The sequence below is a fragment of the Curtobacterium citreum genome, from assembly GCF_006715175.1.
GTDB classification, from domain to species: domain Bacteria; phylum Actinomycetota; class Actinomycetes; order Actinomycetales; family Microbacteriaceae; genus Curtobacterium; species Curtobacterium citreum.
Genome location: NZ_VFMQ01000001.1, coordinates 854,831 through 909,563, shown reverse-complemented (window position 1 = coordinate 909,563; position 54,733 = coordinate 854,831). Strand labels below are relative to the sequence as shown.

61 protein-coding genes, 1 tRNA gene and 1 pseudogene (1 of these 63 only partly in view) are annotated in these 54,733 nt (G+C 69.6%); 29 read left to right on the top strand and 34 right to left on the bottom strand.

The features are described from left to right. Positions 1–136, top strand: the final stretch of a protein-coding gene (locus FB462_RS04480) for an acyl-CoA-like ligand-binding transcription factor (protein ID WP_141860412.1). It extends 428 nt beyond the left edge of the window; only the last 136 of its 564 coding nucleotides appear in the window; its start codon lies beyond the left edge, outside the window; the stop codon is at positions 134–136. Between the two features lie 49 nt (positions 137–185). After that, positions 186–623 (top strand): VOC family protein, encoded by a 438-nt coding sequence (locus FB462_RS04475; RefSeq protein WP_114848848.1) that lies wholly within the window; start codon positions 186–188, stop codon positions 621–623. On the opposite strand, the gene FB462_RS04470 is transcribed toward FB462_RS04475, so the two are convergent. After that, on the bottom strand, positions 620–889 hold the full coding sequence (locus tag FB462_RS04470; RefSeq protein WP_114848847.1) for a hypothetical protein: 270 nt from the start codon (positions 887–889) through the stop codon (positions 620–622). The two genes, FB462_RS04475 and FB462_RS04470, sit on opposite strands and share 4 nt — an antisense overlap. 65 nt (positions 890–954) lie before the next feature. On the opposite strand from FB462_RS04470, the gene FB462_RS04465 reads away from it, so the two are divergent. Beyond that, entirely contained in the window at positions 955–1,260 is a 306-nt protein-coding gene (locus tag FB462_RS04465; RefSeq protein WP_114848846.1) for a hypothetical protein, read from the top strand. 41 nt (positions 1,261–1,301) lie between these two features. Beyond that, complete coding sequence (locus FB462_RS04460) at positions 1,302–2,180, top strand: DUF808 domain-containing protein (protein WP_141860410.1); 879 nt, start codon at positions 1,302–1,304, stop codon at positions 2,178–2,180. A gap of 132 nt (positions 2,181–2,312) precedes the next feature. Here the strand turns inward: FB462_RS04460 and FB462_RS04455 are convergent, their stop codons facing one another. The 3 genes from FB462_RS04455 to mtnN all read right to left on the bottom strand — a co-directional run bounded on the left by FB462_RS04455 (position 2,313) and on the right by mtnN (position 5,695). Next, complete coding sequence (locus FB462_RS04455; RefSeq protein ID WP_141860408.1) at positions 2,313–2,537, bottom strand: hypothetical protein; 225 nt, start codon at positions 2,535–2,537, stop codon at positions 2,313–2,315. A 133-nt stretch (positions 2,538–2,670) separates the two neighbouring features. Further along, positions 2,671–4,620 carry a potassium transporter Kup gene (locus FB462_RS04450; RefSeq protein WP_114848843.1) on the bottom strand — a complete coding sequence of 650 codons (1,950 nt, stop codon included), beginning with the start codon at positions 4,618–4,620 and terminating at the stop codon, positions 2,671–2,673. A gap of 364 nt (positions 4,621–4,984) precedes the next feature. Further along, positions 4,985–5,695 carry a 5'-methylthioadenosine/S-adenosylhomocysteine nucleosidase gene (gene mtnN, locus FB462_RS04445; protein WP_114848842.1) on the bottom strand — a complete coding sequence of 237 codons (711 nt, stop codon included), beginning with the start codon at positions 5,693–5,695 and terminating at the stop codon, positions 4,985–4,987. 41 nt (positions 5,696–5,736) lie between these two features. On the opposite strand from mtnN, the gene FB462_RS04440 reads away from it, so the two are divergent. Together FB462_RS04440 and FB462_RS04435 are read left to right on the top strand one after the other, a co-directional pair. Continuing rightward, positions 5,737–7,323: a sensor histidine kinase gene (locus FB462_RS04440; protein WP_141860406.1), complete on the top strand. Its 1,587-nt coding sequence runs from the start codon at positions 5,737–5,739 to the stop codon at positions 7,321–7,323. Next, entirely contained in the window at positions 7,320–8,006 is a 687-nt protein-coding gene (locus FB462_RS04435) for a hypothetical protein (protein ID WP_141860404.1), read from the top strand. The genes FB462_RS04440 and FB462_RS04435 overlap by 4 nt, the downstream gene beginning before the upstream one ends. 33 nt (positions 8,007–8,039) lie before the next feature. On the opposite strand, the gene FB462_RS04430 is transcribed toward FB462_RS04435, so the two are convergent. After that, entirely contained in the window at positions 8,040–8,720 is a 681-nt protein-coding gene (locus tag FB462_RS04430; RefSeq protein ID WP_141860402.1) for a hypothetical protein, read from the bottom strand. Positions 8,721–8,845: 125 nt separating this feature from the next. Here FB462_RS04430 and FB462_RS04425 point away from each other — a divergent pair, with 125 nt between their 5' ends. Next, positions 8,846–10,327, top strand: a complete 1,482-nt coding sequence (locus FB462_RS04425) for a glycosyltransferase family 2 protein (protein WP_308423650.1) — start codon at positions 8,846–8,848, stop codon at positions 10,325–10,327. A gap of 18 nt (positions 10,328–10,345) precedes the next feature. Here the strand turns inward: FB462_RS04425 and FB462_RS04420 are convergent, their stop codons facing one another. Next, positions 10,346–11,335: a response regulator transcription factor gene (locus FB462_RS04420; RefSeq protein ID WP_229666785.1), complete on the bottom strand. Its 990-nt coding sequence runs from the start codon at positions 11,333–11,335 to the stop codon at positions 10,346–10,348. Between the two features lie 2 nt (positions 11,336–11,337). Here FB462_RS04420 and FB462_RS04415 point away from each other — a divergent pair, with 2 nt between their 5' ends. Then, positions 11,338–11,685, top strand: a complete 348-nt coding sequence (locus tag FB462_RS04415; protein ID WP_058741171.1) for a hypothetical protein — start codon at positions 11,338–11,340, stop codon at positions 11,683–11,685. Between the two features lie 88 nt (positions 11,686–11,773). Here FB462_RS04415 and FB462_RS04410 read toward each other — a convergent pair whose 3' ends face one another. Continuing rightward, entirely contained in the window at positions 11,774–12,667 is an 894-nt protein-coding gene (locus FB462_RS04410) for a serine hydrolase domain-containing protein (RefSeq protein WP_229666787.1), read from the bottom strand. A 37-nt stretch (positions 12,668–12,704) separates the two neighbouring features. Then, the gene (locus FB462_RS17805) at positions 12,705–12,833 is read right to left on the bottom strand and encodes a hypothetical protein (RefSeq protein WP_257222040.1); all 129 of its coding nucleotides are present in this window, start codon (positions 12,831–12,833) and stop codon (positions 12,705–12,707) included. 211 nt (positions 12,834–13,044) lie between these two features. On the opposite strand from FB462_RS17805, the gene FB462_RS04405 reads away from it, so the two are divergent. From FB462_RS04405 to FB462_RS04395, 3 genes are read left to right on the top strand one after another with little or no spacing between them, the layout of a single operon-like run. Then, on the top strand, positions 13,045–13,605 hold the full coding sequence (locus tag FB462_RS04405; protein WP_229666788.1) for an RNA polymerase sigma factor: 561 nt from the start codon (positions 13,045–13,047) through the stop codon (positions 13,603–13,605). Next, on the top strand, positions 13,596–14,201 hold the full coding sequence (locus FB462_RS04400) for an Asp23/Gls24 family envelope stress response protein (RefSeq protein WP_114848837.1): 606 nt from the start codon (positions 13,596–13,598) through the stop codon (positions 14,199–14,201). The genes FB462_RS04405 and FB462_RS04400 overlap by 10 nt, the downstream gene beginning before the upstream one ends. Before the next feature lie 11 nt (positions 14,202–14,212). Next, a complete protein-coding gene (locus FB462_RS04395; RefSeq protein WP_114848836.1) occupies positions 14,213–14,557 on the top strand; it encodes a hypothetical protein in 345 nt (114 codons plus the stop codon). A gap of 80 nt (positions 14,558–14,637) precedes the next feature. Here the strand turns inward: FB462_RS04395 and FB462_RS04390 are convergent, their stop codons facing one another. From FB462_RS04390 to FB462_RS04365, 6 genes are all read right to left on the bottom strand, one after another. Continuing rightward, positions 14,638–15,090: an RbsD/FucU family protein gene (locus tag FB462_RS04390; protein ID WP_114848835.1), complete on the bottom strand. Its 453-nt coding sequence runs from the start codon at positions 15,088–15,090 to the stop codon at positions 14,638–14,640. A gap of 3 nt (positions 15,091–15,093) precedes the next feature. After that, positions 15,094–16,143 (bottom strand): ABC transporter permease, encoded by a 1,050-nt coding sequence (locus FB462_RS04385; protein ID WP_114848834.1) that lies wholly within the window; start codon positions 16,141–16,143, stop codon positions 15,094–15,096. 10 nt (positions 16,144–16,153) lie between these two features. After that, positions 16,154–17,710, bottom strand: a complete 1,557-nt coding sequence (locus FB462_RS04380; protein ID WP_202596804.1) for a sugar ABC transporter ATP-binding protein — start codon at positions 17,708–17,710, stop codon at positions 16,154–16,156. Next, on the bottom strand, positions 17,707–18,747 hold the full coding sequence (locus FB462_RS04375) for an ABC transporter substrate-binding protein (protein ID WP_114848833.1): 1,041 nt from the start codon (positions 18,745–18,747) through the stop codon (positions 17,707–17,709). The genes FB462_RS04380 and FB462_RS04375 overlap by 4 nt, the downstream gene beginning before the upstream one ends. Positions 18,748–18,810: 63 nt before the next feature. Then, positions 18,811–20,076, bottom strand: coding sequence for an MFS transporter (locus tag FB462_RS04370; RefSeq protein ID WP_208738890.1), 1,266 nt, complete (start codon positions 20,074–20,076; stop codon positions 18,811–18,813). An 80-nt stretch (positions 20,077–20,156) separates the two neighbouring features. Further along, positions 20,157–21,116, bottom strand: coding sequence for a sugar phosphate isomerase/epimerase family protein (locus FB462_RS04365; protein WP_114848832.1), 960 nt, complete (start codon positions 21,114–21,116; stop codon positions 20,157–20,159). A gap of 183 nt (positions 21,117–21,299) precedes the next feature. Between FB462_RS04365 and FB462_RS04360 the strand changes: the two genes are divergently transcribed. Next, positions 21,300–22,217 carry a ribokinase gene (locus FB462_RS04360; protein ID WP_167510008.1) on the top strand — a complete coding sequence of 306 codons (918 nt, stop codon included), beginning with the start codon at positions 21,300–21,302 and terminating at the stop codon, positions 22,215–22,217. Beyond that, entirely contained in the window at positions 22,204–22,959 is a 756-nt protein-coding gene (locus FB462_RS04355) for a DeoR/GlpR family DNA-binding transcription regulator (protein ID WP_167510007.1), read from the top strand. Before FB462_RS04360 ends, FB462_RS04355 begins: the two co-directional genes overlap by 14 nt. Before the next feature lie 143 nt (positions 22,960–23,102). Here the strand turns inward: FB462_RS04355 and FB462_RS04350 are convergent, their stop codons facing one another. After that, positions 23,103–24,209 carry a phosphate ABC transporter substrate-binding protein PstS gene (locus FB462_RS04350; RefSeq protein WP_141860391.1) on the bottom strand — a complete coding sequence of 369 codons (1,107 nt, stop codon included), beginning with the start codon at positions 24,207–24,209 and terminating at the stop codon, positions 23,103–23,105. Positions 24,210–24,662: 453 nt separating this feature from the next. Between FB462_RS04350 and FB462_RS04345 the strand changes: the two genes are divergently transcribed. Then, complete coding sequence (locus tag FB462_RS04345; protein ID WP_167510006.1) at positions 24,663–25,322, top strand: ATP-binding cassette domain-containing protein; 660 nt, start codon at positions 24,663–24,665, stop codon at positions 25,320–25,322. A 1,063-nt stretch (positions 25,323–26,385) separates the two neighbouring features. Here FB462_RS04345 and FB462_RS17800 read toward each other — a convergent pair. The 3 genes from FB462_RS17800 to FB462_RS04335 form a co-directional block, all read right to left on the bottom strand. After that, positions 26,386–26,508 carry a hypothetical protein gene (locus tag FB462_RS17800; protein WP_257222044.1) on the bottom strand — a complete coding sequence of 41 codons (123 nt, stop codon included), beginning with the start codon at positions 26,506–26,508 and terminating at the stop codon, positions 26,386–26,388. A gap of 76 nt (positions 26,509–26,584) precedes the next feature. Then, complete coding sequence (locus FB462_RS04340) at positions 26,585–27,334, bottom strand: SDR family NAD(P)-dependent oxidoreductase (protein WP_114848827.1); 750 nt, start codon at positions 27,332–27,334, stop codon at positions 26,585–26,587. After that, the gene (locus FB462_RS04335) at positions 27,334–28,248 is read right to left on the bottom strand and encodes an SDR family NAD(P)-dependent oxidoreductase (RefSeq protein WP_114848826.1); all 915 of its coding nucleotides are present in this window, start codon (positions 28,246–28,248) and stop codon (positions 27,334–27,336) included. The genes FB462_RS04340 and FB462_RS04335 overlap by 1 nt, the downstream gene beginning before the upstream one ends. Before the next feature lie 93 nt (positions 28,249–28,341). Between FB462_RS04335 and FB462_RS04330 the strand changes: the two genes are divergently transcribed. The 3 genes from FB462_RS04330 to FB462_RS04320 all read left to right on the top strand — a co-directional run bounded on the left by FB462_RS04330 (position 28,342) and on the right by FB462_RS04320 (position 31,592). Beyond that, positions 28,342–28,929, top strand: coding sequence for a TetR/AcrR family transcriptional regulator (locus FB462_RS04330; protein WP_114848825.1), 588 nt, complete (start codon positions 28,342–28,344; stop codon positions 28,927–28,929). Between the two features lie 579 nt (positions 28,930–29,508). Next, positions 29,509–31,014, top strand: a complete 1,506-nt coding sequence (locus FB462_RS04325) for an MFS transporter (RefSeq protein ID WP_229666790.1) — start codon at positions 29,509–29,511, stop codon at positions 31,012–31,014. Then, positions 31,011–31,592, top strand: a complete 582-nt coding sequence (locus tag FB462_RS04320) for a TetR/AcrR family transcriptional regulator (RefSeq protein ID WP_114848824.1) — start codon at positions 31,011–31,013, stop codon at positions 31,590–31,592. The genes FB462_RS04325 and FB462_RS04320 overlap by 4 nt, the downstream gene beginning before the upstream one ends. Before the next feature lie 313 nt (positions 31,593–31,905). On the opposite strand, the gene FB462_RS04315 is transcribed toward FB462_RS04320, so the two are convergent. Both FB462_RS04315 and FB462_RS04310 read right to left on the bottom strand, forming a co-directional pair. Then, positions 31,906–32,583: an ABC transporter substrate-binding protein gene (locus FB462_RS04315; protein WP_058741600.1), complete on the bottom strand. Its 678-nt coding sequence runs from the start codon at positions 32,581–32,583 to the stop codon at positions 31,906–31,908. A gap of 326 nt (positions 32,584–32,909) precedes the next feature. Next, a complete protein-coding gene (locus FB462_RS04310) occupies positions 32,910–33,464 on the bottom strand; it encodes a TetR/AcrR family transcriptional regulator (protein WP_114851543.1) in 555 nt (184 codons plus the stop codon). A gap of 78 nt (positions 33,465–33,542) precedes the next feature. On the opposite strand from FB462_RS04310, the gene FB462_RS04305 reads away from it, so the two are divergent. Next, positions 33,543–35,162 (top strand): amidohydrolase, encoded by a 1,620-nt coding sequence (locus FB462_RS04305; RefSeq protein ID WP_208738889.1) that lies wholly within the window; start codon positions 33,543–33,545, stop codon positions 35,160–35,162. Here the strand turns inward: FB462_RS04305 and FB462_RS04300 are convergent. Next, positions 35,159–36,148, bottom strand: a complete 990-nt coding sequence (locus FB462_RS04300) for an IS481 family transposase (RefSeq protein ID WP_141860387.1) — start codon at positions 36,146–36,148, stop codon at positions 35,159–35,161. The genes FB462_RS04305 and FB462_RS04300 overlap by 4 nt on opposite strands. 255 nt (positions 36,149–36,403) lie before the next feature. On the opposite strand from FB462_RS04300, the gene FB462_RS04295 reads away from it, so the two are divergent. Further along, the gene (locus FB462_RS04295; RefSeq protein ID WP_114851544.1) at positions 36,404–37,042 is read left to right on the top strand and encodes a DUF3885 domain-containing protein; all 639 of its coding nucleotides are present in this window, start codon (positions 36,404–36,406) and stop codon (positions 37,040–37,042) included. Positions 37,043–37,407: 365 nt separating this feature from the next. Here the strand turns inward: FB462_RS04295 and FB462_RS04290 are convergent, their stop codons facing one another. Continuing rightward, the gene (locus tag FB462_RS04290; protein WP_114851545.1) at positions 37,408–37,926 is read right to left on the bottom strand and encodes a hypothetical protein; all 519 of its coding nucleotides are present in this window, start codon (positions 37,924–37,926) and stop codon (positions 37,408–37,410) included. A 120-nt stretch (positions 37,927–38,046) separates the two neighbouring features. Next, positions 38,047–38,463, bottom strand: a complete 417-nt coding sequence (locus tag FB462_RS04285) for a nuclear transport factor 2 family protein (RefSeq protein WP_022904490.1) — start codon at positions 38,461–38,463, stop codon at positions 38,047–38,049. Between FB462_RS04285 and FB462_RS04280 the strand changes: the two genes are divergently transcribed. Further along, the gene (locus FB462_RS04280; protein WP_141859569.1) at positions 38,456–38,821 is read left to right on the top strand and encodes a hypothetical protein; all 366 of its coding nucleotides are present in this window, start codon (positions 38,456–38,458) and stop codon (positions 38,819–38,821) included. The two genes, FB462_RS04285 and FB462_RS04280, sit on opposite strands and share 8 nt — an antisense overlap. 209 nt (positions 38,822–39,030) lie before the next feature. On the opposite strand, the gene FB462_RS04275 is transcribed toward FB462_RS04280, so the two are convergent. Continuing rightward, positions 39,031–39,870, bottom strand: a complete 840-nt coding sequence (locus FB462_RS04275; RefSeq protein WP_167510005.1) for a DJ-1/PfpI family protein — start codon at positions 39,868–39,870, stop codon at positions 39,031–39,033. Between the two features lie 16 nt (positions 39,871–39,886). Here FB462_RS04275 and FB462_RS04270 point away from each other — a divergent pair, with 16 nt between their 5' ends. Beyond that, entirely contained in the window at positions 39,887–40,591 is a 705-nt protein-coding gene (locus tag FB462_RS04270; protein ID WP_141860383.1) for a hypothetical protein, read from the top strand. 240 nt (positions 40,592–40,831) lie between these two features. Here FB462_RS04270 and FB462_RS04265 read toward each other — a convergent pair. Then, a tRNA-Gln gene (locus tag FB462_RS04265) sits at positions 40,832–40,903 on the bottom strand. Positions 40,904–40,984: 81 nt separating this feature from the next. On the opposite strand from FB462_RS04265, the gene FB462_RS04260 reads away from it, so the two are divergent. Further along, complete coding sequence (locus FB462_RS04260) at positions 40,985–41,479, top strand: MarR family winged helix-turn-helix transcriptional regulator (RefSeq protein WP_058740569.1); 495 nt, start codon at positions 40,985–40,987, stop codon at positions 41,477–41,479. 48 nt (positions 41,480–41,527) lie between these two features. Continuing rightward, positions 41,528–41,944 (top strand): annotated as a pseudogene (locus tag FB462_RS17900) (VOC family protein); the annotation flags it as partial. A gap of 77 nt (positions 41,945–42,021) precedes the next feature. Here the strand turns inward: FB462_RS17900 and FB462_RS04250 are convergent. From FB462_RS04250 to FB462_RS04220, 7 genes are all read right to left on the bottom strand, one after another. Beyond that, positions 42,022–43,203: an IS30 family transposase gene (locus tag FB462_RS04250; RefSeq protein ID WP_229666962.1), complete on the bottom strand. Its 1,182-nt coding sequence runs from the start codon at positions 43,201–43,203 to the stop codon at positions 42,022–42,024. Between the two features lie 213 nt (positions 43,204–43,416). Continuing rightward, positions 43,417–45,264, bottom strand: coding sequence for an ABC-F family ATP-binding cassette domain-containing protein (locus FB462_RS04245; protein WP_114850156.1), 1,848 nt, complete (start codon positions 45,262–45,264; stop codon positions 43,417–43,419). A 132-nt stretch (positions 45,265–45,396) separates the two neighbouring features. Next, positions 45,397–45,795, bottom strand: a complete 399-nt coding sequence (locus FB462_RS04240) for a PLD nuclease N-terminal domain-containing protein (RefSeq protein ID WP_141860379.1) — start codon at positions 45,793–45,795, stop codon at positions 45,397–45,399. A gap of 96 nt (positions 45,796–45,891) precedes the next feature. Further along, entirely contained in the window at positions 45,892–46,332 is a 441-nt protein-coding gene (locus tag FB462_RS04235; RefSeq protein ID WP_141860377.1) for a molybdenum cofactor biosynthesis protein MoaE, read from the bottom strand. Then, positions 46,329–46,841, bottom strand: coding sequence for a MogA/MoaB family molybdenum cofactor biosynthesis protein (locus FB462_RS04230; RefSeq protein ID WP_141860374.1), 513 nt, complete (start codon positions 46,839–46,841; stop codon positions 46,329–46,331). The genes FB462_RS04235 and FB462_RS04230 overlap by 4 nt, the downstream gene beginning before the upstream one ends. Beyond that, positions 46,838–47,326, bottom strand: coding sequence for a cyclic pyranopterin monophosphate synthase MoaC (gene moaC / locus FB462_RS04225; RefSeq protein ID WP_141860372.1), 489 nt, complete (start codon positions 47,324–47,326; stop codon positions 46,838–46,840). Before moaC ends, FB462_RS04230 begins: the two co-directional genes overlap by 4 nt. After that, entirely contained in the window at positions 47,323–48,585 is a 1,263-nt protein-coding gene (locus FB462_RS04220; RefSeq protein WP_229666963.1) for a molybdopterin molybdotransferase MoeA, read from the bottom strand. The genes moaC and FB462_RS04220 overlap by 4 nt, the downstream gene beginning before the upstream one ends. 115 nt (positions 48,586–48,700) lie before the next feature. On the opposite strand from FB462_RS04220, the gene FB462_RS04215 reads away from it, so the two are divergent. From FB462_RS04215 to FB462_RS04190, 6 genes are all read left to right on the top strand, one after another. Then, positions 48,701–49,579, top strand: a complete 879-nt coding sequence (locus FB462_RS04215; RefSeq protein WP_229666964.1) for an MTAP family purine nucleoside phosphorylase — start codon at positions 48,701–48,703, stop codon at positions 49,577–49,579. Further along, positions 49,576–50,646, top strand: a complete 1,071-nt coding sequence (locus tag FB462_RS04210; RefSeq protein ID WP_058740577.1) for an NAD-dependent epimerase/dehydratase family protein — start codon at positions 49,576–49,578, stop codon at positions 50,644–50,646. The genes FB462_RS04215 and FB462_RS04210 overlap by 4 nt, the downstream gene beginning before the upstream one ends. 220 nt (positions 50,647–50,866) lie before the next feature. Further along, complete coding sequence (locus FB462_RS04205; protein WP_308423699.1) at positions 50,867–51,757, top strand: glycosyltransferase family 2 protein; 891 nt, start codon at positions 50,867–50,869, stop codon at positions 51,755–51,757. Continuing rightward, positions 51,754–52,401 (top strand): TIGR04282 family arsenosugar biosynthesis glycosyltransferase, encoded by a 648-nt coding sequence (locus tag FB462_RS04200; RefSeq protein ID WP_058740578.1) that lies wholly within the window; start codon positions 51,754–51,756, stop codon positions 52,399–52,401. Before FB462_RS04205 ends, FB462_RS04200 begins: the two co-directional genes overlap by 4 nt. After that, a complete protein-coding gene (locus FB462_RS04195; protein WP_114850160.1) occupies positions 52,398–53,060 on the top strand; it encodes a methyltransferase domain-containing protein in 663 nt (220 codons plus the stop codon). The genes FB462_RS04200 and FB462_RS04195 overlap by 4 nt, the downstream gene beginning before the upstream one ends. Positions 53,061–53,219: 159 nt before the next feature. Continuing rightward, the gene (locus tag FB462_RS04190; RefSeq protein WP_114850161.1) at positions 53,220–53,465 is read left to right on the top strand and encodes a hypothetical protein; all 246 of its coding nucleotides are present in this window, start codon (positions 53,220–53,222) and stop codon (positions 53,463–53,465) included. A gap of 99 nt (positions 53,466–53,564) precedes the next feature. Here the strand turns inward: FB462_RS04190 and FB462_RS04185 are convergent, their stop codons facing one another. Both FB462_RS04185 and FB462_RS04180 read right to left on the bottom strand, forming a co-directional pair. After that, a complete protein-coding gene (locus FB462_RS04185; protein WP_167510004.1) occupies positions 53,565–53,924 on the bottom strand; it encodes a contact-dependent growth inhibition system immunity protein in 360 nt (119 codons plus the stop codon). 44 nt (positions 53,925–53,968) lie between these two features. Beyond that, on the bottom strand, positions 53,969–54,562 hold the full coding sequence (locus FB462_RS04180) for a contact-dependent growth inhibition system immunity protein (RefSeq protein WP_141860364.1): 594 nt from the start codon (positions 54,560–54,562) through the stop codon (positions 53,969–53,971). Positions 54,563–54,733: the final 171 nt, after the last annotated feature.

Genomic DNA, 54,733 nt, shown 5'->3' with positions numbered 1-54,733 from the left:
GCACACCGACCTCGAGGTGGTCGTGCGGGCGAACGTCCTGGTAGCGGCCGCGAGCGCCGCACTCACGTGGTGGGCGGTCGACGGCGACGGACGCCCCGAGGACGCCGTCGACCGCGCCCTCTCGATGCTCGGCTGATGCTCGGCTGAGGCTCGCGGTCCCCGACGACCGGGCGTAGCGTCGGCGCATGAACGTCAGCGGACCGGCACCGTACTTCCTGCTCCCCGGGACGGCACGGGCAGCGCTCACCCGGTGGCAGCGGGTCTTCGGCGGCGAGCTCCGGATCGCCACCTACGCCGACTTCTCCCGCGACGACGGTCCGGCCGACGCCGTGGCGCACGGCGGGCTCGTCGGTGGTCTCCGGCTGTTCGCGGCGGACGCCGGCCCCGACGACGAGTCCTTCGCGGCGTCGGGCCTGCTCTTCTCCCTGCTCGGCGCGGCGGAACCCGACGTCCTGCGGCGGTGGTTCGGGGACCTGGCCACCGACGGCACCGTGGTCGACCCGCTGCAGCAACGACCGTGGGGCGACTGGGACGGCGTCGTCCGGGACGCCTTCGGGGTCACGTGGCTGATCGGTTTCGAGGCGTCCGCAGCGGCGACCGGCCCGGCCCTGGCCGGCTCCTAGGCGGCGTCGGCGGGCAGCAGCGGGGCCCAGAAGGCGTCCGGACCGTCAGCGACGACCGCGTCCCGCTCGAACCGGAAGCCGTACTCGCGCACGAAGTCGAGGGCCGCGGCCTGCTCGTCCTCGGCGTCGTCCTGCGCCGCGTCGAACAGGTACACGCCGTGCCCCATCGCGACCCCCGCGTCGCTGATGACGGAGAGGTCCCAGCGACCGGGTTCGGCGCGCTCGATCCGGACGACGGCGGCCTGTGCAGCGGTGAAGTCAGCCATGCCGCGAGCATACGGACGCCGATCCTGCGGCCGTTCAGGACCGCGGCACCCCGTAGCCTGAACGCATGGACGCCCCGCAGCCGTCCGGCACGACGAGGCGCCGGATCACGCTCACCATCGACCGGCCCTGGTGCACCTGGGGCGCCCGCCCGACGGTGACGATCGACGGCGTCGGGCACCCCGCGCAGTGGGGCACCGGCACGTGGGCGGTCGCCGAGTCCGGCGACACCGAGGTGGGCGTCTACCTGTACAACCGGGTCTGGCGGTTCGGCGCCGCGCACGCCACGGTGGGCACCGCGGATACCCTGCGCTACCGCAGCGGCGTCCTGCCCCTCGGACCCGGGACGATCACGCCCGAGCCGACGGTCTGACACCACGGGTTCGCAGGTTCCGGCCCAGTAGTCTGAGGAACATGTCAGTCGGGTTGCTCGCCGTGGTGGACGACATCCTCTCCGCGGCCCTCAAGGCCAGCGCGAAGACCGCCGGCGTGGTGATCGACGACGCGGCGGTGACCCCGCAGTACGTGCAGGGCCTGGAGCCCGCGCGTGAGCTGCCGGTGGTCGGGCGCATCGCCCTGGGCAGCCTGTTCAACAAGTTCGTCATCATCATCCCCCTGGCCCTGCTGCTGTCGGCCTTCGCGCCGTGGGTGCTCCCGTGGCTCCTGGTGATCGGCGGCACGTACCTGTGCTTCGAGGGCGCCGAGAAGGTCACCGAGTGGTTCGGGGTGCACCACGCGGCGCACGGCGACGAGCAGCCGACGACCGAGCCGAAGCTCGTGTTCGGCGCGATCCGCACGGACCTCATCCTGAGCACCGAGATCATGCTCATCGCGCTCGCGAGCCTGGACACGAGCCTCGGGTTCTGGCCGACCGTCGGGGCCCTCGCGCTCATCGGCGCCGGCATGACCGCGCTCGTCTACGGCGCGGTGGCGCTCCTGGTCAAGGTCGACGACATCGGCCTGCAGATGATGAAGCAGGAGTCGCGCCGCACCCGACGTGTGGGCGCCCGGGTCGTCGCCGCGATGCCGACGGTGTTCCGCGTGATCAGCATCGTCGGGACCGTGGCGATGCTCTGGGTCGGCGGGCACCTGGTGATCGCGAACCTCGCCGAGACGTTCTGGTCCGGACCCTACGACCTGCTGCACGTGGTCGAACACGCGGTGGAGGCTGCCGGACCGGTCGTCACCTGGATCGTCGACACGGCCGTGTCCGCCGTCCTCGGGCTCGTGCTCGGCATGGTCGTCGTGGGCATCGTGCTCGGCGTCGGTCGGCTGCGGCGCCGCTCGCACTGACGGCGGCGGCGACCTCACGCGCTCAGCGACACCTCACGGCCGCGAGTGCGCGTGAAGTGTCGCTGAGCACATGGACTCGCGCGCGCCGCGCGCCGCACGCGCACCGCGCATCGCACATCGCACGCGCGCGCGTCAGCGTCCGCCGTCCCCCGGCGACGACGTCGACCACTGGTACCACGCCTCGAGCTGCGCCTGCGCACTCCCGAGCGCACTGTGCGATCCCCGGACGGCCCCGTCCACCGACGCGAGCTCGTACTGCCGTTCGAGCACGATCGTCCCGAGCACGGTGTCCCCCTCGAGCGCACACCACGTCGTCGCGGAGTCCTGTCGCCAGGTGAGGGGGTGCACGTGTGCCATCGGGGGCGGCTTCCGCTCGGTGCCGCAGGAGCCCGGATGGCGGAACGACTGCTCGGACGCTACGCCGTCCGGCTGGACGGTGCTCAGCATCGGAGCAACGAGCAGCACCGCGGCACGCAGCCCACGGCCGCGGTCAGATCTCGACGTCGCTGCCCATCGTCACGGTGCGCTGCGCCGGCAGCCCGAACCGCGCGGCGGGATCGGCGGCGTTGTGCGCGAGCCCCACGAACAGCTTCTTCCGCCACCGCGCCATGCCCCGGTTGCCCGGCTGCGGCCGGAGCGCGCCGCGGGAGATGAAGTACGACGCGTGCTGCATCTCGTCCGGGTCGATGTCGAGCACCTCGGCCAGGCACGCGGCGTGCAGGGCACGGGGCAGGTCCTGGTCGTCGGAGAACCCGAACTTCACGGTGATGTGGTCGATCCCGTCGTCCTCGTATCCCAGGTCGTCGCGGAAGAACGCCTTGGCGTGCGGGACGTGCGGCACGTTGGCGGTGAGCACGGACACGATGAGCACGGTCCGGTGCATCACGTGGTTGTGCTCGACGTTCGCCCGGAGCGCGAGCGGGGTGGTCTCCTTGTTCGGGTGCGGGAAGATCGCGATCCCCTCGACCCGCGGGATGTGCTTCGTGTTGACGCGCTCGATGAACTCGGCGAGGGACCCCTCGCGCTCCTTGCGTTCGTCCTGCACGAGCTGCCGACCCCGGCGCCACGTCGTCATGAGCGTGATGACGGCCAGCGCGATCAGGAGCGGGACCCACCCGCCGTGCAGGATCTTCGACAGGTTGCCGGCGAGGAAGGTCAGCTCGAGCCCACCGAAGACGACCGCGGCGAGCACGAGCTTCCACGTCTTCCACTGCCAGAGCGGCTTCACGACGAGGAGGAGCAGCAGGGTGTCGACGACGAGCGCGCCGGTCACGGACACCCCGTACGCGGTCGCGAGGCTCGCGGACGACCGGAACGCCAGCATGATCGCCATCACGCCGATGAACAGCAGCAGGTTCACGGCGGGCAGGTAGATCTGGCCGCCTTCTTCACGCGAGGTCTGCCGGATCGTCAGCGGCGGCAGCAGCCCGAGCTGCACGGCCTGCCGTGTCAGCGAGAACGCCCCGCTGATGACCGCCTGGCTCGCGATCACCGTGGCCGCGGTGGCGAGCACCACGACGGGGAGCCGCAGACCGTCGGGGAACAGCAGGAAGAACGGGTCCTTCGCCGCCGAGGGGTCCTCGAGCACCAGCGACGCCTGGCCGAGGTAGTTGAGCACGAGCGCCGGGAACACCACGAAGAACCACGCGCGCAGGATCGCCGGGCGACCGAAGTGCCCCATGTCGGCGTACAGCGCCTCGGCCCCGGTGATGACGAGGACGACCGCCCCCATCGCCACGAACGTGATGTACGGGTGCGCGACGAGGAACGTGACCGCCCAGGTCGGCGAGAGCCCCTGCAGGACGCCCGGGTGCGCGATGATGTGCGGCACGCCGGCCACCGCGATCACCGCGAACCACAGGAGCATCACGGGACCGAACAGGTTGCCGACCTTGCCCGTGCCGAACCGCTGGACGGCGAACAGCAGCACGAGGATCACCGCGGCGATCGGGACGATCAGGTGCTCGACCGACGGCGCCGCGGTGGACAGGCCCTCGACCGCGGAGAGCACCGAGACCGCCGGTGTGATCACCGAGTCGCCGTAGAACAGCGAGACGCCGATGATCCCGATCACCAGGAAGATCGTCGCCCCGCCGCGGCGCTCGGCGTACAGCCGCCGTGCGAGGGCGGCGAGCGCCATCACCCCGCCCTCGCCGTTGTTGTCGGCCCGCATGAGCACGAGCACGTACTTGATCGACACGACGACCGTGACGCTCCAGAACATGATCGAGATGACGCCGTAGACGTCCTCCTGCGTCGCCTTGACGATGCCGCCGTCGATCGTGAAGACGGTGCGCAGCGCGTAGAGCGGGCTGGTGCCGATGTCGCCGAAGACGACGCCGAGCGCCGCCAGTGCCAGCGCGACGACGCCCTTGCCGGGGACGTGGCCGTCGTCGGCCACGGTGTCCGTGGTGGGCGACGGTGAGCGGGTCTCGGTCACGCGCGTCTCTTCCGTCAGGGTCGTCCGGGCGACGACCGCGGATCATCATCGCACCGACGGGCGCCTCCGGTTCGCAGGCGACCTCCACCTGTGGACAGCCGTGCGGAGACCGGCCTGCCGTTCGCTGTACCCCGACACCTCGACGCGTACAGGAACGGCGTCCTACCGTCGGCGACGAACAGAGCGCGGACACGCGCGGGAGGAGCACACCATGAACCTCGACGGCTTCGAACCGGCCCAGCTGATCGTCTTCGTCATCGCGGTGGTGCTGGTCTTCGGCGGACTGATCGCGAGCAGGCGCCGCCGCTGACGCGGCATCCCCCACCGGCCAGGAGGCACGGGGCCCGGCGCGGACGTCGGCCCGTCAGACGGTCAGGTCGGTGACGACGTCGTGCGCGACGCGCGCCGCACGCGCGGACGCGTCGTCGAGGTGCTCCTTGAACTCGTCGCCGTCCGGCGCACAGAGGTCGCTGATCCCGCGGATCGACACGAACGGCATGTCGTGCACGTGGGCGAACTGGGCGATCGCCGCGGACTCCATGTCGACGGCCGCGACCTGGGGGAACGCCTCGCGCAGGACGCGCGCCCGTCCCTCGGTCACGAAGACCTCGCTCGAGCCGATCGTGGCCGATCGCACCCGGTACGGTGTCTCGGCGGCAGCGGCGACGTCGGCCATCCGTGCGTCCGGCGCGTAGCCCGGCGGCATGCCCGGCACCTGGCCGAGCGCGTACCCGAAGGCGGTCGCGTCCGCGTTCACGTTGACGTAGTGGTCGCCGACGACGACGTCGCCGATGGCGATCCCGCGCATCAGCCCACCGGCGGTGCCGACGCTGATCACGGGGACGGCGCCGAAGTCGTGGAAGCAGTGGGCGACGGCGGCGGTGGCGTTCGTGAAGCCGATGCCGCTGCGGCGGAGGGCGACCGTCCGGCCGCCGACGTCGAGCAGGTGGTGCTCGTCGTGTCCGCCGACGGGGCCGTCCTGCAGGACCACACCGCCGAACAGGTCGGCGACGGCGGCGAGCTCCTCGCTCATGGCCGCGATGACGACGGCGACGGGTCGGGACTCCTGGTGCACCGGACGATCCTCCCACGCCGCGCGCGTGCCAGCATGTCCACATGGGGACGCGCACGGACCGGGACGAGCGGGCTGGCCTGCGGGCGTTCCGCAACCAGCTCGCCGTGGTGGCCGGGATCATGCCGGTCGTCGCCTTCGTGCTCGTCGTCGACCGCGAGTCGGTCGGGGTGCTCGCCGCCCTGGGGACCGCGCTGCCGCTGGCGGCCCTCGCGGTCGCGGCCGCGGTCCCCACGACCGTCGACCCGCGGTGGTTCGCGGCCGTGCTCGCCGTCGACGTCGCCGCGATCGCCCTGATCCGCGGGGACGTGCCGTCGGTCGGGATCAGCGCGCTGTTCACACTCCCCGCGCTGTGGGCCGGGTACGCGTTCGGCTTCCCCGGTGCGGCGACCACCACGGCGTTCACGGTCGGCCTGCTCTGGGTCGGCGCGCCCGGCGAGTGGGTGACGATCGACTCCGGCGACACCGCCCGGCTGGTGTCACTCCCCCTCGTGATCGCCGCGGTCAGCGGGACCGCGGCCGCCCTGGCTCGCCGTGCCCGAGCCCGGCAGGCGCTCCTGCACGACCAGGCCGAACTGCTCCGTCGGCGCCTCGGCGAGGTCACCGCGCGCGAGGAACTCGTCCGCGCGGTGCTCGACTCGGTGGACTTCGACGTGCTCGCCTTCGACGCCGAGGGGAACACCACGGTCACGAACGCCGGGCGCAGCGGCGCGGCCGCCCGGGACCTCGCCGCCCGCACCACGGCGGACGGGGTCGGGTCGCTCGTGCGGCGGACCCTGGACGGCGCCGAGCTCGAGGAGGAGCTCGTGCCGGTCCGGCGCGAGGACGGTCGAGCCAGGACGTACACGGTCAGCACGCGCCTGCTGCCCGACGAGGGCGGCGGGGGCGGCGTCCTCGTCGCGCGGGACGTCACCGCCGAGCGGAGTGCCCTGCAGGCCCGGGACGACCTGGTCGCCTCGGTGTCGCACGAGCTCCGCACACCGACCACGGCGGTCCTCGGCTCCGTGGAGCTCGCGCGCGAGGTGGAGGGCCTGCCCGCGGACGCCGAGCGCCTGCTCGACGTGGCTTCCCGCAACGCCGAACGACTCGTCGAGCTCGTCGGCGGCATCCTCGACGCGGCCCGCGAGGAACGTGTCGACCTCGTGCTCGCACCGTGCGACCTGCTCGAGGTCGTCGACGCCGCGGTCGAGGCCGCCGAGCCCGCCGCCCGCGCCGCCGGGGTGACGCTCCGGACGAGCGCGGCGGCGTCCCCCGTGACGGTGGTCGCCGACGCCTTCCGGATCCGGCAGGTCGTCGACAACCTGGTGAGCAACGCCGTCAAGTACAACCACGACGGCGGCTGGGTCGAGATCGGGGCGCACGCGGTCGGCGACCTCGTGTGGCTCATCGTGCGCGACGACGGGATCGGCATCGCTGACGCCGACCAGGACCGGCTGTTCGAGCGGTTCTTCCGTGCCGAGAGCGTTCGGAGCACCGGCATCCACGGCACCGGGCTCGGCCTCGCCATCTGCCGGCAGATCGCCCGGCGGCACGGCGGGGACCTCAGCGTGGTCAGCGTGCTCGGCGAGGGCACCACCGCGACGATGACGATCCCGGCAGCGGGACCCGACCGGACGGAGGCCGTGGCGTGAACCCCTACCTGCTCTGGACCGCGGTCGGCGGCGGCCTCGTCCTGCTCGCCACCGCGCTGGTGAGCCGTCGATCGGGCGCCCGACGGCCGGACGTCCCCCGGAGTGCCCTCGACGCGGCGGTCGGCATCGTCGGGGCGTTCCTCGTCTGCATCGCCGCGGCGCTCTTCGCCGGGTCGGCCACCCGCGTGCTGGTCGTGTGGCTCGTCGTGCTGCTCACGGTCGGGCTCGTCTGCACGGTGCTCCGGGTCCGCCCGGGGAAGGCGGCGGCCGCGGGCGACGGCGTCCCGCAGCGGGCCGAGGCGCTCCCGGCGGCGCTGCGGATGCTCGACCGCGCGGACTACCACCAGGTGTCGGTCGTCCGCCTCGCGGTGACCGTCGGCGACGCCGCGCTGCTCGGGACCGCGTTCGGCTCCGAGACGGTCGACGCCGCTCGTGCTGCCCTGGCCCGGGCGCTCCGGGACGTCGTCCCGCCGGACGCCCCGCTGTGGACCGAGCAGCACGACCGGGTCGTGGCGCTCGTCCGGCAGGAGGAGTGCGACCTGACTGCCTGGCGCGCCGAGGTCGAGACGGCCCTCGTGGCGGTCTCGCCGGACCGCGTCCCGACCGTTCCGACGGCGACCTGGCGCACGACCTCGACCGACGACCTCGGCTACCGGCTCGACGACCTCGAGACCGACGACTGACGACGCCCCGCGACCGCCCGTCCTCCGGTGCGGTCAGCCCGCCGGTGCGAGGTCGATCGACAGCGTGTCGGTCGCGGTCTGCTGTGCCGTCGCGCCGCCGCTCCCCGCCGTGGTCTCGGTGAACACGAGCGTCACGATCGCCCGGAGCCGCGCGGCCTCGGCGGGAGCCGCCCCGAGCACGAAGGTCCCGGACCACGACTGCGGCGCGGCGACCGCGTAGCCCTGACCGTCCGCCTGCTCGGCGGGCGAGCCGTCCGACGCGACGTCGGCGCCCGACCCCGTCCGGTACGACACGGCGACGGCGGCCCGCACGAGCCGGACCTCGGCGTCGCCGCCGGACCGGGTCGTCACGGACATCGAAAGGGGCTTGTCCGCTCCCGGGGTCCACTCGTCCATCGGCAGGGTCGACCAGTAGCGGACGTCCACCGTCAGGTCGCCGGCCTGCAGGGTCCGGCTCGCCGCCCCGGAGGCCAGGTCCCCACCGACGGCGGACGGCTTCGCGGACGGCGTGCGAGACGGCGCCCCGGACGCCGACGCGGACGGTGCCCCCGATGCCGACGCGGACGCCGATGCCGCGACCTCCCACGGCGGCGTCCCGCACCCGGCGAGCACGAGCACCGCACCGACCGCGAGCGCCGACACGGCTGCAGCCCGCGCCACGACCGGACGCCCCGTCAGCGGCCGCCCCACGACCGACCCCCGCCGAACCGTCATCGTCGCCCCCACTCCTGCGTCCAGAGCAGATCTTGAGGATCCGCTGCGCCATGGTAGCGCCGGCGCAGAGCGGTGGCCCGGAGACTCGGTGCAACCGCATCGACCCGAACGATCAGGAGCACCCCGTGTCCGCCACCCGACCCACCGAGGCCCCCCGCACGGTCCCCACCACCTCGACCGCCGCCGACCGCAGCCGCTACACGCGCCGCCACGACCCCGAGCTGGCCGCGTCGGTCCTCGACGACCTGCAGGCGCTGCCGGAGTACCGCCCGTCCATCGGCTGCGTCATCCCGGCCTACAACGAGGAGGAGAGCATCGCCGCCGTGCTCACCTCGCTCCTCGAGCAGACCCGGCTGCCGGACGTGGTGCACGTCGTGATCAACAACACGACGGACCGGACCTTCGACGTCGCCGCGGACTTCGCCGGCCCGCACGTGGTCGAGCGCGACGGCGTCGGGCAGCGCACCGAGGTCTACGTGCACGACATCGGCGAGAACCCGGACAAGAAGGTCGGGGCCCTGAACTACGGCTTCAGCCTCATCGAGGGCTGCGACTACATGCTCGGCGTCGACGGCGACACCACGGCGCACCCGGACGCCGTGGAGTGGCTGGCGCAGGAGATCGTCTCCGACGCGCGCATCGGCGGCATCTCCGCGATCTACTCGATCGACGACCGGCCCTTCCGCGGTCCCGTGCAGCGCTTCCTGATCGCCGGACAGCGCGCCCAGTTCGCCGCGTTCAACATGCAGAACATGCTCAAGGGCCGGAACATGGCGGTCCTCGGCGGCCAGTTCTCGATCTTCTCGATGCGCGCCCTGCACGAGGTCATGGACGCGAACCACCAGGGCTCGCCGTGGGTGAAGGACAGCGAGGTCGAGGACTCCCTGCTCTCGCTCCAGGTGAAGAGCGCCGGGTACCTCACCAAGATCAGCGCCCGCGCCCGCGCCGACGTCGGCGGGATGCACACCCTGCGCGGCCTCGACGCCCAGCAGGTCAAGTGGAACTTCGGCGCGATCGAGCTCATGTGGCCCGGGCAGCGCGGTGACACGAAGGGGCAGCCGTTCCACCCGAACCTGCGCCTGCGCTGGGTCGAGCACGCCTCGATGGCGATGAACTTCCTGACGCGCGTGCTCTTCGTGCTGCTGCTCGTCGCGTCCCTGTCGATCCACGCGTTCGTGTTCAGCCCGCTGTGGCTGGTCCCGCCGGTGGTCGCCGTCGCGCTGAACCTGCGGGTCGTCGCGTCCATGAAGCACCGCACGTGGCGCGACGTGCTGTTCGCGGCGCTCATCGCCCCGGCCGAGGTCTACATGTGGATCCGTCTCGGCCACTTCCTGCGCGCGTGGACCCGCTTCGCGAGCAAGAAGCAGACCGACAACTGGGCCGAGCAGGCGAAGGCCGAGCGCGGCTCGGGCAACGCGCACCTGGCGCCGGTCGCGATCGTCCTGCTCGTGATGGCCGCCGCGGTGTACGGATGGCTGCAGCTCGACGTCGTCGCGCAGTCCACGATCCTGTGGTTCGGCTGGCCGGTGCTCGCCGTGATCACGGCGATGCAGACCCTCGGGATGGTCGGCAAGCTGCTCCGCCGCCAGTTCGGGTACCGGGTCTGAGGGATGCCGCCTCCCCGCTCACTCCGCGACGAACCCCGGGTCCCCGGGTCCCGTCAGCCGGTAGCCGACGCCCCGGACCGTCACGACGAAGCGTGGCGCGTTCGGGTCGTCGGCGAGCTTGCGTCGCAGGTTCGCCATGTGCACCTCGACGTTCCGCCGGTCGGCGTCGCCGATGTAGTGGGTGGTGACGTACGCGTCGTTCCGGACGGCCAGCGCCAGGTCCGCCTTGGACCGGACGCGGCGACGGGTCTCGACGAGCGTCGCGATGAGGTCGAACTCGGTCTTGGTCAGCTCGACCGGGACGCCGTCCACCCGGACGAGCCGGGCCTCCTGGTCGATCGCGAGCCCGTTGTGGTGCACCCACGCACCGTCGACGTCGGCCGGACCGACCGGCGAAGCCGGCGAGCCCGGCGACGCCGGACCGTCGGGCGAGGTCGGCGGGTCCGCGGCCACCGGAGGGGCGGGGACCTCGGGCGTGACCGTCGCGACGGACAGGACGGCCGAGGGCGCGGCGGACGCGACCGGGACCTCGCTCGCGGCGAGCGGACCGGTGCCGTCCGGGTCGCCGACCTCGGGCGCCGCGGGCTCCGCGATGCGCGGACGCCGGAGCATCGCCCCGAGCCTGGCCCGGAGTTCCCGCGGCCGGAAGGGCTTGACGAGGTAGTCGTCCGCACCGGCCTCGAGGCCCTGCAGGATGTCGATCTCGTCACCCATCGCCGAGATCATCACGATGTAGGTGCTGCTCGACTCCCGGATGCGCCGCGCCACCTCGAAGCCGTCGATCCCCGGCAGCGACACGTCGAGCGTCGTCACGACGGGCTCGTGCGCGAGGACCGCGCGCACGCCGTCCTCGCCGTTGCCGGTGCTGACCGTCGAGAAACCGGCCTGCATGAGCACCTGCTCGAGCAGGTAGCGGATGTCGAGGTCGTCCTCGATGACGACGGCGACGCGTCGTTCCTGTCCCGGGTCCGTCACGACGGAGTCCCCCTCCCCCGCCACGGTGGTCACCCGTGAACGGCACGCTGGTGGTCCTGGACGCGCACGACCGTGCCGAGCGGTACGGGTGGCTCGTCTCCGAGGAGTATTGCAGCACCCTCCTGCATGCGGACACCTGGGGATCCGCGCTCCGCGGCTTCGCGCCCGCCCCCGACGTGCTCCTGGTCGCGTCCCTCACGGACCGCGACGCCGCCGCCGTCGCGTCGATCGTCCGGGTCGGTCGCGCGCTCGGCGTCCGCGTGGTCTGCGACGGCTCGCGGACGGGCGAGGTCCTGCTCCGTGCAGCGGTCGCCGCCGGTGCCACCGGGTGGGACGGCTCGGCTGCGTCCGCCGGGGCCGCCTTCGCCCCGCCCGTCGCGTGACGCGACCACCCACCGGACGGGAGGCACGGTGCGGCCCCGCCACGTGCCTCCCGTCCGGTGGTCCCCGCCCCGGTGACGGGCCGCGCCGCTAGGGGGCGAGCACCGCGTCCACGGCGACCGCGAAGGCGTCCGCCCCGCCGTGGTCGTCGGCGGTGACCGTGACCACGGCGTGGTCGGCGGACATGACCATCTGGCCGTACGCGCCGTGCAGGCGCCAGAGCCGCCCTGGCCCGCCCCAACCCGCCATCGCGTACCGGTCGTAGCCGGGGTCCGCGTCGGGTCGGACGACCCAGTCCGTGTGCATCGCGTCGCACCACCGCGCCCCGACGACGCGCCGTCCGTCCACGACGCCGCGGTCGCGCACCAGGCGGCCGAGGCGGGCGACCTCCTCGGTGCGGAGCGCGATGCCGGCCCCGCCGGCGACGAACCCGCGGGAGCAGCGCTCCCAGGTGACGCCGTCGACGCCGAGCGGCGTGAACAGGCGGTCCGCGACGAACGCGCCGACGTCGCCGACCCGGGTCTCGAGGACGCGCATCGCCGTGTACGTGCTCACGTTCGCGTACTGGAAGACCCGGCCGCGTGCGGGCCGGCCGAGGAACTCGGCGGCGAGGTCCGGCCACTCGGTGAGCTCCGTCGCCGACCAGGGCATGTCGATGCCGCTCGTCATCGTGAGCAGGTGCCGCAGGGTGACCTCGCCGGTGCCCGGGCCGAACGCGGTGCCCGGCAGGGCGGCCGCCATCGCCTCGACGACCGGTGCGTCGACGTCGACGAGGCCGTCGTCCGCAGCGATGCCGACCGCCAGGACGGCGACGCCCTTCGCGATCGAGTGCACCTCGCGGCGGACGTCGGGCGTCCAGTGGTGCTCGGCCGTCTCGTCACCGATCCGGACGTGCAGGCCGTGGGCGCGGAAGCCGGTCCGGTCGGCGTGGGCGACGAGGGTGTCGAGGACGGCGGCGGCGCGGTCGGACTGGGCGGGGTGCACGGAGGCCATCATCGCGGACCCGCGGCCGCGGCGCGCGTCAGAGTCCGCGGAGCCGGCGCCCGGACGCCGCGTCGTTCCACGACGTCGACGAGCCCTCGACCTCGGCGGCGTGGAGGCCCTCGTGCCCGTCGGCGAGCGCGCAGCGCCAGCGGTCGAAGACGCTCATGCAGAGGTCGCGGACCACTGGGTCGGACGGCGGACCGCCGACGTCGTGGGGACGGTGGGGTGTGCCGGGTTCGGGTGCGGGTTCGTGGTGCATGTCGACAGGAGGACGTCCCGAGCGCGCGTTCTGTCACGAAATGACCGATCCGCGGCGTGTCCGGACGGGGCACGGCAGCGTCCGGCGTCCCCGCGGGCGCGGGGTGTTGGCTCGGGGTGTGCCCGAGGACGACCCCCTGCTCCACGCATCGGACGCGACCCTCGTGTCGCGCGCCGGTGACGGGGACGTCCTGGCGTTCGAGGTCCTCGCCCGGCGCCACGGTCCGGTGATGCGCGTGTACGCGGAGCAGGTCCTCGCGTCGAACGTCGAGTCGGACGACGTCGTGCAGGAGTCCTTCCTGACCGGGTGGCGGAAGCTCGGGGAGCTCGAGCAGCCCGCGCGGTTCCGGCCGTGGATGATGCAGATCGTCACGCGCAAGGCCCTCGACCGGCTGCGGCGCCGACGGCACCACGAGGAGCTCGACGACGACGTCGCCGAGCCGACCCACGCCGCCCGGGACCCGGAGCGCATCGTCGAGACGCGCTTGCAGCTCGACGCCGTCTGGGCCGCGCTCGACCGGCTGCCCGTCGACCAGCGTCGGTGCTGGTTGCTCCGGGAGACCGCCGGCTACAGCTACCAGCAGATCGCCGACGAACTCGAACTGCCCGTGACCACCGTCCGCGGGCTGCTCGCCCGAGCGCGACGGTTCCTCTCCGCGGAGATGGAGGGATGGCGATGAACCAGGACGACCTGCCCGTGCCCGACGACGACCTGCCCCTGCCGGACGACGACCTCGACGGCCACTCCATGGAGGAGCTCGCCGAGTACCTCGACCGCGGACGGAACCCGATCGACCCGTCGATCGAGGGTTCCGCCGCGTGCCGCCTCGCGCTCTCGAACATGCAGCGGCTCCGCGAGCTCTCGCTCGACGCCCTGCAGCACCGCGCCGACGGCGAGTCCGACCGCGAGACCGGCTGGGTCGACCGGCTGCTCGAGGCGATCCGCGCCGAGGTCCGCTCCGGCCGGGACGTCCCGGTCTCCCACCCCGACCCGCGGCTGCGCCTGTCGATGACCGAGGCCGCCGTGCAGGGCATCGTGCGGCGGGCCGGCGACACCATGGGCGGGGTCGTCATGGGACGCTGCACCCTGACCGGCGACCTCGACGTCCCCGGCGCCCCGATCACCGTCTCCGTCACCGCCGGACTCGTCTACGGACACCCCGCCGAGGAGACCGCCGAGCGACTCCGGCTCGCCGTCACGCGCGCACTCGAGCGGCACACCGAGCTCACCGTCGCGTCGATCGACGTCCGATTCGACGACGTCTTCCTGCCGTGAGGAGCAGCACCGTGGACGACGAAGCACTCTCCCGCGACCTGACCGCCGCCGTCCGGGCCGTCCCCGGGGTCGTCGGCGTGCACGCACCCCGGTCCGCGGTGCACGCCGCCGCCGAGGCCGTCGCGGTCGCGCTGTCGCTGCGGGAGCCCGACGTGCTCGTCGACGTCGACCGGCTCGACACCACGCTCCGGCTCACCACGCACATCGCGGTGGACGACCGGCGGCCGGCGCCCGACACCCTGCGCGAGGTCGGGGAGCGGTTACGCGAGGTCGTCGACGGGGTGCCGGGGCCGTCGGCGGACCTGATCACGGTGACGATCCGGGTGGTGGAGGACGGCGGTACGGTCGTCGGGTGACGGCTCCCCGCGGTCGTGTGCGTGCCGCCGTGACGGCGGTCGGCAGACGACGGCTGCCTCGTCCACGAGGATCTGCCGGGTCACTCGCCGACTTCGATGGTTCCCTTGCGGAGGAGGAAACAACCGTAGGGGCCAGGGTCGGATGTCCGGATCACTGCGTACGCTCCGCGCGCTGCTTCGTAGAAGTCGAACCGTGCAAGCGCTTCCACGGTGACGGGCCCGCCTGCGGCCCGGTCAGCGACACGTTGCATCACCTGGTGCGCATCGACGAGCCGATCCGGTGCACCGACGACCTGCATCCGCCGGATCGGCGCATCGACGAAGGTGTCCAGTGGGAGCAGGGAGAGGATCGCGGTCGTCGCCCGCTCGATACCGCATCCCGTCATGTGTACGACGCTGCCGTGGACGGTGTGTGCGGCGATGGACGCTGCTGGGTGGTTGACGTCGCAGATCAGCACCTCGTCGCCGTGCCCCATCGCCATCAAGACGCTCAGCACCTCGGCGTTCAGGACCGGATCGATGCCTCGCAACATCGGTCACTCCTTCGCAGCGGCACGGTTGTTGAGCTGGTCGAACGCCACCGCGACGAGGATGAGTGCGCCGATCGCGATCTGCAGGGAGAACGAGTTCACGGCGAGGAGGTTGCCACCGTTGTTGAGCACGCCGATCAGCAGCGCCCCGCACGCAGCACCGATCGCGCTCCCACGTGCCCCGGACAAGCTGGCTCCGCCGATGACGCACGCGGCGATCGCCTGCAGCTCGAAACCCGTGCCCGCCGTCGGCACACCGGCACCGAGACGCGAGGTCAGCAGGATGCCCCCGACGGCGGACAGCAGGCCCGCGATGACGTAGACGCAGACCGTCACGAGTCTGACGGGAACGCCGGCGAGACGTGCAGCTTCCGCGTTCGACCCGACGGCGTAGACGTAGCGCCCGAACACCGTCCGCCTGAGCACGAACGCGGCGGCCGCGGCGATCAGGACGAAGAGGATGAGCAGGTTCGGGACACCGAAGACCGTGCCGTTGGCGAGCTGTTGGAAGCTGTCGGGCAGGCCCTGGACGGTGTTGGCGTCGGTGATCACGAGGACGATACCGCGGGCGATACCGAGCATGCCGAGGGTTGCGATGAACGGGGGCAGCTTGAAGCGTGTGACGACGAACCCGGTGAAGAGCCCGAGGACGGCGCCGATGAGGAGTCCGAGCGCGATCGCGGGGACGACCGGGACGCCGTCGACGATCAGCTGTGCGGTGACCGCCCCGGACAGGCCGAGGATCGATCCCGTCGACAGATCGATCCCGCCGGTGAGGATCACGAGGAGCTGCCCGATTGCGATGATGCCGTAGATCGAGACCTGTCGAGCGAGGTTGGCCAGGTTGTTGGCGGTGAGGAAGTCGTCGCTGAGGAGGGTCAGCGCGCCGAAGACGACGAGCAGGACGACGAGGACTCCGCTCTCGCGGCCGGCGATGCTCCCGAGCGTGGCGACCCTCGGCTTCGGGCTGATCCTCGCGGTGAGGGGGGCGCCACTGTCCCGGACCGTGCGTATGGTGGTGGTCTCGATGGCTTCGCGCCAGAGGAGTTTCGGCATGAGGTCTTCCCTAGGGGTTCTGTCCGACGGCGGTGTCGGATCGATCGTTGCGGAGGGACGGCGTTGCGCCGCTGGCGAGCTGGAGGACGTCTTCCTCGGATGCCCCGCGGGGCAGTTCACCGGCGATGGCGTCCTCGCGGAGCACGACGACGCGGTCGGCGAGACCGAGGAGCTCGGGGAGGTAGGAGGAGACCACCACGACCGCGAGCCCCTGGCGGGCGAGGCCGTTGATCACGTCGTACAGCTCACCCTTCGCGCCGATGTCGATGCCCTTCGTGGGTTCGTCGAACATGATCACCTTGGGTTTGGTGAGCAACCACCGGGCGAGGAGGACTTTCTGCTGGTTGCCGCCGGAGAGGGACGAAACGGGCTGGTCGTACGAGCCGGCCCGGATCCGGAGGCTGTCGAGCAGCGCATCAGCCTCGCTGATCTGAGACTTCCGCGGCAGGAGCCCCTTCCGCGAACCGGTTCGCAGGCTCGCGATCGTCACGTTCTCCCTGATGGAGAGTTCGGGGAGGAGCCCGAGGACCTTCCGGTCCTCGGTGAGCAGCGCGACACCGGCGTTCATCATGCTCCGGGGGCCGTCCGGCCTGACGACCCGCCCGTCGATCCGGATCTCGCCTGCTGCGATCGAGTCCGACCCGAAGATGCTCAGGAGCAGCTCGCTGCGCCCTGACCCGAGCAGGCCGCCGATACCGAGGATCTCACCGCCGCGCGCGACGAGGTCGATCGGCGGGCTGTCCGGTGTGCGTCGGAGGCCGGTGACCGTGAGGCGCTCGGAGTGTTCCTCGCGGACCTCGTCCGGGTAGAGCGCGGTGACGTCCCTGCCCACCATCGCGGTGATGAGGGTGTCCTCGGTGTAGTCGGAGAGAGGCCCGCTCTGGGAGAGTTCACCGTCGCGAAGGACGGTGACCCAGTCGCCGATGGCGAACATCTCCTCGAGCCGGTGCGTGATGTACAGGATCGCGACGCCAGCTGCCTTGAAGCGTCGAATCTGCTCGAGGAGGCGATCCGACTCCGCTTCGGTCAACGCGGTCGTGGGCTCGTCGAAGACGATGACCTTGACCTGGTCGGCGGTCGCGACCTTGGCGACCTCGACCAGCTGTTTCGTCGCCGCTGGCAGGTGCTCCACCGTCGCCGACGGATCGACCTCGGTGAGCCCGAGGTCGTCGAGCGCGACCCGGCATCGGTCGTGGAGCTCGCCGGTGCGGATGAGGCCTGACCTGGAGGGGAGTCTGCCCATGAACACGTTCTCGGCAACCGAGAGGTGCGGCAGCAGGCTGAGCTCCTGGTACACCGCTTGCACTCCTGCAGCTCGCAACGCTGACGGTGTCGCGGTGGTCACGGGGTCGGAGTCGATCCGGAATTCTCCCGAGTCACGATGCAACGCTCCCGTGAGGATCTTGATCAGGGTGGACTTCCCGGCACCGTTCTCGCCTGCCAGGCAGTGCACCTGGCCGGCGACCAGCTTCAGGGACACCCCGCTGAGGGCTTGGACCGTTCCGAACGCCTTGGAGACGTCGACGAGGTGCAGGACCGCGGCTCCGTCGGGCTCGACGATCGTCACTTGTCGACCTTGGCGGTCTGCGGCTTCAGCAGGGTCTTGATCGCGGCGTCGTCCATGTTGTCGCGGTCGACGACGGCGACTCCGGGATCGAGGACCGCCGGCGGGATGCGCCCCTGGGAGGCCATGGCTGCCTCGACGACGCCCTGGTAGCCGAGGAACCAGGGGTTCTGCACCACGAGGGCGTCGATCGTCCCGGCCTTGAGCGCGGCGTTCTCGGCGGGGTCGGAGTCGAAGGCGACCACCGGGATGGTGTCCGCTGCCTTGTTGTCCTTGATCGCAGTGGCCGCTCCGACTCCGGAGCTGTTGTTGTCCGCGAAGACACCCACCAGGTCCGAGTGGGCCGAGATGGCGTCGTTCACCTGCGACGCGGCTGTGCTGATGTCGTTGTTGTTGTAGTTCTGCAGGCTCGCGTCGATCTTCGGGCAGTCCTTCGACAGACCGGACCGGAATCCTGCGTCGCGCTGCTGGTTGGCCTCGATGCCAGCGATCGGCGCTTCGACGAGGACCTTGCCGGTGGTCGTCCCCTGGGCGGTCAGGAGCTTGCACATCTTCTCGCCAGCGGAGGTGCCAGCGAGTTCGTTGTTGGTTCCGATGTGGCCGTCGACGTCTGCGGTGACGCGGGTGTCGGCGGTGATCACCTTGATCCCGGACTTCCGGGCCGCGTTGACGGATGCGTTCAGCGCCTCGCTCGAGCTCGGTGCGACGACGATCGCGTCCGCTCCGCGAGCCACGGAGTTCTCGACGAGCTGCACCTGGCCGGCGATGTCCGTCTCCGACGTCGGACCGAAGGTGCTGACGTCGACGCCGTAGTCCTTGGCTGCTGCTTCCGCACCGGCGAGGAGGGTCTGCCAGTACTCGGAGTCGGTTGCTCGGATGATCACGTCGACCTTCACACCGGCGGCCGCACCTGCGGATCCGGAACTGCGCGCGTCGGCGTTCGAGACGGTGGCTCGTCCGCCGACGACACCGCCGACCACTGCGACGAGTGCGATCGCCACGACGAGGGAGAGGGAGAACACGGTTCTGGTTCGCGCCATTGCGTTGACCTTCTGGGATGCGCCGCACACTCGGGTGCCGCGGGGTGGGTGAGGAGAGGAGGTTCAGTTGTGGACCGGGACGGGTTCGTCACGGCTCGCGGGAGCAGCGTCGGTGGACGCTTTCTCGGCGGGGGTCTTCAGGAAGGGGGTGAGGATCGCGCTGAGGAGGTAGAAGCCGGCGTAGATGCCGAGGACGCCGCCTGCGCCCAACCACCCGAAGAAGAGTCCGGCAAGGGCCGGTGCGACGAACGCGGAGAGTCCGGCTCCGAGGTTGAGTACGGACATCGCTGCGCCCTTGTTGTCCGGTGCGAGCAGTGGGAAGAGCGCGGACAGCGGCACGAAGCCGGCCATCGTCACGCCGCACAGGCAGAGCACGATCGTCATCAGCGCCACGTCGTGGCCGATGAGGTGGGGCGCGAGGAACACCGCGACGAGCACGACGGAGTAGGCCACGCCGCCGACCCAACCGATCGTGCGTCGCCAGCCGATCTTGTCGCCGACGTAGCCGAAGAACAGGTTGGCGAAGATGGCGACGGTGAACACGAGGGACCACATCTGCAGCCACTGTGTGGTCGTGTAGCCGAAGGAGGCGAGGTAGATCGGCATGAAGACCGGCAGGCCGTACTGCGCCAGCCCGTTGATCGTCTTCACGAGGAGACCGATCGAGATCGTCGGTCGTCCGATCAGCGTGACGGCCTTCGACAGCTCGCGCGCACTGAACGGGTGGATCTCCTCGGGCGGGACGGTCGCTCGGTTGGCGATGGTGGCGACGAGTGCTCCGACGATGACGAAGGCCAGGCCGGTCCAGAGCACCGCGATGTGCCCGAATGCAGGCAAGGCGAGTGACGAGTAGAACGGCCCGATCACGCTGAGGCCGAGCGAGAACATGAACCAGAACCAGCCGGCGGCGAGGCCACGGCGCTCCAGCGGGGCGCTGTAGTTGATCCAGGTGAGGAACGAGTACGCGAACAGCGGGTAGCCCAGGCCCCGGATCGCGTAGAAGACGAGCATCACCGGCCAGTCGAGGCTGGTGACGCCGAATCCGATGAACCCGACGCTGCCGACCAGGAACGCGGTGAGGGCGAGGAGCATGACCTTGCGTGGCCCCATGGTCTGCACGAGGACGCCGGAGAACCAGGCCGCGATCGCGACCGTTACTCCGTAGACCGTGATCAGGGCGGCGGTGTCGGAGACGGTGACGCCGCGGGAGACGAGCCACGGCGAGATCCACCCTTGTTCGACGCCGTCACCCACCATGAAGAGGACGAGTCCGATGTAGCCCCAGACGAGGTTTCGGGGCAGTCCTATGCGGTCGAGGACGCGGTTCACTTCGGAGCCTTTCTGTTCACACCATCGGGAGGAGAGGCGAGGCCGGCCGGCGCAGGAATGTGCGCCGGCCGGGTTCACGGTCAGACGGCGAGTTCGCCCTGGTACTTCGACGACCCGATGCCGAGGAGTTCGTTGCGCAGTCGCTGCGCTGCGATGCCGTCCTGCGAACGGATGACCTCGGTGATGCGGTCGACACCGACAGCCTTGACCTTCTCGAAGAAGAGCTCGACGGTGGCGCGGTTGGTCTCGGCCTCGTCCTGCGCGTCCTCGCGGATCGGGAAGGTGTCGAAGTAGATGACTCCGTCCCACTCGTGGCGGAGGAGGAAGTAGATCATCTCCATGGTCTCGAACGGGTGGATGGATCCGATCATGAGGCCGTCGTCATGGGCGTTGTTGCCGTCGTTGAGGTGGATCCCGAAGAGCTTGCCCTGCTCGAGGAGCAGCGACGCCCCGAACGCAGGCTGGTCTCCGGCCATCAGCATGTGTGCGAAGTCGAGGGTCGCTCCGAGGTTCGGGCGGTCGATGCGGGTGATGACGTCGAGCGTCTGTCCGAAGCTGTTGATCATCGAGTGCACGCGCTCCTCGTACGGCTTGTACTCGATGCTGATCCGGAAGTCCGGGCGGTGGTCGGCCAGTTCCTGGAAGGCGGACACGATGCGCTGCAGGTCGGCCGCGTAGTCCTTCTGGAACGTGAAGTCGTAGCCGTCGAAGCCGAGCCAGACCGTGAGCAGATCGCTGCCGCAGGTCGCGGCGGCATCGATCGCGTCCTTCGCCAGGTCGATCGCCGCCCGACGGACCGTCTCGTCCGGGTTGCTGAACTCGCCGGCGACGAACTGCTTGCGGAAGCGCGTGGCGTTGCCGTTGAGCGTCAGGCCGAGTTCGTCCAGGAGCGCCTTCATGGCCGCAGGCCCGACGCTCTCGAAGTGCTCGGGGTAGTTGAGGTCGACGTAGTCGACGCCCTCGGTCGCAGCGATGCGGCGGAGAGCAGCGGGGACGTCGCCGCCGCTGACGAAGGAGTTGAGGCGCGTTGCGAACTTCATGTCGGCGAAGCTAGCCCGGCCTGACAAGTTTGGTCAAGTTTTTTCTTTTTGCGTCGCCATCTTTGACAACGAGCGTCAGAGCTTCCTAGGCTCAGCCCGTGTCGGCAATGCGGTGAGAGATCCGCTTGCCGCACGGCTGCTCCGCGCTGGAGCATGAGCGAGCACAACGAGGTGGAGGTCCCCATGGCAGGCACGGACGTCTTGGTCGTCGGGAGCGTCAACTACGACTACATCGTCACGCAGGACCGTCTCCCCCGCCGCGGCGAGACCTTCGCTGCAGCCGAGGCGAAGGGTGCGTTCGGCGGGAAGGGCGCGAACCAAGCGGTTCAGGCTGCGCGACTCGGAGCGACGGTCCGGTTCATCGGCGCCTGCGGTGCCGATGGTCTGGGCCGGCTGTGCCTCGACAACCTGCGGAGCCATGGCATCGACTGCCACATGCGACCGACCGACGAGTCCAGCGGGTTGGGCATCGTCCACGTCGTGGGTGAGGGCGATGTGTACGCCACCATCGTCGAAGGTGCCAACGGGGCGATCGACCCGGGCTGGATCGATGAGAACCAGCAGCTGTTCCAGGAAGCCGGCGTCGTCGTGATCCAGAACGAGATCCCTGCCGAGGCGAACGAACGGACCGTCGAACTGGCGGCAGCCGCCGCGGTACCGGTCGTGTTCAACGCCGCTCCTGCTCGCCCCGTCGCGGAGCGTGTGACGCGCCGGTGCACATGGTTCGTGGTGAACGAGGAGGAGGCGAGCGCGTACATCGGCCGCGACCTCGGCGACGTCCACGACGACGCGGCCATGCAGCGCGCGGTGGTCGACCTGCAACGCTTCTGCCAGGGGGTGGTCCTGACGCTCGGGAGCCGCGGGTGCTACGTCGCCGACAGCACCACTGTCCAGTTCGTCGAGGCCGTCCCCGCTCACGCCGTAGACTCGACCGGCGCCGGTGACTCGTTCATCGGGGCGTTCGCCAATGCCCTCGTCAACGGGTCCGACCCCTTCGCTGCTGCAGTCGATGCGACGCGTGTGGCGTCGATCACCGTCGAGGGCGTCGGCGCGCAGTCCAGCATGCCGACCCGCGAGGTGCTCACCAGTGAAGTCCTTTGAGCGACACCAGCTGATCCTCGAGCAGGCCGCCGCCGGCGACCCGGTGACGATCGAGGCGTTGATCGACGTGACGGGCGCGTCACCGTCGACGGTGCGCCGGGACATCAAGGCCCTCGAGGACACGGGCAGGATCGTGAGCCTGCGCGGCGGTGCCATCCGGCTCGAAGACGCTGCGAGCGAGGTGCCGATCGCGACGAAGTCCCTCATCAACCGGGCCCAGAAGACCGCGATCGCCGAAGCGGCCGCCGCGCTCGTCGCCGACGGTGACACGGTCTACGTGGACTCAGGAACGACTGCGACCGAACTCATGCGAGCGCTCCGTGGTTCGCGTGTGCACGTGATCACCTCGAACACGCACGCGCTGAACCTGCCGCTGCCTCCGAGTGTCACCGTCACCGCACTCGGCGGGGACGTGCTGCCCGTGATCGGCTCCGTGGCAGGTCCGATCACTGATCGCGAACTCGCCGACCTGTACTTCGACAAGGCGTTCATCGGCGTGACCGGCATCGATGCCGCCGCCGGGGTGACCACGTTCGACATCCGCGAGGCGAACAAGAAGCGGATCGTGCAGGCACACAGCAAGCACACCTACGTGCTCGCCGACAGCAGCAAGTTCAACCAGGTGTCCCTCTGCCATGCCTTCACGCTCGCCGATTGCACCGTGATCACAGACTCGGACGACGAGGTCCTCCAGCACGCCGGCGCGGCAGTGATCGCGTTGACGAGCAGCACGCCTTCCTGATCTCACCGAAACGGCATCACACTGATCGCGAATCCGCTGGCAGCCCGCTCACCGACCGGAGTGCGCTCGACGGCAGCGTCGGGAGGACAAGGAAGGAGCACGGCCCGTTGGCGGCCGTGCTCCTTCCTGCATGTCGGTTGCTGCTACTTGATGGAGGCGACGGCCTTCGCGGCCTTCTCCGACAGGTCGGAGGTGAGGGCGGCCGACTTGGCCTCCTTCGCGGCGGCCTCCTGCGCGTCCTGCGTGACGACGTAATCGAGGTAGCCCTTCACGAGCGCACCCTTGTCGGCGTCCTTGTACTCCTGGCAGGCGATCGCGTAGGAGACCAGGACCAGCGGCCACGCACCCTCGGCGGTGTCCTTGCGGTCGATGTCGATCGCCACGTCGTTGGCTTCGCGACCGGTCTCGAGCTCCGAGTCAGAAACGACCTTGGCAGCGCCCTCGGCCGAGATCCCGGTGGCCGTGGAGCCGACCATGAGCTTGGCCTTGTCGAGGTCACCGGCGCCGGAGTCGTCGATGTAGGTGATGGCGTTCGAGGCGGTGGACATGGTCGAGGCGATACCCGAGGTGCCCTTCGCACTGTCGCCGACGGAGTACGGGAAGGTCTGACTGGGCTCCTCGGTCCAGACATCCGGCGCGTTCGCGTTGAGGTACTGACTGAAGTTGTACGTGGTGCCCGAGTCGTCGTTGCGGTGCACGACGGTGATGTTCGTGTCCGGCAGGTCGACGCCCTTGTTCAGGTCGGCGATCTCGGAGGCGTTCCACTTGGTGATCTTGCCCGAGAAGATGCCCGCGATGGTCTTCGCGTCGAGCGTGGGCTCCTTGACGCCGTCGACCTTGTAGGCGATGGCGATCGGGGAGATGTAGACCGGGATGTCGATGGCCTTGTCCGCGCACAGGTCGAACGAGCCTGAGAGCTCCTCGTCCTTCAGCGCGGCGTCGGAGCCGGCGAAGTCCGCGGCACCCGAGATGAAGTTCTTGCGGCCGGCGCCGGAGCCGTCCGGCGAGTAGTTGACCGTCACGCCGGAGGCGACGTTCTGGAAGTTCGCAGCCCACACACCCTGAGCGGTCTGCTGGGTGCTCGCACCAGAGCCGGTCAGCGTGCCCGAGAGCTTCGAGTAGTCGGTGCCGGAGCTCGAGGTCGGCGCGGCGGTGTCGCCGCTGCCGCTCTCGTTCGAGGCGCAGGAGGACAGCGCGACGGCGCCGGCGATCGCGATCGCTGCGATCGAACCGATTCGCTTGGTGTTCACAGGGGTCCCTTCGGGGGCGTACGTCGGAAAGTCGCCCGGCAGACGCCAGCACCGGCGAACCCTGCCGCGCGACGAAACAAAATTAAGTGGGCCTCATGGTGATGCTGCTCGAGAGCGGTTACTCGACCTGCTGGTTGCGGAGGCCGATCAGGAGGGTATTGCGGCGCTGCTCGTCACCCACGATGAAGCCGTCGCGAAGCGGATGCAACGCTTGGTACACCTACGAGACGGCCGCGTCGGAGAGGAAGATCACGGCAGCGGTCGCCGAGCCGTCATCTCGGCCGACGGCTCCATCCCAATTCCCGAGCACGTGCGCGCCCGCTGGCCCGCCGGCTCGCTGGTGTCCGTCCAAGCAGACAGACCAGACGCTCTCAGGGTGAGTCGAGATGACGCCGAGGACAACGATACGGAGGCGGTATGACTGGCGAAGTAGAGAGATGTGATCAAGGATCTTTGATCCTCGAAGAAGTCCTCCTCGAAATGAATGACCGGGCAGTCCTCACCGTCAATCGAGTGATTCCGCAGGGAAGCGTAGTTGCCGTGACCGGCCATGACGGGGCCGTCATCACAGACTTCCTGAACCACATCGTTCACCATTTGCGCAAGCACGGCGAGAAAACACCCGTATCAGGATCGATCGTGGAAGGTTCCATCCGCCTTCATGGGCCGCTCGCGGAGCGGGCGTCACACGTGTCCGAGATGTCACGCGAGCACGACCTGATCAGCGGCCTGAGTGCAGCCGAGAACGTCGCACTCGAACTCATCGCTGCCAAACAAGCCAGCTCAGCTGAACTCATCCGAGCGGCGCTCGATGCCGTCGGTCTTCCAACGGCGGTGCACCACAACCTCGTGGAACAACCCTCCGGCGGCCAGCAGCAGCGCGTCGCCCTGGCCCGCGCGATGGTCGTCGATGCCCCCGTCAAGGTACTTGACGATCCCGCAAGTGAACTCGACCCCATCTCCCGAGACGTCGTCTACGATGCTCTTGCCCAGCTTGCCAGTCAAGGCAGCATCGTCATCGTGGGGACCCCCGGATCCGATCCAGGGCCGAAAGCCGACATCATCATCCGGCTCAACAAGGGCGGCCGACACGTTGCCCAACTTCGACGCTGACCGCTGAATCGGGGTCCCATGGTTGATCATCAGCTGAGGGGTTCTGGTCCATCTGGAACTCGCGCTCAGTTTCAAATTCTGCGCGAAAGCGGACTGCGGCTCTCGCTGGCCGAGTAGCGGGCACTTCTGGTCGCGAGCTGACTGGATCTGCAGGCATGGTGGATCTCGTGACTAGCGCCCGCGCATCACGACTGGATCTAGCCGTCCGTCATTCATGGTTTCGGCAGTCTGACGATGCATAATGCGGCTGCTGGAACACAGGTCAGCTCAAGCCCGAGCGCGTTCATGAGAAGATGCAGGAACCGCGTCCTGTCCGAGTGGTCACCATGATGACGATCAACCCCGATACTTCTACTTTTGGGCTCCCTTCTGGCGGCGTTGCGCGGAGATTCGACGGCACTGCTGACGCCCGGGTGCGGGCTCTACTGCGAATTCGGCGTTCGGGAGCGTTCCGCGACCGATCGGGCCTCGCTTCGTGGTCCCATGTAGCGACGACGGCTGAGTCGCACGCGCACTGACGACCGAGTTGGCGTGGCCTCCGGAGCGTCACGAACGCTTGCATCCGGCCTTTCGCGTCTTGCCTGCTCGTCCCTGTCGCAGATGCTCGTTACGCTCGTGAAGGCGCGACGCGACGACCGCCAATCCCGCGCCGGAAGGAACGCCAAGCCCAGAAGTCCGCTCCTCCCGCGTCCGGGCAGACGCGCAGCCCGCGTTGCCAGCGCCGTCGCGGTCGTCTCGACCCTTGCCCTTGCTCTGACCAGGTGCTCGGAATCCTCGATCGAACAGGGCGGCGCTGGCACTACGGCCCGGAGCGGGCTCGTCCCCGAATCAACCAGCGTGGACATCCGCACGCAGCCCGGTGCTGCGCTCGATCAGGTGCTCATCGACAACCTGCATCAGGGGCTCGTCGGCCGGGCGATGGACGGCATCGGTGCGATCCGTGGCGTGCTCCTCTCGAAGCACGAGCTCTCGTCCGACGGGCTCACCTTCACGGTCATCCTTGGGACGGCAGGAAGTTCCAGGACAGCAAGCCGGTTATCGCGGCTGACGTCGTCTGGTCTCTTCAGCAGGTCAAGGACAACGCGTCGTTCGTCGACTCGGCCCAGCCCGCAAACATCACATCAATCGCGTCGCCGTCGTCAGACCAGATCGTCCTGACGCTCGATTTCGAAGCTGTGGCGGTCATGATGCCTCCTCCCGGCTACGCCCCGCGGGGCAGGGCGTAGCCGCCAGAGCGGATGTGACTTTGGTCGCGTCGCGGGTCAGCTCTTCTGCATGAAGCCGCCGTCGACGCTGTGAGTGATGCCGGTGACGAAGCTGGCGTCGTCGGAAAGTAGCCACGCGACTACTGCCGCGACTTCTCGCGGCGTCCCCATCCTGCCCACTGGCATCTGCGCCGCGTACAGCGCTCGGATCTCATCGTCGAGCGCTGCTACTGCGGGGGTGTCGATCAGGCCAGGGGCGACAGCGTTGACCCGGATGCTGTCGCGGGCGTACTCGAGTGCTGCTTGCCCCGTGAGAGAAATGACACCGGCTTTCGCTGCAGCATAGGCGGGCTGACCGATCGTGGCACGAAGTCCGGCATCGGAGGCCATGTTGACGATCGACCCGCCCCCGTGCTCGAGGAAGAAGCTGATCTCGGCTTTCATCGACAGCCAGATGCCTTTGAGGTCGATGCTGTGGACGCGATCCCACCACGTCTCGTCGAGATCGTGGATGCGAGCGTGCGGATGGCCGATCCCAGCGACGTTCGCGGCTTGGTGGAGTGCGCCGAAGGTGTCCACGGCGTGTTCGACGAGGGCGATCGTGTCCTCGGCGCGTGAGACATCTGTGCGGATGAATGACGCCGCGCCTCCGGCTGTGATGATCTCATCGACCACGCGGGTGCCAGCTGCCTCGAACACATCACCGATGACGACCTTGGCGCCGCGTTCGGCGAGCAGCTTCGCGGTTGCTTCTCCGATGCCGGAGGCGCCGCCGGTGACGACGACGACCTTGTCCTGGAGCGTCATCAGCGGACCAACGCAAACTCTTCGTTCATGGACCCAGGAATGGAATATCCGTCCAGGTCGCGTATCTGGTCGATGTGTGCGGCGACGTCGTCGGGGGTGGCGACCGGCTCATCGGCAGCAACATGCCAGCCTGGCGTGACCCCCATGAAGACACGCGCATAACGGCCGCGTGCGATCGAGTAGAGCTCGTGCGAGCGGGTGTTTGCGTCGCTGGCGAGGTATGCGACCAAGGCGCTGATCATCTCGGGTTCTGCGTGCGCTGGCGTTGTCGGCATACCGACGAATTGGTCCTCGTTCATGTCCGCTCCCATCCGACTGAGCGCCGCGGGCAGGATCGTGTTCGCGAGGATGCCGTGCGGCGCTCCTTCCAGCGCGACCACGTTAGCGAGGCCAAACACCCCACCCTTGGCCGCTGCATAGTTGGCCTGCTGGATCGACCCGAACAAACCTGCAGCAGAGGATGTGAACACGATGCGGCCGTAGCCGTTCTCCCGCATGTTCGTGAAGGCGGGCTGCGTGACGTAGAACGCGCCGTTGACGTGCACCGCCAGCAGGGCGTCGATCGCTGTCGGGGTCAAGTCGGTGAAGGCGGCGTTGCGGATGTTGCCGGCGTTGTTGATCAGAATGTCGATCTTGCCGAAGGCGTCGAGAGCGGTCTGAACGATGGATCGGCCTCCCTCAGGGGTGGCAACCGAGTCGTAGTTCGAAACCGCCTCACCGCCGGCGGCCCGGATCTCCTCGACGACCTGGTCGGCCATGGCGGTTCCGCCGTTCTCCCCGCTGATGTCACCGCCGAGGTCGTTGATGACCACCTTCGCTCCGCGGCTCGCGAGCTCGAGGGCATGAGCCCGACCTAAGCCCCCGCCGGCCCCTGTCACAACCGCCACGCGGCCAGTGAACGACACTGCAGACATGTTCTCTCCTTCGAGACTCGGCCTCTCCGAGCGTGTGGCACATCATGCCACTTAGCGGATGTGTGCCACCACGGATTGCGGGATACTTGAAGCATGGACACGCAGTCGATCGGCGATGAGACGCAGCAGCTCGCGCCGCTTCGGGTGCGTCGCAGGACGGCGACGCAGGCAGACATTGCGGAGGCAGCGGCGTCGCTGTTCGAGCGGCACGGGTTCGAGAACGTCACTGTCGAGCAGATCGCCACGGCAGCGGGGATCTCAATGCGTACGTTCTACCGGCACTGCTCGGGCAAAGATGAAGCACTCTCGGTCGGTCTGCGTGCGGGCCCAGATGAGCTGACGGCAGCCATCCGGAAGCGTCGCGACCTACCGCTGCTCGATGCAGTGGTAGCCGGGTTCATGGAGGTATCAGCCGGCCCTGTCCGCCGCAGCGAGCTGCGACTGATACTCGGGACACCGGCGCTTCGCATGTCATGGCTGGCCGCTGGCCGCGCCGCCCAGGAAGATCTCGTTGCCGTCATTCATCAGTATTTCCCCACCATCACCGCACTCGAAGCCCAAGCCCGGTCAGCTGCGATCGTCGCCATCCTCACCGTGGTCCTCGAGAGCTGGACCACCGCGGAAGACGACGACCTTCAACTCCGATCCCAGCAAGCTCTCCGTGTCCTCACCGACTGGTAGGCCGAGTCAAAGAGTCACGGAGTGGCCGTTGCTCCGCCAACCGTTGCCACATCGACGCTGATAACGTGATCAGATGGAACAGAACCTCAGCATTCATGGCTCGGCTGGGCACGATGCTGCGAAGGTGCGGGTCGGAGATGCAGGAGTGGCTCGCTGCGCGGGATGCGGGAAGCAAATGAGGTTTGACACACGTGCTAACGGCTGGTTGACACTTCTCACCACCGATGAGGCCGCGTCGTAAGACTTGATGCCCAAATAGCTTCAGTCGGTTCCACTACAAGCGTCATGATGTCCCCTGACGGGGGACCTTCAGCGCATCTCGGTCAGGCCACGAGGCAACGATCGCTCGCTGATGAGTTGTGTGCATGGCAATGGTCACGCCATGCGCTCATGCCGCAGAGGAGCCGCGGTGGCTTCCGTTCAACCGACTCAGAACAGGGTACTGAGCTCCGAACGATCGACGACGAGGAATCACGCTGTCGTTGGCACGGCCACGCGCTTGCGGGCTTCGGGGCCCCGAGCCCGCTCTCATCAATCGTTGTCAGTTTTACCGACCATCCGGTCTGTACCGTGCTGGTGGTGAGCTCGTTCGATGTCCTGACGACCGAGAAGGCGACGCCACGGGAGTGGGCATCGCTTGGCATCCTCACCCTCGCGGTCATGCTGCTGTCCATCGACGGCACGGTTCTAGCGTTGGCGGTGCCCTCGATCAGCGAGGATCTCCAGCCGACCAGCACGCAGATCCTCTGGATCGGCGACATCTACTCGTTCGCCCTGGCCGGCCTGCTGATCACGATGGGGAACATGGCAGACAGGGTCGGGCGGAAACGGCTGCTCCTGATCGGTGCGGCCTGCTTCGGAGCGGCATCTGTGCTGGCAGCCTTCGCGCCGACCGCGGAGGTGCTCATCGCAGCGCGAGCCCTGCTCGGTGTCGCCGGGTCGACGCTGATGCCGTCGACGCTCTCCCTGGTCCGCGCGACGTTCCGCGACGCGCGGCAGCGAACCACAGCGATTGCGGTGTGGGCGGCCGGCGCATCAGGCGGCGCGGCGGCCGGACCCCTCATCGGCGGGGCGCTGCTAGAGCACTTCTGGTGGGGCTCGGTGTTCCTGATCAACGTGCCCGTCATCGTCCTGATCCTGACCGGGGGCGTGTTCCTGCTGCAAGAGTCCCGCGGGGAAAGCCGCAACCCCATCGATCTGCTCTCCGCTGTGCTGTCCATCGCAGCAATCGTCCCGGTGGTCTACGCGGTGAAGCACCTCGCCGGAGAAGGCCTCGACGGGACCGTTCCTGCGTTCACGGCGCTCGGTGTCGTAGCGGCCGTGCTCTTCGTTCGACGTCAGCGACGTCTGCAGACACCGCTGATCGACCTCGAACTGTTCCGGGTCCCGGCGTTCAGCGGTGCGATCCTGGCGAACGCGCTCGGAGTGTTCGCGTTCATCGGGTTGCTGTTCTTCTTCTCGCAGTACCTGCAGCTGGTTCGGGGCCTCTCTCCCCTCGAGGCCGGTATCCACCAGCTCCCCGCAACAGTGGCATCGGTCGCGGTCGTCGCCGTTGTCGGTTTGCTCTCTCGCCGTCTCGGGAAGGGACGCGCCATCGGCGGCGCGCTCCTCCTCGCCGGGGCGGGGATGGCGTCCCTCGCCTCTACCGAGGGTCTCTCCGCGTACTTCGGGATCGCGTTGTCGCTGGTTGCTCTCGGCCTCGGGGAAGGCATCGCCATGACCCTCGCCACCGATGCCGTCGTCGCGGCGGTCCCACGCGAACGTGCCGGAGCAGCGTCCGCGATCTCAGAGACCGCGTACGAACTCGGCACAGCGCTCGGCATCGCGATCCTGGGCTCCCTGCAGACCGCGTTCTACCGCTCCCGACTCAATCTTGACGACGTCCCCAAAGACGAGGCAGCCGCGGTGCGAGAGTCGCTTGCCAGTGCCACTGAAGCACTACCGTCAGGTTCAACGGCTCTCCTGCACGCGCAGGAAGCGTTCACGGCCGGCATGCAGGTCACAACCGTCCTCGCTGCCGTGCTCCTAGCCGCTGGCGGCATCCTTGCTCTCCGCGTCATCCCATCCGAGCGGGAGAAGTCATGACCGATGCGCCTCGACGACCTCGGCATCCGCGCGACAGAGCGCTGACCCGCAGGCAGATCCTCGATGCCGCAGAACAACTGCTCGCCGCGCACGGCACGGCGGTGAGCATCGCCGCCGTCGCCGTCAAAGCGGGCGTCTCAAAAAGTGGACTGCTGCATCACTTTCCCTCCCGAGACGCACTGCTCGTCGCCGTCGCAGACCGCGGTCTGCGGACGCTCGTGACAGAAGTAGATCAGCAAATCGATCCCGCAGACGCGTCACCGGGACGGGGAACTCGTGCGTACGTCAGCGCCCTGTGTGGCGGCAGCGCCGCAGCAGCAGCCGTGTTCTCGCCGACGTCACTCCTGAACGCCCTGCTGGACGCACCTGGGACGAAGGCCCTCCTGCAAGCTGACGCCGAGTACTGGCGCCGGTTCTTCGCAGACGACGGGCTCCCCGCCGCACGGTACCTCGTGATCCGCCATGCCGCTGAAGGTCTCGCCGCATCCTCCGCGGTGACCCCCTACCTCACCGCAGACGAGCTCAACGTCGCCCGGGACGCCCTCCTCGACCTCACACGAAGTGACCCATCGACTTGATGGAGATCGCCGCCAAGCGGTTGCGGCGGCACAGCTAACCGCCGAAAGCGCTGATCACTGAAGACTGACCCCACGAGTAGTAGCCGGCATGAAGCGGTCGCAGCCACTGCAACGGACTGAAGCTTGCAGCATTGGTCCGATTGCATGTGGTTGAGGACGCGGGTATCGCGTTCAGCCTCATCGAAGCCGAGCACGCTGACGTCCGCTTGACGTGGAGAACGGGCGGAAGGCGCCGTCCCCGTGGTCGGGGGCGGCGCCTTCTCGTGGTGGTGCTGGTGCGGGTCGTGCCCGCGGGGTCTTGCTCGACCGGTGCTTACTTGATCTGTGCAGTGATGGTCGCGGTCCCGACGAGGAGACCACCCTTGACCGCGTCGGTCTTGAAGGTGCTGTTGAGCAGCTTCGCGGCGTCGTCGGAGACGTGGACCGTGGTGCCGGTCAGGATCGCGTTGTCACCCTCGAGCTGCAGCGGCTTGAGCGTGCCACCGTGCAGCGAGAACAGGTACGCGTTGGACGCGGCGACCTGGCCGTTGACCAGCACGTCGCCGTAGAGCTTGGACGAACCCGGGTTCACCACGAAGTTCTCCAGCGTCACCGTCGTGTCACCGGCCTTGAGCGTCAGGCCCGAGTCGTCGTGGTTCAGCAGCCCCTGCACGTACGGGCGGTAGTTGCCGTCCGGCGACCAGTACGTCACCGAACCGGCCGTGATCGGGAACGACACCGACCCGTTCTCCAGCTTCGCGTTGCCCGACACACCCGGGGTCAGGCCCAGCGAGGTCAGCGCGTCGGTGAAGCCCTTGTCGAGTGCGACGGCGGTGTTGCCGCCCTTGACCTCCGGCACCGACGCGACCGGGCCGGGGATCTTCGACGAGGACGAGGAGACGGTGTGGACGGTGCCGTCGGCCTGCGCGGCGGACACACCGAACGCGGCGCCACCGAGCACCAGGGCGCCCGTGGTGGCGAGGGTGATCGAGGTCTTCAGGCTCTTACGCATGAGTTCGTTCCTTTCGTGGTCGCGCTCGGCGCGATATCTCTGTATGCGCGCCGAACACACCCCACATGGGGGTGGAGAACCAGCTGTCTGCGGCTGGTGAGCGCTCCGGGATGTGTCCCGGGTTTCACAAGCTATTCGGGGTGGCAGGGCAGAGAGATTGGACGTTGCCCCCTTCCCCTCGTTCGGGGTTCACCCTGCGTCAGACCTTCAAAGCCAACACCGTCAAAGCCGGTCGACTTGTCGGCACCGCGACGATCACCGCCGGGCCGAGCAGACACCAATCGAGCAACACTCCCGCGGCACAAGGAGCTGAGGTCAGCTGGAAATCATTGCACCGGTGGCCGAAGCCCACTAAGCACCAGGGTGAGAACCCGGCGCCATGCGTCAGCAGGTGCCGGCGGGTTCATGACGGATACGAGTGCGGCACACACCGCTCGAAAGTCGGCGAACGAGAAGTCGTCACGGACAAGTTCCTCGGCATGGTCGGCGGCGATGAGGTCGCCAATAGGCCCCTCCGACTCCTCGATCGCGAGGCGGACCTCATTGCCGAGTTCTGTTGGGTTGCCCCGTAATGCAGCACGCAGCGCGCCGTCCTCTGCGGCGCTGGCCATGTACGTCTCGAGCAGCGTTCGCACGCGAGAGCACCCGTCGGCCTGCTCGCCAGCGGATCGAACGGCATCGTCCGCGAGTCGACGGATGCGGAGCGCGGCGATCGCGTCGACGAGGGCCGCCTTGTCAGGAAAGTGCCGGTAGAGCGTCCCGATGCCAACGCCAGCATCCGCCGCGATCTGCTCCATCGACACTCCAGTGCCCGAAGCGCGAAGAAGCACCGCGGCATGCTCCGTGATCCGCTGGCGATTGCGCTGCGCATCGGCTCGCATCGTGCCTCTTCCTTCTGCGACGTCTGAGGCGTACCGTATCAAACGGAAGCATGCTTCCGTTTACGAGATGGAGACCACTTGGACACCCCAGCCGAACTCATCGTCGAAGCGCAGACCGACACCACCCGCGCGGCAGTCGCGGTACGCAACGGCATCATCGTGGCAGTCGCCACGGATCCCGCTGGCGTCGATGCCCTCCGCGACACCTGGCGCGACGAATCCACATCCATCTTTGAGCAACACGGGGTCCTCGCTCCGCTCTTCATCGACACGCACAACCACCTCGCGTTGGCGGCCCGGAACGTGCTCGGAGTGCCGATGCACGACGTCCGCACCATCGGCGAGATCCTCGATCGAATCCGGGAAAGCGCCGCGCACATCCCGGCAGGCTCCTGGGTCATCACCGCGGCGGATTGGCACGAGATGCAGCTACAGGAACGCCGCTTCCCCACTGCGGTCGAGCTCGACGAGGCAGCACCAGATCACCTCGTCATGGTGCAGCGCGGCGGCCACAACGCCGTCCTGAACAGTGCAGCGCTTGCTGCTGCCGGCGTCACCGCGACCTCCGGCGACGTCGCGGACGGGTATGTCGCTCGGGCTGACGACGGGACCCCCACTGGGCTGCTCCAAGACGGTGCGCTGACCGCGATGCAGTCAATGCTCCCCGAGGTATCCCAGGAGGACCTCATCAAGGGGATCGACGTGACGAGTCGCACCTATCGGGAAGCCGGCGTCGGTGTGGTTCGGGACCCAGCCGTGTCTGTGGAGGAGTGGGGCGCGTTGCAGCGGGCCCGGTCGGAGAATCGGTTGCATGTCCGAGCGTTCTCGATGATCTTCTCCCCCGCGCCACTGATAGCGGCCGCTGGTTCCATGAACGACTACCTCGACGGACTCGAGGCGAAGGGCATCCACCCGGATGACGGTGACGACCGCCTCCGCCTCTGGGGCATCAAGCTCGTCGTCGACGGCGGCGTCGAGGCAGCCGCGCTCCGCGAGCCCTATGCCGGCCGACCGGACTTCACCGGCACCCTGCTGATGACGCCCGACGGCCTGACGGATGCACTGCGCGCCTGCGTCACCCGCGGCTGGCCCGTCGGCACCCACGCCTGCGGCGACGCCGGAGTCGACGCGTTCCTCGACGCCGTCCAGCGAAACGTCGACAACGGCATCCAGCACGGACACGGCCAGGTCGTCATGGAGCACGGTGCGCTCATGGACGCCGACCAGATCGCACGAGCAATCAAGCTCGACGTGCACATCACCGCCCAGGAAGCACTCCGAGATGGGCTGATCGGACCGTTCGCCGAAGCATGGGGGCAGGAGCGGGTAGCAGCGATGTTCCCATGGCGGGAGCTCCTGAACGCAGGCGCATCCGTCAGCGCCGGCACCGACCACCCCATCAGCCCTCTCGACCCGATCGCCGGCATACTCGGCATGACGACCCGACGTACGACGCTCGGGATCCTCGGCGCAGAGCACGCATGCACCAGAGACGAGGCGCTCGAGCTCTACACACGCGCCGGCGCGGAGCTCCTCGGACACGACCTGACGGGAACGATCACCGTCGGAGCACCAGCAGACTTCGCCGTCTACCCGGTCGACCTGCACCACGCCCCCGACGAAGCACTCGCCGGTGCCCGCCCGACTCTGAGTGTCCTCGCCGGCGAAGTGCTGAACCACCAGGAGGAGTCTCGCTAGCTGTGATGTCCAGGCAGGTTGTTGAGTCTGCTGATGGGTGGTGCTCCGATGGCGGAGTGGGTCCTGTGGTGATTGTAGAAGTGGATCCAGCCCGGGAGCCCTTGTCGGCGTTCGGTCTCTGAGCCGTAGAACCGTGCGTATGCCCAGCCCTCGCCCAGGGTGCGGTGGAACCGCTCGATCTTCCCGTTCGTCTGTGGCCGGTAGGGGCGAGTCTTCTTCGGCGTGATCCCAAGTGCCGAGCATGCGTCGGCCCAGGCGTGGGACTTGTAGGCGGAGCCGTTGTCGGAGAGCACCCGCTGGACGCTGACGCCGCGATCGGCGAACCACGCAACAGCCCGTTGCAGGACACCGATCGCGGTGACGGCTCTCTCGTCGGCGTGGATCTCGGCGTAGGCGACGCGGGAGTGGTCATCGATGACGGTGTGCACGAACGCTCGGCCCATCAGCGGGTCTCTGGTCGCCGATCGCGGCTTGTCTGGTGTCGCTGCACGGTTCCGGTCGCCCTGCTGCTTCCCTACGAACCGCCAGCCGCCGCCGTCAGGGATGTTGCCGAACTTCGTCACGTCCACGTGGATCATCGCGCCGGGAGTCGCGTGTTCGTAACGGCGGATCGGTTCCCCGGTGATCCGGTCGATGTGGGAGAGCCGGTTGATGCGGCACCGCACCAGGACGGCGTGCACGGTTGACGCCGGCAGCCCCAGCTCACCGCCGATCTGCACTGGCCCGAGGCGACGCCGCCACCTCGCTCTCACGATCCGTTTCACCAGTGCCGGCGGCGTCTTCGCCGGCATCCGGTGCGGGCGGCTGGATCGATCTGCCATCCCCGCAGCACCCTCGGTCCGATACCGAGCAGCCCACCTCCGGGCGGTGACAGGTGACACCATGAACATCCTCGCCACCGTGGTCGCGGGCCATCTGCCCTCGACGATCAGCTTGGCGAGACGAAGACGGGCGCGTGGGGTCAGCGCAGCGTTAGCGTGGGACACGAAGGCCTCCTGGTCGGTGAAGCGGTTCCTAGACAGCTCCACTCCACCACCGGGAGGCCTTCTTCGATCAGCGCGTCACCGACCGCCCGACGACACAACGTCCCTGGACATCACAACTAGCCGATCGCATGTTGGGACCAGCTCAGCGGACCTCAGGCGCAAGCGTTACGAAGCGCCGCAAGGGCATGATCCGTTCGGCCGCTGCATCTGGTGCGCCGCTGGTGCGGCTGACTGGCCCAGCGTTACGGTGCAGGGATGTCCCTCGCGCTCTACGTCCGGATCCTGCGCCGCGCGGTGGACGGACGCGCCACGTTCCGTCGTGGCGAAGCGAGCCAGCGGGCAACGGCTCTCTCTCATGCATGGGACGAGCACTGGGCTGAGGAACCGCTAGGGCACCTTCTGCGCGATGCCCACCAAGACCGGTGGGTCCGATTCTGGAGCCTCCCGAACGCGAAACGGTACGCCGACACCGACGCCGAGCACGCCGAGGTTCTTCGTCGGCACATGACGGTCCTCAGAACCCTTGCCGAGGACACACCGGTGTGGGTGATTGCCCAGGACTGGGACGGGCGCGTCATTCAGAGTGGATGGAGTCGCGACGCAATTCCCGGACGGTGGCCGTGGCGGCGGAGCCGCGACTTCGCGGTCACGGACGAGCTAGGGGTGGTCGGCTCCTTCTACTGGGGCCGATCGTCCGCCGTCCAGGACCTCGTTGGCCTGCTCGCAGACGTCGCGAATGATCGTGCGGACGTCGTCATCGGAGGTCCTGACCTGTCATGGGTCTACGCCCCCTACGACGGCGGAGCTGATGTGATCCTCCCGACGCGGGCCGAACGCAACGCCCTGGCCCGCCGGCACCGCCGCTGGAGATCAACACGCCGCAACGGCCTCTAACCACCGCCGGCAGAATCGAGGACTCGTTCCTACATCGGCCCTTCGCGGAAAGCGAGGAGATGCCCGTCGTCGGGACCGAGGTCAACGACAAACACCCACGTCCGGTGGTCCGATAAGCCACGTTCGAGCTTGCGCCGTCGCGCTCGGGTCGGCACGCGTGCCAGGAGCCCCTCCGGGAGATCGGGTCCCGACCCGCTCTCGGCAGGGAGACCACCGCCACTGCACCACTCGACTCGCCAGTCTGCCCCTGCCCTCAACCTGCGCTCGACCTCGTCCCGAGTCAGCGCACCACCCGGCCACAAGCTCATGCCCGGATTCTCACACGTTCAGCCATCCGAAAGCCGATCCCTCACCGGGTGTTGGTCTCAGTTCTGAGTGGCTGCTCGGTAGGGCTCGTACTGGATCGTCCGCCCCCACCTAGTCCAACCGGGCAACACCACCAGGGAGGTCAGGCACCCCTCGTACCCGGTCTCGGTCTCGCTGGTGCCGTCGGAGAACGTTGCCGTCACCCTCGACCGCCCCAAGGCGAATGTTTCGATCACACGCCCCGCGACAGCAGCTTCGACGAGGCGCTTGGCGTGGGCAATGTCATCGTCTTCGTACCCGAGTTCCCATCGACCGCCGATCTGCCCGAGATCGACGACGATCCACTGCTCACAGATGATTTCGAACGTCAGGGCCGCCACGTTATGGGGCTGCACGTAGACGGTCCGGATCGACGGCGCTTCGTCGTTGCTTCCTTGCCCGTCCGGATCAGATGCCCAGTAGTTCTCCGGGGTGATCTCCGCCGTGTCACCCACGAGAGCTCGCAGATACGGAAGCAACTCCTGCATCGCCGCTGTCTGCTCCAGGAAGTCTGGACTGGATTCGTCCGCCACGCTCATGGGTCACCTTCTCACGCGTGCGCTTTCGAGTTCCACGAAACGTCCTCACCACTCCCGGCGAAGACCGGAGGCTGGAGCCGTACCGGTAGCCGATCCCTTATCGGATAGTCGCTCGCTGCTTCATGAACGGGGGTTACCACCGGCCTGTTGGGCTTCCCAAGCAGTTCGAATGGGATCGGTGTCGTACACGATGTGCAGGTGTTGAATCCGGGCTTCCAGGTCAAGCTCGGCGACGTCAACCACGGAGAACGGTGCAGGGGTGCCGTCCGAGAGCGTCCAATCGAAGTCGAACCAGAACGCAACAGTCGGAGCCGAGTCGTCTGTGCTGACCAAGGTTCGGCGGAGCGTGAGGACGGATGCGGCCGTGTCGGCGAACAATGTCGGGTAGAAGTCGCGGGCGGGCTGCTCCCCGTAAAGCGGTGAGCTCACAATCGCGTCCGGCGTGAACAGGGCGAGCACCGCGTCTACGTCGGCTGATCCGAGAGCTGCGAGGTATGCATCGACGAGCTGTGTGAGGGTCGTTGCGGGGATGGTCATCAGTGATCGCTTTCGGAGGGGTTCGGCCCACAGCAGCTCGGGCCGGGCGACATTCACCAGCTTCCCATCACCAAAGGCGGAAGACGAACTTGGCTCGCTGGGTCCGGTTGACGACCGGCTATCGGTCGCGGGAGCGGCGCTCGGCTCGAACTCGACGTCGCGCGTCCTGCTGATCCGGCAGCGGGTTTCAGCCCATGCTCCCGCGGGCCGCGAGGAAGACGAGCACGGCGACGATAACCAGTACCACCGGCGCAAGGAACTGCAGATTCAGCATCGCTGCCCCTATCGATCGGTCGTGCCGTTTCAGACGTGGGTGGGGCATGGCGAGCAGTTGGCGACAGAAGTGCCGTCCGGTTGACGATCAAGCGCTGGCATCTAGGAGTAGCGCTGCTGTGATGGGTTGCTGCTGGCGGAGTCGGCAGCGGTTTCATCGTCAGACGGCACTGGTGTCGCCGAGCGTGCGTCGAACGCTTCGCATACCCGGTCGAGGGCGCTCTCCTCAGGTTCTGGCTGATCGCGTGAGTGCATAGTCACACCGTCCGCGGCGGTGACTGGGTGGTCTCTTGGTTACCGCGCTGGTTGTGCGCGCAGTTCTTCCTCGAGTGGCGCGAGGAAGTCGCGGGAGAGTTCAGTGAGCGCGGTGCCTGCTTGCTCGGGCATGCCGGTGGTGAACGGCGGTTCGGGTGCGTATTCGGCTCCGAGGACGGCGAAGCGCGCGAGTGTGTCGCCACAGAGGTAGGACACAAGCCGGATTGCGAGGTCCATGCCGGCGGTGACGCCAGCGGCGGTGAGGCGGTTGCCGTCTTCGACGACGCGCTCGTTGACCTCGGTGGCGCCATACCCGGGGAGGAGATGCCGGACGGACCAGTGCGAGGTCGCACGGCGCCCGTCGAGGAGTCCCGCTGCTGCGAGGGCGATCGATCCGGAGCAGACGCTGGTGACGTACTCGGCATCATCGCTGAGCCGTCGAAGATCAGCGAGGGCTTGGGTGTCGCGGAGGAGGACACCGGTGTCACCGCCGGGGACGAGGAGGACTGTGACCGGTGTCGGGACCTCGGCGAGGGTGAGGGTGGGGATGAGGGACGCACCGCTGCCACTGGGCACCGGGGCGAGGGTGTCGCCGGTGGTGGCGAGGTGCACGGTCGCGCCGGTGCCTGCGAGGAAGTGGAACGGCCCGACGACGTCGAGGAGTTCGAACCCTGGGTGCAGGACGGTGACGATCGTGTTGTCGGTGGCGAAGCGAACGTCCGGGAGCGCTGCGAGGGTGTGGTGCGCGGCGATCGACCGGTCGATGGCGGCCTGCTTCACCGGGTCCTCAGAGGCGGAGAACAAGGTGCTGGCGCTGTCAGCGGGCACGCCGGTGTGCCCGGGCAGGTCGAGCGCGTCGGGTTCTGAGGCGTCGTGCATGGTCGGTGCTCCTTGCATGCCCTCAACCCTCATCTTCCTCGAACAAACTCACCAGGCACGACTTGCCGCCATTGAAGAGTTACCGGAAGAAGCGCAAAGCGCCGCTCGCGCTGAGGCCGAGGCACTCGCGACGAAGCGTCGGAGCTCGCGCAGCAAGTACCATTTGAAGCCGCGCAGCAACTTCGACCAGACGGGCGCCCGGCAGTACACCTATCCCACGTTCAAGAGCGATGAGGTCGAGTTCGATCCCGAATCCGGCGAAGTCGTGGAACTCAAAGTGCCCGGGAAGACCGTCAAGGTCCCGGGCAACCTCAGCAATCGCCCGGGTGTGTTGAATCAGCGTCACCTGAAGTACCACCAGGAGTTCGAGTACGGTTCCGTCGAGCAGCGTGCCTGGTTCGGCCAGTGCAACAATGTCGAGAACGGCAACTCGCGCCTCAAAGACGCCGATCGCGAAGCCCTCGGAGTGGCTATGAGGCGTCGCGTCCGCGGACCCTGGTTTGTCGAGCTCGCTGCCGCATTCGCAGCTGCAAGCGCAAACCTCGCTCGCATCATCGAGTGGCTGAAGGAGCGACTGAGCCTCGCGCCCATCAACCGCATGAACAACACCAGCCCTGCCCTGTTCGAGGGCGGCCTGAGCACCCTCACCCTCGACGAGCACGACACTCGAAACGGCTTCAACGCAATCGCGCAGCTACCAGAGTTCCAACTACTGGACTGACGAGCCCGCGCCTCCAAACTTCATAGACCCTGGACTCCCCCTCGCCACGTCCGGCAGGGGGTATTCGTCGTTCCTCGAAGCGAACGCAGACCAAGGCACGCGTCGCGGTACGCTCCCCAGCGGTCGTCGGGACAGGACGAGCGACCGTGGGAGCGGAGCTGAGCGCTGTTTTCCACCTCGGCCTGCTGTCACGCTCGAATACTCCGACTAAGATCGCCGAAAACTCCGAACACCCCCGCGCTCCGCCTCCAGGATTCGAACCCGGACCTAACGGCACCAAAGGCCGTCGTGCTGCCGTTACACCAAGGCGGAACACACCCGTCCGGGTGCACCGACCATCCTCCCACGACGCGGACGCTGGCTGCGCGCCGTCGGTTCGGCCAAGATGGAGGGATGCCGCAGCAGGACGAGGTCGACCGGATCGTCGCGGCGTGGGGTGGCGAACGCCCCGACCTGGACTTCGGCCCGCTCGAGGTGCTGTCCCGCGTGGACCGGCTCGCCCGGCACCTCGACCGTGCACGCCGGGCTGCATTCGACGCGAGCGACGTCGAGCCGTGGGAGTTCGACGTCCTGTCGGCGCTGCGCCGTGCGGGGGAACCGTACGAACTCAGTCCGAAGTCGCTGCTGCAGCAGACCCTGGTGTCGAGCGGCACGATGACGAACCGCGTGGACCGGCTCGCCGCGCGCGGGCTCGTGAGCCGCCGCACCGACCCGAAGGACGGCCGGGGCATCCTCGTTTCGCTGACGAGCCGCGGACGCGCCGCGGTCGACGCCGCGATCGCGGACCTGCTGCGGGCCGAGCGGGACATCCTGACCGGGGTGTCCGACGACGAGCAGGCGCAGCTCGCCGCGCTGCTCCGCCGGCTCATCCTGGGCCTCGGCGACTAGCGACCGACGAACACCGGCGCAACGCGCCTGACGTACGCGCCAGACCCGGTGCGCGCCGACCGCGGCCGGACTACCGTGCCGCCCCTGCACGCGATCGCCCTCGCCGTCGCCGACGTCGCCCGCTCCGCCGCGTTCTACCGCGCCCTCCTCGGGATCGAGGGCAGCGGCGTCATCGGGACGGAGTACCCGGCCACCGACACCACCGCGGGCGGCACGACGGCGATGTTCACGCTCGACGACGGGCTGATCGTGAGCGTCTACGGCCGCGAGGACATGCGGAAGGACTCCGGCGTCGACCTAGCCGCCGGACCGAGCACGACGATCGGGCACTTCACCGACTCGCAGGCCGAGGCGCAGGCGTTCCTCGACCGGGCCCGTGCCGCCGGAGCGACGATGCTCGCGCCGCCGTACACGCGCCCGTGGGGGATGTGGTCCGGCTTCTTCCAGGACCCGGACGGCCACCTCTGGGAGGTCGTGGCGAACCCGGGTGGCGGCGACCCCGCGTCGGTGGAGCAGGAACCGTCGGGTCGCCCGTGGCGGTTTCAGCGGGTGGTTGCAACACCGCCTTGTTGGGGTTCTGAGAGTAGTCGGGTCAGGGCCTCGGCTGGGCTGTCCCAGTCGAGGGTCTGGCGGGGTCGGCCGTTGAGCTCCGCGGCGACTGTGTCGAGGTCGGCTTCGGTGTGGACGGCGAGGTCGGTGCCCTTGGGGAAGTACTGCCGGAGCAGTCCGTTGGTGTTCTCGTTGCTACCGCGTTGCCAGGGTGAGTGCGGGTCAGCGAAGTAGATGTCGACATCGGTCGCGACGGTGATGCTGTGGTGCGCTGCCATCTCGATGCCCTGGTCCCACGTGATCGAACGGATGAGCTGTTTCGGGAGGGTGCGGATCTTCGCGATCATCGCTTGCGCGACGGTCTCTGGGCGGCGGTCCATTGGAAGGTGCAGCAGCATCGTGAACCGGGTCGAGCGTTCCACGAGGGTGCCGATCTGGGAACCGTTGTCCTTCCCGATGATCAGGTCCCCTTCCCAATGCCCCGGGACAGCGCGGTCTTCGATCTCCGCGGGCCGTTCGGAGATCGTGATCATCTCCCGGATCCGGTTCACCGACCGAGCATCGCTCCCGACTCGCTGCCGGGGTTTTCGCAGTGTCCTGCCGGTCCGCAGCCGAGCTTGCACGTCTCGTTTCAGGGTGCCGCGAGCCTGAACGTAGATCGACCGGTAGATCGCTTCGTGGCTCACTCGCATCCGTTCATCCGCCGGGAACTCTCGCACCAGTTTCCGGCTGATCTGCATCGGGGACCACTTCCGGTCCAGCCCGTCTTGGACCCAGCCGCGCAGGATCGGGTCCAGGACCAGCTTCGAGGGCTCGGGACGAGCACGCCGCACCTCGGTGCGGTGTTGCGCGATACGAGCGTCGTAGGGACGGCCACCGGAACGGCCCCGCTGGATCTCACGCGAGATCGTCGACGGAGCCCGCCCCAGCATCTTCGCGATTGCACGAATCGACGTTCCCTGCCGCAATGCGGCAGTGATCATCATCCGTTCCCACGGCGACAAGAACCGTGAGGAAACATCCCGCAGCAGATACGCCGGCACCATGCCCCCACGCTGCCGCATCCACGTCCGCCCCTGCGACTGACCGGCCCCGATCAACTCTGCAGCGATCACCGTCGACGCACCCGACCGGATCGCCGACCAGAACACCTGCTGCTGCTCGCGAAGAAACACCCCACGCCACCACCTCGAACTCAAGGTGTTGCAACCACCCCCTAAAACCGCCCGCGACGACCCGACGTCGTCTTCTCCACCGACGGACAGACAACACCGACGGACGGACAGCACCGACGGACAGACAACACCGACGGACGGACAGACAACACCGACGGACGGATGGACAACACCGACGGACGACCCGGTAGCGCCGACCGGACCCCGGCACCCCTACACCCCGAGCGCCTCGGCGACCTCGAGCCAGCGCTCCTCCAGCTGCTCGACCTCGGCCTCGAGGGCGCCGAGCTGCGTCTGCAGCGCTCCGAGTCCCGCGTAGTCGGACTGGTCGTGTGCCGCGAACGCGTCGAGCAGCTTCTGCCGGTCCTGCCCCGCCTTCGCGATCTTGCGGTCGAGGGCCGACATCTCCTTCTCGGCAGCGCGCCGGTCCGCACCGGACAGGCCGGGCGCAGCAGGGGCACCGGACGCGACCGCCCCGGGACCGGACCCGCCCGCCGGGGCCGTGTCGGGCCTCCCGGCTGATGCGGCGGCAGCCGCCGACGCCGTCTGCGGGACCGAACCCGACGCGCGCAACCGCATGTACTCGTCGACCCCACCCGGCAGGTGCCGGAGGTGCCCGCCGAGCACCGCGTACTGCTGGTCGGTGACGCGCTCGAGCAGGTACCGGTCGTGCGACACGACGAGCAGGGTGCCCGGCCAGGTGTCGAGCAGGTCCTCCATCGCGGCGAGCATGTCGGTGTCGAGGTCGTTCGTGGGCTCGTCGAGGATCAGCACGTTCGGCTCGTCGAGCAGGATGAGCATGAGCTGCAGCCGCCGCTTCTGCCCGCCACTGAGATCGCGAACCGGCGTGGAGAGCTGCTCCGACGTGAAGCCGAGGCGCTCGAGCAGCTGCGACGGCGTCATCTCCTTGCCGTCCGCGACGTAGCTCGTCTTCTTGCGGGCGACGACCTCGCGCACCCGGTCGTCGGCGAACTGCGCGAGGTCCGCGAGCTGCTGGTCGAGCACCGCGACCTGCACGGTCTTGCCGGTCTTCACCCGGCCGACGGTGGGCTGGAGCGCGCCGGACACCAGGTTCAGCAGCGTCGACTTGCCCGCGCCGTTCGGCCCGAGGATGCCGGTCCGCTCCCCCGGCGCGATCCGCCACTCGACGTCGCGCAGGATCACGTCGTCGCCGAACGAGACGCCGACGTCGAGCAGGTCGACGACGTCCTTGCCGAGCCGCGCGGTCGCCGTCTGCGCCAGGGCGACGGTGTCGCGGATGGGCGGGACGTCGTCGATCAGCGCGTTCGCCGCGTCGATGCGGAACTTCGGCTTGCTCGTGCGGGCCGGGGCCCCGCGGCGGAGCCAGGCGAGCTCCTTCCGCGCCAGGTTCTGCCGGCGCTGCTCGGACGCGGCGGCCTGCCGGTCGCGCTCCACGCGCTGCAGGATGTACGCGGCGTAACCGCCCTCGAAGGGCTCGACGACGCCGTCGTGCACCTCCCACGTGTCGGTGGACACCGCGTCGAGGAACCACCGGTCGTGCGTCACGACCACGAGCCCGCCCTGGTTCGACGACCAGCGCCGGTTGATGTGGTCGGCGAGCCACTGGATGCCCTCGACGTCGAGGTGGTTCGTCGGCTCGTCGAGGAACAGCACGTCCCAGTCGCCCACCAGGAGCTTCGCGAGGGCGATCCGTCGACGCTGGCCTCCGGAGAGGTCGTCGACGACGGCCTCCCACGGGATGTCCGACACGAGACCGCCGATGACGTCGCGGATCTTCGGGTCGCCCGCCCACTCGTGCTCCGCGAGGTCGCCGACCACGGTCGCGCCGACCGTGGCTCCGGCCGGGAGCACGTCGCGCTGGTCGAGGTACCCGATCGTCAGCCCGCGGCGGTGCGTGACCCGGCCGGCGTCGGGCTCCAGACGCTGCGCGAGCAGCGCGAGCAGCGTCGACTTGCCGTCGCCGTTCCGGCCGACGACGCCGATGCGGTCGCCCTCGTCGAGGCCGAGGGTGACGCTGTCGAAGACGACACGGGTGGGGAACTCGAGATGCACGTTCTCGGCGCCGAGGAGATGAGCCACCCGACAAGGGTAGGCGGCGCGGGTGACGAGCCGAACCAGGCATGCGATGTCGAACCAGCCGCGGTGGCCGGTTCGACGTCGGGAACGTGGTTCGGCGCGGCTGGTCGCGCGCCGTCGGCCTGGAGGCGCGGGTCAGCTCCCCGGGGTCGGCTCGCCCTCGCCGGCTGCCTCCTTGGCCCGGCGCAGTCGCGCCTGGGCTTCCCAGTACTCGATCTCCCGCTCGAGCGCGGCGAGCTCCTGCTCCGTACCGGTCACGCGCGCGTCCCCGTGGGCAGCGCGGGCGTGCCCGAGGCTCGCGTACTGGTCCTCGTGGCGGTTCGGCTCGAGGTACCGGCCGTGGTTCCGGTCGTTCGCACTCCAGTCGTGGCCGACGGCGAACCACACGATGCTGCCGACGACGGGCAGGAAGATGCAGATCAGGATCCACGCGAGCTTCGGCAGACCACGGACCTGGTCCTCGCCTCGGGTGATGATGTCGATCAGGGCGAACACGAGCAGGACGACCCCGGCTCCGTACAGCAGCACGCTCATGTCTCGGGAGTCTATGGACCAGCCGAGTGCCCGACCACGCCCAGGACGGGTGCCGCGATCACGATCCCGCGTCGGTCTCCTGCGGGGCCGTACAGGTCAGAGTGCGGCCACCCACTCGTCGCTGCCATCGGTGAAGCGCTGGCGCTTCCAGATCGGTGTGCGCTCCTTCACCAGGTCGACGAGGGCGCCGCAGGCGGTGAACGCCACCCCGCGGTGCGGTGAGGCCACGGCCGCGGCGAGCGCCACGTCCCCGATGCCGAGGGCGCCGACGCGGTGCAGCACGGCGATGCGGACCTCGGGGTGCTCGTCGGCGATCGTGCGGGCGACCTCGGCGATGACCTCGGCCGCGCTCGGGTGCCGCTCGTAGTCGAGCGCGGTGACGCCCTTGCCGCCGTCGTGGTCGCGGACGATCCCGGCGAAGGTCACCACGGCGCCGTCCCGGTCGGTCGCGACGGCCGCGGAGACCTCGTCCACGGTGATGACCCGGTCGACGACGTCGGCGAGGACGACGCGGTCGGCGGCCTGCTCGGCGCTCACGGTGCGCTCCGTCGTGCGTGTCCTTCGCCGTGCAGCTGGGCGAGCACGTGGTCGAGCACCCCGTCGAGCACCGCGAGTCCGTCGGCGACCCCGCCGCGCGACCCGGGCAGCGTGACGACCAGGCACCGGCCACCGGCGATGCCCGCGACCCCCCGGGTCAGGAGCGCCGTCGGGCCGGCTCCGGCGAGTCCGCGGCGACGGATCTCCTCGGTGATGCCGGGCAGCTCGAGCTCGACGAGGGGCGCCACGGCCTCGGGCGTGCGGTCGGTCGGCGTCACGCCCGTCCCGCCGGTCGTGACGACGACCCGTGCGTCGGCGAGCAGCTCCGCGGACACCGTCTCGGCGATCGGACCGCCGTCCGGCACGATCGTCGGCTCGGCAACGGTGAAGCCGCGCTCGCGCAGCCAGCCCGCGATGACGGGTCCGGTGCGGTCGAGGGCGGGGTCCGTCGCGGCGGAGGTCGACACGACGAGCACGCCGGCACGCCCCCTGGTCGGTTCGGTGGTCATCGGTTGCTCCAGTCGCCGGAGCGTCCGCCGTGCTTCTCGAGCACCCGCACCTCCGTGATCACGGCCGCGCGGTCGACGGCCTTCACCATGTCGTACACGGTCAACGCGGCGACGCTCGCCCCGGTCAGCGCCTCCATCTCGACGCCGGTGCGCGAGGTCGTGCGGACGGACACCTCTATCCGGACGCGGTCTCCGTCGCCGATGATGTCGACCTGCACCCCGGCGATCGGCAGGGGGTGGCAGAGGGGCACGAGGTCCGAGGTCTTCTTGACCGCCATGATCGCGGCGATCCGGGCGGTGCCGATGACCTCGCCCTTCGGCAGCGACCCGTCGAGGATCCGATCGACCACGTCCGCACGCGTCACGAGGGTCGCGGTCGCCGTCGCCGAGCGGTCGGTGACGTCCTTCTCGGAGACGTCGACCATGTGCGCGGAGCCGTCGGCCCGGACGTGGGAGAGGTCGGGCTGATCGGACGCAGTGGTCATCGCAGGCTCCAGACGGTCAGGCGGTCGCCCGGTGCGACGGTGTCGGTGCCGACCGGGACGTGGACGAGGTGGGTGGCCGCGGCGAGGTGCCCGAGCAAGTGCGAGCTCGGCCCGCCGACGAACCAGACCCGGCCGTCCTGCACCCGGCCGCGACGGACCTGGTGCTTCGTCGGGGGCGAGGTCGTGCCCTCCGCAGCGGGGAGTTCGGCGGCGGCACGGTCGGGCGTACCGACGAGTGGGGCGAGCACCGGGCGGAGGAACAGCTCGAACGACACGAGCGCCGACACCGGGTTCCCCGGGAACGCCACGACCGGGACCGCACGTCCGCCGAGCTCGACCGTGCCGAGCGCCTGGGGGCCGCCGGGCTGCACGGCGACCGGGGTGACGGCGAGGCCGAGCGGCTCGAGGGCCTGTCGCACGACCTCGTACGCACCCGCGCTGATCCCGCCGGTGGTGAGCACGAGGTCGGCGCCGCCCACCCCGGGGTCGCCGATCGCGTCGCCGAGGGCGTCGACGAAGCGGTCCGGGTCGTCGCGCAGGCGGACCGTGCGGGACCGGGCGCCGACCTCGGCCAGGGCGGCCTGCAGCGCGACGCCGTTCGCGTCCCCGATCGTCGCAGCGGCATCGGCACCCGCGTCGACATCGGCGTCCGTCGTGTCGTCCCGCAGCTCGCTGCCCGTCGACACGACGAGCACACGCAAGGGCCGCACGACGTCCACGGCGTCGATGCCCGCCGCGGCGAGCGCCCCGAGCAGGGCCGGCGTCACCGGGGCACCCGCGGGGGCGAGCTCGGCACCGGCGGCGACGTCGCTCCCGACGGTCCGGACGAACGTGCCCACCGTGGTGTCGACCGGGACCGTGAGCACGTCGAGCGCCATGGCCGCCGGGAAGGCCCCCGGCGGGACGGCTTCGACCGGGACGACCGCGTCCGCGCCGTCCGGGATGCGTGCCCCGGTCATCACCGGCGCGGCGGTGCCCGGGTCGAGCGGCGCGGGGACGATGCCCGCCGGGATCGGGTCGACGACGCGCACCACTGCACCGGCGTCGGCGGCCCGGACCGCGAAGCCGTCCATCTGGCTGTTGTCGAAGGTCGGCAGCGGCACCGGCGCGTGCACGGCCACGGCGAGCACGCGGTACCCGTGCCCGGCGTCCGACGCGGTCGCGAGCGACGCCAGCGACCGTCGCTCCGACCCGAGGCCGCCGAGGACCGGCGCGAGCAGTGCCGCGACCGCCTGGCGGTGCTGACCGATCGTTCGCACGCGTGCCTCCGAACTCGTGTGGGCCCGAGCACTCGGCTGCTGCCGGTGGGCCGTCGATAGCGTATCCAGGGCGCACCGCGCGCCGAGGACATCGCCAGGACCTATGGAGGACGACGTGAGCACGACCGCACCTGTGGACGGAACGACCGCACGCATCGGGGTGATCGGCGGCTCCGGCCTGTACCGGCTCTTCGAGGAGGGCACGGCCGACGAGCTCGTCGTCGAGACCCCGTTCGGCGCGACCTCCAGCCCGATCACCGTCGGCACGATGTCGGGCAAGCGCGTGGCGTTCCTCACCCGGCACGGCCGCGAGCACTCGGTCGCCCCGCACCTGATCAACCACCGCGCGAACCTGTGGGCGCTGCGCTCGCTCGGCGTCCGCGCGATCGTGTCCTCGAGCGCGGTCGGCGGCCTGCACCCGGACTACGCGCCCGGCACCTTCGTCGTGACGGACCAGCTCATCGACCGCACCTGGGGCCGCGCCGACACCTTCTTCGAGGACCAAGTGCAGCACCTGTCCTTCGCCGACCCCTTCGACCCCGTGCTCCGGCGCGCGGCGATCGACGCGGTGTCCGCCCTCGACGTGCCCTTCCGGCCGACCGGCACCTGCGTCGTGATCCAGGGACCGCGCTTCTCGACCCGCGCGGAGTCCGTCTGGCTGCGCGAGGCCGGCGGCCACACGATCAACATGACCATGACGCCCGAGGTCCCGCTCGCCGCCGAGCTCGGCATCGGCACCGTGAACCTGTCGTTCGTCACCGACGCCGACGCCGGCCTGGCCCCGGCAGCGGACGAGACGGCCGGCCGACCCGCAGCAGACACGGAGGCCCCCGTCACGCACGCCGCCGTGATGGAGCGCCTGGCCCGGGCGAACGAGGTGATCGTCCGCGCCATCGGCGACATCGTCGGCGCGCTGCCGGACGACTACACCCCGCGCGAGCTCGTCCCCGCCGCCGCCAGCGTCAGCGTCCTGTCCCGCGGGAGCGAGCGGTGACCCGCCTGCTCGTCACCGGCGGCGCGGGCTTCATCGGCTCCGCGATCGTCCGCCGCGCCCTCGCCGAGGGGTACGAGGTCCGCGTGCTCGACTCCCTCCGTGACGACGTGCACGGCGACCCCGCCGAGGTCGTCCGCGCCCACGAACAGCAGGGCACCGCGTTCGTGCACGGCGACGTCCGCGACCGGGCCGCCCTGGAGGCCGCGCTCGACGGCGTCGACGTCGTCTGCCACCAGGCCGCCAAGGTGGGGCTCGGCGTCGACTTCCAGGACGCCCCCGACTACGTGTCCTCGAACGACGCCGGGACCGCGCACGTCCTGGCCGGCATGGACCGCCACGGCATCGGGCGGCTCGTCGTCGCGAGCTCGATGGTCGTCTACGGCGAGGGCGCGTACGAGACCGCCGACGGCGAGCCGACCCGTCCGCCGGCCCGGCGCCGCGAGGACCTGGACGCCGGGCGGTTCGACCCGATCGGCCCCGACGGACGACCCCTCGTCCCCGGCCTGATCGACGAGTCGGCGGCGCTCGACCCGCGGAACGTCTACGCGCAGACCAAGGTCGCGCAGGAGCACCTGGCCTCGAGCTGGGCCCGCGCCACCGGTGGGACCGCGATCGCCCTGCGGTACCACAACGTCTACGGCCCCGGCATGCCCTCGAACACCCCGTACGCCGGCGTCGCGTCCCTGTTCCGCTCGGCGCTCGCCCGGGGCGAAGCACCCCGCGTCTTCGAGGACGGCCGCCAGCGACGGGACTTCGTGCACGTGGACGACGTCGCCGGGGCAAACGCGGCCTCGATCGCCGCGACCGCCGACCTGCCCGCCGAGACGTTCCGCGCGTACAACGTCGGCTCCGGCGTCGTGCACACGATCGGCGACATGGCGTCCGCGATCGCCGGACCGGACGGCCCGCAGCCCGTCGTCACGGGCGAGTACCGGCTCGGTGACGTCCGGCACGTGACGGCGTCCTCGGAGCGCATCCGCGCCGAGCTCGGCTGGCACGCGCAGGTCGACTTCGAGCAGGGCATGCGCGACTTCGCGACCGCCCCGCTCCGCGCCGCCGTCCGCTGACCCGCACCGGGCCGCGACCCGAGACTCGGCCCAGCGGACGAGACCCGGGTCGCGGACCGCGAGTCGTGTCCGCCGCACCGAGACTCGGCCCCGCCCCGCCCAGCCCGGCCACCAGGCCGTCCCCCGAACGCGTGCCGGGACAGCCGCAACACGCGCACCGCCACGCCCGGGGGACACGAATCCTGTACCCCGCGACGTTGCATCGTGTTACGTCGAGGGCATGCACCCCGAGCCGACCGACGCCCCCGACCCCGCCGAGGACGCGACGCGCGCGGCGGACGCCCCGACCCGTCGATCCGGCGTCCCGCACCGAATGGGCGGCATGGACGTCGACGTGATCCTGCCCTGCCTGGACGAGGCCGACGCGCTCCCGCGCGTGATCGGCGCGCTGCCCCCGGGCTACCGGGCGATCGTCGTCGACAACGGCTCGACGGACGGCTCCGCCGACGTCGCCCGCGCGCACGGCGCGACCGTCGTCACCGAACCGGTCAAGGGATTCGGCTCCGCGTGCGCCGCCGGCGTCGCCGCCGCGACCGCCGAGTACGTCGCCTTCTGCGACGCGGACGCCTCGATGGACCCCGGCGAGCTGCCCGCGCTCGTCGCCCGCGTCGCGGACGGCCGCACCGACCTCGCCCTCGGCCGACGCGTCCCCACCACGCGTGGCGCGTGGGCACCGCACGCCCGGTTCGCGAACCGGGTGCTCGCCGTCCTGATGCGCCGCGCGACCGGGTACCGCCTCCGCGACCTCGGCCCGATGCGCGTCATGCGCCGCGCCGACCTGGTCGCGCTCGACCTGCAGGACCGCCGCAGCGGCTACCCGCTCGAGATGGTCCTGGCCGCACACGCGGCCGGCTGGCGCGTCGACGAGTCCGACATCGGCTACGCGCAGCGCGTGGGCGACAGCAAGGTCACCGGCACGCTGCGGGGCACCGTCAACGCGGTCCGCGACATGTCGCGCCTGCTGCGCGAGTACAGCCGGGAGGCACGTCCCCGGACCGTCGCACCCGGTCCCCTCCGGCGGACGGCCGGGTCCACGGCCCCCACTGCTCCCGCCAGCACATCCGCCAGCACCACCGCCACCGCCACCGCCACCGAGGGAGCACGCTCATGACCGACGTCACCGTGGTCGTCGTGGCCAAGGAGTGCCTGCCCGGCAAGGTGAAGACCCGGCTGACGCCGGCCCTGACGCCCGAGGGCGCCGCGCGCGTCGCCGCGGCCTCGCTCGCCGACACGATCGCGACGGTGCGTGCGCTGCCCGCCGCGCGTCGGGTGCTGCTCTACGACGGCATCGTGCTGCCGGAAGGCACCGACGACTTCGAGGTCCTGCCGCAGGTCGGCGGCGGCCTGGACGAGCGACTCGGGGCGATGTTCGACGCGATGAGCGGTCCGACGCTCCTGGTCGGGATGGACACCCCGCAGGTCTCGGCGGCGGACCTGTCCCCCGTGTTCGACGACCCCGACCGGGACGCGTGGTTCGGTCCGGCCGAGGACGGCGGCTTCTGGTCGCTGTACCTGCGCGATCCGGACGGGGCCCTGCTCCGCGGTGTGCCGATGTCGCAGGACGACACCGGGGCCGTGCAGCGGTCGCGACTGGCCGACGCGGGGCTCGACGTGGGCCTGCTCGAGACCCTGCTCGACGTGGACACCGTGCCGGACGCCGACCGCGTCGCCGCGCTCGTGCCCGACTCCCGGTTCGCCGCGGCCCTGCGCGACGAGACCCTGACCGAACTCGCCGAGTGCGGAGGTACCCGATGACGATGCACGACACCGTGACCTTCGGGGCCGGCGGCGGCGAGCCGTACGCCCGGGCCCTGCGCACCGACGGCAGCATCCGGCTCACGGACCCCGAGCGCCCGGACGTCACCGTCACGATGGACGTCGGCCGCTGGAACGCCGCCGCCGACCGGGTGGACCGGTCGCTGCTCGACGGTGCGGACGGCCCCGTGATCGACATCGGCTGCGGCCCCGGGCGGATGCTCGTCGCCGCACGGACCCTGGGCATCCCGGCGCTCGGCGTCGACGTCTCGGCCGAGGCCGTCGCGATCGCCCGACGCTCCGGCGGCACCGCGGTGCAGGGCTCGGTCTTCGACCCGATCCCGAGCGAGGGGCGCTGGGACACCGCACTCGTCATCGACGGGAACATCGGCATCGGCGGGGACCCCGTCGCCCTGCTCGCCCGCTGTGCCGCGATCGTGCGCGACGGCGGCCGGGTGGTCGTCGAAGCGCACGCGGACCCGGCCGCTGACCGCGCGTTCACGGCGCACGTGGTGGACACGGACGGGAACCGCAGCGCGGCCTTCCCGTGGGCCGAGGTCGGCATCGAGGCGCTCCTCGAGCACGCGGAGGCCGCCGGGCTGCGGCCGCGCCAGAGCTGGACCGCCGAGGGCCGGACGTTCTGCGAGCTCGTCGCCTGATCCCTGATCTTTCGTCGTGTTGTCTTGCGTCGTGTTGTCTTGCGTCGTGTTGTCTTGCATCGTGCAACACACGGGCGTAGGGTCTGGGTACCAGCCGACGGCGTCGTGACCGTCGGACCTGGCGGCGCACGAGCCTCGGCACGACGACGAGGAGCACCCGTGCAGAACCGACAGAACCCCCTCGGCGGCGCGTACGTCTCCGGTCTCGAGACCCGCGACGAGCTCGGCGCCTACGCGGTCGAGGCCGCCTGGCGTCCGATCGGCAGCTACACCGGCACCGGAGCCGGCCGCACGCTCGGCCGCTTCGTGGACGTGCAGTCCCGACGCCCGGGCACCGCGACGAGCTCGAACCGGACCGTCACCGGCTCGCTGCGCACGGCCACGGGGTCCTTCCGCACCGCCTGAGTGCGAAGCGGACCCTTCCCGCTCCGCAGCCCGCGGGAGGGGTCAGCCCGGTGCGGGATCAACACGCTGCTGGGGAGTGCGCCGAGCTCTCGCAGGCGCTCAGGCGTCACGGGCATCGATGAGCCCTCGCACGTGTCGCCGCAGGTCCCCGAGCCACTGCACCGGGGTCCGCCCGGTGTCGAGCGACGGGTCGAGGCCGGTGCCGATCGTGTCGAGCAGCCGCTCGATCGCGTCGTCGGTCGGGTACTCGGCGGCGATGGCGCCGAGTTCGGCGTCGATCTCCTCGAGCTCGCCGCGGTTCATCCGTCCGAACGCGTCATCGTAGAGGCGCTCCGCCGTCTCGTACTCGTCGCGCCAGTCGACGGTGCAGTACGCACCCATCAGGGTCCAGGAGTGTGGGTACTGCTTCGTCAGCGATTCGAGGTCCACGAGGTCTACTGGGCTCACGTCGTCGGGCACGAGGTGTCGACCTCGGAGGAGGGGAACGGGCGAGCCACTCCCGGTCAGGCGGCGAGCTCCTGCTCGATGCGGTCTGCCACCTTCCGCAGCCAAGCGCGGTCGTCCAGCCCGTCGTCCTCGGGCACGTAGTTGCAGTCCAGTTCGACCAGCCGCCCGCCGAGCGCCGCCGCGTCGGGCAGCGCCTCGTCGAGGTCACGCACGTTGGTCAACAGCGCGCGCTGCTCGTCGGGTGAGCTGATCGCCAGGAAGTGCTCCAGCGCGTCCGGTCCCCCGTACGGTGCGTCGGCCCAGTCTTGGTGGAAGTAGGCACCGACGAAGTCGTCGAACGCGGGGAAGTTCGTCGCCGTGATGCTGGCCGGCGCCGGGTACGCTGTCAGGATCGTGTAGCCCGACGGCCGGTCCGGCGCCGCGGTCAGGACCACGCGCACGGCATCGAGGTCATGGATCGTGCCGAACGGCATCCCACGCCCCGTGACACCGCCTGGGACCGCGAAGACCCGGAGCGGCTTGGGGCAGTCGTCGGCGACCCATGCGCGGATGCGCAGGTGGTTGGCATCGAGGCCGGCCGCGACGATCCGGTCGGCCTCGTCGGTCCCGCCGGTGAACACCGAGGTCCCGGTCCTGACGCTGTGCGGCACGATGTGCTCCTTCTTCGTGGTGGAGTGGTGTGGATCTTCGTCGCTGCCGGGATCAGCCGTCTGCGGGCAAGGAGGCATGGGCATGGATGCCGACGTCCGGAGCGAGGTGAGGTCGGTCCCCGAGGACGCTCGTCAAGTGCGTTCCAGACGCTCGACGAGCGTGTCCAGCCA

What these genes read in the sequence shown, in the direction of transcription:
- FB462_RS04475 (WP_114848848.1), top strand. Translation starts at nt 186, where the DNA reads ATGAACGTCAGCGGACCGGCACCGTACTTCCTGCTCCCCGGGACGGCA.
- FB462_RS04470 (WP_114848847.1), bottom strand. Translation starts at nt 889, where the DNA reads ATGGCTGACTTCACCGCTGCACAGGCCGCCGTCGTCCGGATCGAGCGC.
- FB462_RS04465 (WP_114848846.1), top strand. Translation starts at nt 955, where the DNA reads ATGGACGCCCCGCAGCCGTCCGGCACGACGAGGCGCCGGATCACGCTC.
- FB462_RS04460 (WP_141860410.1), top strand. Translation starts at nt 1,302, where the DNA reads ATGTCAGTCGGGTTGCTCGCCGTGGTGGACGACATCCTCTCCGCGGCC.
- FB462_RS04455 (WP_141860408.1), bottom strand. Translation starts at nt 2,537, where the DNA reads ATGGCACACGTGCACCCCCTCACCTGGCGACAGGACTCCGCGACGACG.
- FB462_RS04440 (WP_141860406.1), top strand. Translation starts at nt 5,737, where the DNA reads ATGGGGACGCGCACGGACCGGGACGAGCGGGCTGGCCTGCGGGCGTTC.
- FB462_RS04430 (WP_141860402.1), bottom strand. Translation starts at nt 8,720, where the DNA reads ATGACGGTTCGGCGGGGGTCGGTCGTGGGGCGGCCGCTGACGGGGCGT.
- FB462_RS17805 (WP_257222040.1), bottom strand. Translation starts at nt 12,833, where the DNA reads ATGAGCGTCTTCGACCGCTGGCGCTGCGCGCTCGCCGACGGGCACGAG.
- FB462_RS04400 (WP_114848837.1), top strand. Translation starts at nt 13,596, where the DNA reads ATGGCGATGAACCAGGACGACCTGCCCGTGCCCGACGACGACCTGCCC.
- FB462_RS04390 (WP_114848835.1), bottom strand. Translation starts at nt 15,090, where the DNA reads ATGTTGCGAGGCATCGATCCGGTCCTGAACGCCGAGGTGCTGAGCGTC.
- FB462_RS04385 (WP_114848834.1), bottom strand. Translation starts at nt 16,143, where the DNA reads ATGCCGAAACTCCTCTGGCGCGAAGCCATCGAGACCACCACCATACGC.
- FB462_RS04375 (WP_114848833.1), bottom strand. Translation starts at nt 18,747, where the DNA reads ATGGCGCGAACCAGAACCGTGTTCTCCCTCTCCCTCGTCGTGGCGATC.
- FB462_RS04365 (WP_114848832.1), bottom strand. Translation starts at nt 21,116, where the DNA reads ATGAAGTTCGCAACGCGCCTCAACTCCTTCGTCAGCGGCGGCGACGTC.
- FB462_RS04360 (WP_167510008.1), top strand. Translation starts at nt 21,300, where the DNA reads ATGGCAGGCACGGACGTCTTGGTCGTCGGGAGCGTCAACTACGACTAC.
- FB462_RS17800 (WP_257222044.1), bottom strand. Translation starts at nt 26,508, where the DNA reads ATGACCGCCACAGCTTCGAAATCGAGCGTCAGGACGATCTGGTCTGAC.
- FB462_RS04340 (WP_114848827.1), bottom strand. Translation starts at nt 27,334, where the DNA reads ATGACGCTCCAGGACAAGGTCGTCGTCGTCACCGGCGGCGCCTCCGGC.
- FB462_RS04335 (WP_114848826.1), bottom strand. Translation starts at nt 28,248, where the DNA reads ATGTCTGCAGTGTCGTTCACTGGCCGCGTGGCGGTTGTGACAGGGGCC.
- FB462_RS04330 (WP_114848825.1), top strand. Translation starts at nt 28,342, where the DNA reads ATGGACACGCAGTCGATCGGCGATGAGACGCAGCAGCTCGCGCCGCTT.
- FB462_RS04320 (WP_114848824.1), top strand. Translation starts at nt 31,011, where the DNA reads ATGACCGATGCGCCTCGACGACCTCGGCATCCGCGCGACAGAGCGCTG.
- FB462_RS04315 (WP_058741600.1), bottom strand. Translation starts at nt 32,583, where the DNA reads ATGCGTAAGAGCCTGAAGACCTCGATCACCCTCGCCACCACGGGCGCC.
- FB462_RS04310 (WP_114851543.1), bottom strand. Translation starts at nt 33,464, where the DNA reads ATGCGAGCCGATGCGCAGCGCAATCGCCAGCGGATCACGGAGCATGCC.
- FB462_RS04295 (WP_114851544.1), top strand. Translation starts at nt 36,404, where the DNA reads ATGTCCCTCGCGCTCTACGTCCGGATCCTGCGCCGCGCGGTGGACGGA.
- FB462_RS04290 (WP_114851545.1), bottom strand. Translation starts at nt 37,926, where the DNA reads ATGAGCGTGGCGGACGAATCCAGTCCAGACTTCCTGGAGCAGACAGCG.
- FB462_RS04280 (WP_141859569.1), top strand. Translation starts at nt 38,456, where the DNA reads ATGGTCATCAGTGATCGCTTTCGGAGGGGTTCGGCCCACAGCAGCTCG.
- FB462_RS04285 (WP_022904490.1), bottom strand. Translation starts at nt 38,463, where the DNA reads ATGACCATCCCCGCAACGACCCTCACACAGCTCGTCGATGCATACCTC.
- FB462_RS04275 (WP_167510005.1), bottom strand. Translation starts at nt 39,870, where the DNA reads ATGCACGACGCCTCAGAACCCGACGCGCTCGACCTGCCCGGGCACACC.
- FB462_RS04270 (WP_141860383.1), top strand. Translation starts at nt 39,887, where the DNA reads ATGCCCTCAACCCTCATCTTCCTCGAACAAACTCACCAGGCACGACTT.
- FB462_RS04260 (WP_058740569.1), top strand. Translation starts at nt 40,985, where the DNA reads ATGCCGCAGCAGGACGAGGTCGACCGGATCGTCGCGGCGTGGGGTGGC.
- FB462_RS04240 (WP_141860379.1), bottom strand. Translation starts at nt 45,795, where the DNA reads ATGAGCGTGCTGCTGTACGGAGCCGGGGTCGTCCTGCTCGTGTTCGCC.
- FB462_RS04230 (WP_141860374.1), bottom strand. Translation starts at nt 46,841, where the DNA reads ATGACCACCGAACCGACCAGGGGGCGTGCCGGCGTGCTCGTCGTGTCG.
- moaC (WP_141860372.1), bottom strand. Translation starts at nt 47,326, where the DNA reads ATGACCACTGCGTCCGATCAGCCCGACCTCTCCCACGTCCGGGCCGAC.
- FB462_RS04205 (WP_308423699.1), top strand. Translation starts at nt 50,867, where the DNA reads ATGCACCCCGAGCCGACCGACGCCCCCGACCCCGCCGAGGACGCGACG.
- FB462_RS04200 (WP_058740578.1), top strand. Translation starts at nt 51,754, where the DNA reads ATGACCGACGTCACCGTGGTCGTCGTGGCCAAGGAGTGCCTGCCCGGC.
- FB462_RS04195 (WP_114850160.1), top strand. Translation starts at nt 52,398, where the DNA reads ATGACGATGCACGACACCGTGACCTTCGGGGCCGGCGGCGGCGAGCCG.